55 protein-coding genes and 1 pseudogene (2 of these 56 only partly in view) are annotated in these 56946 nt (G+C 64.2%); 11 read left to right on the top strand and 45 right to left on the bottom strand.

Annotated elements, in window-relative coordinates:
* Positions 1 to 140: the final stretch of a PaaI family thioesterase gene (locus AC1RRT_RS10460; RefSeq protein WP_493013734.1), read on the top strand. It extends 343 nt beyond the left edge of the window; 140 of the gene's 483 nt are visible here — the last part of the coding sequence; its start codon lies off the left edge, out of view; its stop codon occupies positions 138 to 140.
* Positions 141 to 151: 11 nt separating this feature from the next.
* On the opposite strand, the gene AC1RRT_RS10455 is transcribed toward AC1RRT_RS10460, so the two are convergent.
* Entirely contained in the window at positions 152 to 1117 is a 966-nt protein-coding gene (locus AC1RRT_RS10455) for a hypothetical protein (RefSeq protein ID WP_493013733.1), read from the bottom strand.
* A gap of 161 nt (positions 1118 to 1278) precedes the next feature.
* On the opposite strand from AC1RRT_RS10455, the gene AC1RRT_RS10450 reads away from it, so the two are divergent.
* Entirely contained in the window at positions 1279 to 2034 is a 756-nt protein-coding gene (locus AC1RRT_RS10450) for a substrate-binding periplasmic protein (protein WP_493013732.1), read from the top strand.
* Positions 2035 to 2091: 57 nt separating this feature from the next.
* On the opposite strand, the gene pnp is transcribed toward AC1RRT_RS10450, so the two are convergent.
* The 25 genes and pseudogenes from pnp to tsaB all read right to left on the bottom strand — a co-directional run bounded on the left by pnp (position 2092) and on the right by tsaB (position 30196).
* Entirely contained in the window at positions 2092 to 4239 is a 2148-nt protein-coding gene (gene pnp / locus AC1RRT_RS10445; protein ID WP_493013731.1) for a polyribonucleotide nucleotidyltransferase, read from the bottom strand.
* A gap of 280 nt (positions 4240 to 4519) precedes the next feature.
* Positions 4520 to 4789, bottom strand: coding sequence for a 30S ribosomal protein S15 (gene rpsO / locus AC1RRT_RS10440; protein ID WP_493013730.1), 270 nt, complete (start codon positions 4787 to 4789; stop codon positions 4520 to 4522).
* A 17-nt stretch (positions 4790 to 4806) separates the two neighbouring features.
* On the bottom strand, positions 4807 to 5727 hold the full coding sequence (truB, locus tag AC1RRT_RS10435) for a tRNA pseudouridine(55) synthase TruB (RefSeq protein WP_493013729.1): 921 nt from the start codon (positions 5725 to 5727) through the stop codon (positions 4807 to 4809).
* Complete coding sequence (gene rbfA, locus AC1RRT_RS10430) at positions 5724 to 6167, bottom strand: 30S ribosome-binding factor RbfA (RefSeq protein WP_493013728.1); 444 nt, start codon at positions 6165 to 6167, stop codon at positions 5724 to 5726. The genes truB and rbfA overlap by 4 nt, the downstream gene beginning before the upstream one ends.
* Before the next feature lie 37 nt (positions 6168 to 6204).
* Positions 6205 to 9087 carry a translation initiation factor IF-2 gene (gene infB / locus AC1RRT_RS10425; RefSeq protein WP_493013727.1) on the bottom strand — a complete coding sequence of 961 codons (2883 nt, stop codon included), beginning with the start codon at positions 9085 to 9087 and terminating at the stop codon, positions 6205 to 6207.
* A gap of 73 nt (positions 9088 to 9160) precedes the next feature.
* Entirely contained in the window at positions 9161 to 9598 is a 438-nt protein-coding gene (locus AC1RRT_RS10420; protein WP_493013726.1) for a DUF448 domain-containing protein, read from the bottom strand.
* A 37-nt stretch (positions 9599 to 9635) separates the two neighbouring features.
* Entirely contained in the window at positions 9636 to 11162 is a 1527-nt protein-coding gene (gene nusA, locus AC1RRT_RS10415; protein ID WP_493013725.1) for a transcription termination factor NusA, read from the bottom strand.
* 44 nt (positions 11163 to 11206) lie between these two features.
* A complete protein-coding gene (rimP, locus tag AC1RRT_RS10410) occupies positions 11207 to 11725 on the bottom strand; it encodes a ribosome maturation factor RimP (RefSeq protein ID WP_493013724.1) in 519 nt (172 codons plus the stop codon).
* A 236-nt stretch (positions 11726 to 11961) separates the two neighbouring features.
* Positions 11962 to 12585: a hypothetical protein gene (locus tag AC1RRT_RS10405; RefSeq protein WP_493013723.1), complete on the bottom strand. Its 624-nt coding sequence runs from the start codon at positions 12583 to 12585 to the stop codon at positions 11962 to 11964.
* 38 nt (positions 12586 to 12623) lie between these two features.
* A complete protein-coding gene (gene trmB / locus AC1RRT_RS10400) occupies positions 12624 to 13346 on the bottom strand; it encodes a tRNA (guanine(46)-N(7))-methyltransferase TrmB (RefSeq protein ID WP_493013722.1) in 723 nt (240 codons plus the stop codon).
* Between the two features lie 18 nt (positions 13347 to 13364).
* Positions 13365 to 14579 carry a methionine adenosyltransferase gene (gene metK, locus AC1RRT_RS10395; protein ID WP_493013721.1) on the bottom strand — a complete coding sequence of 405 codons (1215 nt, stop codon included), beginning with the start codon at positions 14577 to 14579 and terminating at the stop codon, positions 13365 to 13367.
* Positions 14580 to 14711: 132 nt separating this feature from the next.
* Positions 14712 to 15176, bottom strand: a complete 465-nt coding sequence (locus AC1RRT_RS10390; RefSeq protein ID WP_493013720.1) for a helix-turn-helix domain-containing protein — start codon at positions 15174 to 15176, stop codon at positions 14712 to 14714.
* A gap of 68 nt (positions 15177 to 15244) precedes the next feature.
* Entirely contained in the window at positions 15245 to 16813 is a 1569-nt protein-coding gene (lnt, locus tag AC1RRT_RS10385; protein WP_493013719.1) for an apolipoprotein N-acyltransferase, read from the bottom strand.
* Between the two features lie 8 nt (positions 16814 to 16821).
* Entirely contained in the window at positions 16822 to 17703 is an 882-nt protein-coding gene (locus AC1RRT_RS10380) for a hemolysin family protein (RefSeq protein WP_493013718.1), read from the bottom strand.
* Between the two features lie 161 nt (positions 17704 to 17864).
* Positions 17865 to 18344 (bottom strand): annotated as a pseudogene (gene ybeY, locus AC1RRT_RS10375) (rRNA maturation RNase YbeY); the annotation flags it as partial.
* A 23-nt stretch (positions 18345 to 18367) separates the two neighbouring features.
* The gene (locus tag AC1RRT_RS10370) at positions 18368 to 19429 is read right to left on the bottom strand and encodes a PhoH family protein (RefSeq protein ID WP_493013717.1); all 1062 of its coding nucleotides are present in this window, start codon (positions 19427 to 19429) and stop codon (positions 18368 to 18370) included.
* A gap of 34 nt (positions 19430 to 19463) precedes the next feature.
* A complete protein-coding gene (miaB, locus tag AC1RRT_RS10365; RefSeq protein WP_493013716.1) occupies positions 19464 to 20840 on the bottom strand; it encodes a tRNA (N6-isopentenyl adenosine(37)-C2)-methylthiotransferase MiaB in 1377 nt (458 codons plus the stop codon).
* Between the two features lie 266 nt (positions 20841 to 21106).
* A complete protein-coding gene (locus AC1RRT_RS10360) occupies positions 21107 to 22855 on the bottom strand; it encodes a PepSY-associated TM helix domain-containing protein (RefSeq protein ID WP_493013715.1) in 1749 nt (582 codons plus the stop codon).
* Positions 22856 to 22874: 19 nt separating this feature from the next.
* On the bottom strand, positions 22875 to 25271 hold the full coding sequence (locus AC1RRT_RS10355) for a TonB-dependent siderophore receptor (protein WP_493013714.1): 2397 nt from the start codon (positions 25269 to 25271) through the stop codon (positions 22875 to 22877).
* Between the two features lie 132 nt (positions 25272 to 25403).
* On the bottom strand, positions 25404 to 26372 hold the full coding sequence (locus AC1RRT_RS10350) for a FecR family protein (protein WP_493013713.1): 969 nt from the start codon (positions 26370 to 26372) through the stop codon (positions 25404 to 25406).
* A gap of 38 nt (positions 26373 to 26410) precedes the next feature.
* On the bottom strand, positions 26411 to 26929 hold the full coding sequence (locus tag AC1RRT_RS10345) for a sigma-70 family RNA polymerase sigma factor (RefSeq protein WP_493013712.1): 519 nt from the start codon (positions 26927 to 26929) through the stop codon (positions 26411 to 26413).
* A gap of 109 nt (positions 26930 to 27038) precedes the next feature.
* A complete protein-coding gene (locus AC1RRT_RS10340; RefSeq protein ID WP_493013711.1) occupies positions 27039 to 27887 on the bottom strand; it encodes a lysophospholipid acyltransferase family protein in 849 nt (282 codons plus the stop codon).
* Between the two features lie 21 nt (positions 27888 to 27908).
* Positions 27909 to 28337 carry a Fur family transcriptional regulator gene (locus AC1RRT_RS10335; RefSeq protein ID WP_493013710.1) on the bottom strand — a complete coding sequence of 143 codons (429 nt, stop codon included), beginning with the start codon at positions 28335 to 28337 and terminating at the stop codon, positions 27909 to 27911.
* 157 nt (positions 28338 to 28494) lie between these two features.
* The gene (locus AC1RRT_RS10330) at positions 28495 to 28926 is read right to left on the bottom strand and encodes a Ros/MucR family transcriptional regulator (RefSeq protein WP_493013709.1); all 432 of its coding nucleotides are present in this window, start codon (positions 28924 to 28926) and stop codon (positions 28495 to 28497) included.
* A gap of 139 nt (positions 28927 to 29065) precedes the next feature.
* Entirely contained in the window at positions 29066 to 30196 is a 1131-nt protein-coding gene (gene tsaB / locus AC1RRT_RS10325; RefSeq protein ID WP_493013708.1) for a tRNA (adenosine(37)-N6)-threonylcarbamoyltransferase complex dimerization subunit type 1 TsaB, read from the bottom strand.
* A 53-nt stretch (positions 30197 to 30249) separates the two neighbouring features.
* Between tsaB and ddpX the strand changes: the two genes are divergently transcribed.
* Positions 30250 to 30867: a D-alanyl-D-alanine dipeptidase gene (ddpX, locus tag AC1RRT_RS10320; RefSeq protein WP_493013707.1), complete on the top strand. Its 618-nt coding sequence runs from the start codon at positions 30250 to 30252 to the stop codon at positions 30865 to 30867.
* Here ddpX and AC1RRT_RS10315 read toward each other — a convergent pair.
* Genes AC1RRT_RS10315 through sppA form a run of 5 tightly spaced genes read right to left on the bottom strand, consistent with a single transcriptional unit; the run spans position 30804 to position 34569 of the window.
* Positions 30804 to 32006, bottom strand: coding sequence for an NAD(P)/FAD-dependent oxidoreductase (locus tag AC1RRT_RS10315; RefSeq protein WP_493013706.1), 1203 nt, complete (start codon positions 32004 to 32006; stop codon positions 30804 to 30806). The genes ddpX and AC1RRT_RS10315 overlap by 64 nt on opposite strands.
* Positions 32003 to 32959 carry a bifunctional Delta(1)-pyrroline-2-carboxylate/Delta(1)-piperideine-2-carboxylate reductase gene (lhpI, locus tag AC1RRT_RS10310; RefSeq protein ID WP_493013705.1) on the bottom strand — a complete coding sequence of 319 codons (957 nt, stop codon included), beginning with the start codon at positions 32957 to 32959 and terminating at the stop codon, positions 32003 to 32005. The genes AC1RRT_RS10315 and lhpI overlap by 4 nt, the downstream gene beginning before the upstream one ends.
* 1 nt (position 32960) lies before the next feature.
* Positions 32961 to 33278, bottom strand: coding sequence for a LapA family protein (locus AC1RRT_RS10305; RefSeq protein WP_493013704.1), 318 nt, complete (start codon positions 33276 to 33278; stop codon positions 32961 to 32963).
* 21 nt (positions 33279 to 33299) lie between these two features.
* The gene (ihfB, locus tag AC1RRT_RS10300; RefSeq protein WP_492979682.1) at positions 33300 to 33605 is read right to left on the bottom strand and encodes an integration host factor subunit beta; all 306 of its coding nucleotides are present in this window, start codon (positions 33603 to 33605) and stop codon (positions 33300 to 33302) included.
* A gap of 40 nt (positions 33606 to 33645) precedes the next feature.
* Positions 33646 to 34569, bottom strand: a complete 924-nt coding sequence (gene sppA / locus AC1RRT_RS10295) for a signal peptide peptidase SppA (RefSeq protein ID WP_493013703.1) — start codon at positions 34567 to 34569, stop codon at positions 33646 to 33648.
* Between the two features lie 81 nt (positions 34570 to 34650).
* Between sppA and AC1RRT_RS10290 the strand changes: the two genes are divergently transcribed.
* A complete protein-coding gene (locus AC1RRT_RS10290) occupies positions 34651 to 35568 on the top strand; it encodes an NHL repeat-containing protein (RefSeq protein WP_493013702.1) in 918 nt (305 codons plus the stop codon).
* Here the strand turns inward: AC1RRT_RS10290 and AC1RRT_RS10285 are convergent, their stop codons facing one another.
* The 4 genes from AC1RRT_RS10285 to AC1RRT_RS10270 form a co-directional block, all read right to left on the bottom strand.
* The gene (locus tag AC1RRT_RS10285) at positions 35569 to 35925 is read right to left on the bottom strand and encodes a hypothetical protein (protein WP_493013701.1); all 357 of its coding nucleotides are present in this window, start codon (positions 35923 to 35925) and stop codon (positions 35569 to 35571) included.
* Positions 35926 to 36002: 77 nt separating this feature from the next.
* On the bottom strand, positions 36003 to 36551 hold the full coding sequence (locus AC1RRT_RS10280) for a PAS domain-containing protein (protein WP_493013700.1): 549 nt from the start codon (positions 36549 to 36551) through the stop codon (positions 36003 to 36005).
* A 106-nt stretch (positions 36552 to 36657) separates the two neighbouring features.
* Positions 36658 to 37236: a PAS domain-containing protein gene (locus AC1RRT_RS10275; protein ID WP_493013699.1), complete on the bottom strand. Its 579-nt coding sequence runs from the start codon at positions 37234 to 37236 to the stop codon at positions 36658 to 36660.
* Between the two features lie 141 nt (positions 37237 to 37377).
* Positions 37378 to 37935, bottom strand: coding sequence for a sigma-70 family RNA polymerase sigma factor (locus AC1RRT_RS10270; RefSeq protein WP_493013698.1), 558 nt, complete (start codon positions 37933 to 37935; stop codon positions 37378 to 37380).
* Between the two features lie 241 nt (positions 37936 to 38176).
* Between AC1RRT_RS10270 and AC1RRT_RS10265 the strand changes: the two genes are divergently transcribed.
* The 3 genes from AC1RRT_RS10265 to AC1RRT_RS10255 are packed head-to-tail and all read left to right on the top strand — an operon-like array spanning position 38177 to position 40445.
* Positions 38177 to 38749 (top strand): invasion associated locus B family protein, encoded by a 573-nt coding sequence (locus AC1RRT_RS10265; RefSeq protein WP_493013697.1) that lies wholly within the window; start codon positions 38177 to 38179, stop codon positions 38747 to 38749.
* Positions 38746 to 39960, top strand: a complete 1215-nt coding sequence (rlmN, locus tag AC1RRT_RS10260) for a dual-specificity RNA methyltransferase RlmN (protein ID WP_493013696.1) — start codon at positions 38746 to 38748, stop codon at positions 39958 to 39960. Before AC1RRT_RS10265 ends, rlmN begins: the two co-directional genes overlap by 4 nt.
* Positions 39961 to 39965: 5 nt before the next feature.
* The gene (locus AC1RRT_RS10255; protein WP_493013695.1) at positions 39966 to 40445 is read left to right on the top strand and encodes a hypothetical protein; all 480 of its coding nucleotides are present in this window, start codon (positions 39966 to 39968) and stop codon (positions 40443 to 40445) included.
* A gap of 24 nt (positions 40446 to 40469) precedes the next feature.
* Here AC1RRT_RS10255 and AC1RRT_RS10250 read toward each other — a convergent pair whose 3' ends face one another.
* The 5 genes from AC1RRT_RS10250 to AC1RRT_RS10230 form a co-directional block, all read right to left on the bottom strand.
* Positions 40470 to 42656 carry a methyl-accepting chemotaxis protein gene (locus AC1RRT_RS10250; protein ID WP_493013694.1) on the bottom strand — a complete coding sequence of 729 codons (2187 nt, stop codon included), beginning with the start codon at positions 42654 to 42656 and terminating at the stop codon, positions 40470 to 40472.
* A 198-nt stretch (positions 42657 to 42854) separates the two neighbouring features.
* Complete coding sequence (gene cynS, locus AC1RRT_RS10245; protein ID WP_492979672.1) at positions 42855 to 43304, bottom strand: cyanase; 450 nt, start codon at positions 43302 to 43304, stop codon at positions 42855 to 42857.
* 33 nt (positions 43305 to 43337) lie between these two features.
* Positions 43338 to 44189, bottom strand: a complete 852-nt coding sequence (locus tag AC1RRT_RS10240; protein WP_493013693.1) for an ABC transporter ATP-binding protein — start codon at positions 44187 to 44189, stop codon at positions 43338 to 43340.
* 10 nt (positions 44190 to 44199) lie between these two features.
* The gene (gene ntrB, locus AC1RRT_RS10235) at positions 44200 to 45039 is read right to left on the bottom strand and encodes a nitrate ABC transporter permease (protein ID WP_493013692.1); all 840 of its coding nucleotides are present in this window, start codon (positions 45037 to 45039) and stop codon (positions 44200 to 44202) included.
* 25 nt (positions 45040 to 45064) lie between these two features.
* On the bottom strand, positions 45065 to 46456 hold the full coding sequence (locus AC1RRT_RS10230) for a CmpA/NrtA family ABC transporter substrate-binding protein (protein WP_493013691.1): 1392 nt from the start codon (positions 46454 to 46456) through the stop codon (positions 45065 to 45067).
* Between the two features lie 164 nt (positions 46457 to 46620).
* Between AC1RRT_RS10230 and AC1RRT_RS10225 the strand changes: the two genes are divergently transcribed.
* Positions 46621 to 48570 (top strand): sigma 54-interacting transcriptional regulator, encoded by a 1950-nt coding sequence (locus AC1RRT_RS10225; protein WP_493013690.1) that lies wholly within the window; start codon positions 46621 to 46623, stop codon positions 48568 to 48570.
* Between the two features lie 118 nt (positions 48571 to 48688).
* Positions 48689 to 49483 carry a MipA/OmpV family protein gene (locus tag AC1RRT_RS10220; RefSeq protein ID WP_493013689.1) on the top strand — a complete coding sequence of 265 codons (795 nt, stop codon included), beginning with the start codon at positions 48689 to 48691 and terminating at the stop codon, positions 49481 to 49483.
* Positions 49484 to 49489: 6 nt separating this feature from the next.
* Here AC1RRT_RS10220 and AC1RRT_RS10215 read toward each other — a convergent pair whose 3' ends face one another.
* Positions 49490 to 50686, bottom strand: coding sequence for a M20 aminoacylase family protein (locus tag AC1RRT_RS10215; protein ID WP_493013688.1), 1197 nt, complete (start codon positions 50684 to 50686; stop codon positions 49490 to 49492).
* A gap of 163 nt (positions 50687 to 50849) precedes the next feature.
* Between AC1RRT_RS10215 and AC1RRT_RS10210 the strand changes: the two genes are divergently transcribed.
* Entirely contained in the window at positions 50850 to 52133 is a 1284-nt protein-coding gene (locus tag AC1RRT_RS10210) for an MFS transporter (protein WP_493013687.1), read from the top strand.
* Positions 52134 to 52200: 67 nt separating this feature from the next.
* On the opposite strand, the gene AC1RRT_RS10205 is transcribed toward AC1RRT_RS10210, so the two are convergent.
* From AC1RRT_RS10205 to AC1RRT_RS10190, 4 genes are all read right to left on the bottom strand, one after another.
* The gene (locus AC1RRT_RS10205) at positions 52201 to 53013 is read right to left on the bottom strand and encodes a hypothetical protein (protein ID WP_493013686.1); all 813 of its coding nucleotides are present in this window, start codon (positions 53011 to 53013) and stop codon (positions 52201 to 52203) included.
* 94 nt (positions 53014 to 53107) lie between these two features.
* Positions 53108 to 54475, bottom strand: a complete 1368-nt coding sequence (locus AC1RRT_RS10200; RefSeq protein ID WP_493013685.1) for an MATE family efflux transporter — start codon at positions 54473 to 54475, stop codon at positions 53108 to 53110.
* A gap of 48 nt (positions 54476 to 54523) precedes the next feature.
* Complete coding sequence (locus AC1RRT_RS10195) at positions 54524 to 54763, bottom strand: DUF1127 domain-containing protein (RefSeq protein ID WP_493013684.1); 240 nt, start codon at positions 54761 to 54763, stop codon at positions 54524 to 54526.
* A 2-nt stretch (positions 54764 to 54765) separates the two neighbouring features.
* Positions 54766 to 55824: a class I SAM-dependent methyltransferase gene (locus tag AC1RRT_RS10190; RefSeq protein ID WP_493013683.1), complete on the bottom strand. Its 1059-nt coding sequence runs from the start codon at positions 55822 to 55824 to the stop codon at positions 54766 to 54768.
* Between the two features lie 185 nt (positions 55825 to 56009).
* On the opposite strand from AC1RRT_RS10190, the gene AC1RRT_RS10185 reads away from it, so the two are divergent.
* Positions 56010 to 56946 carry the 5' portion of a GlxA family transcriptional regulator gene (locus AC1RRT_RS10185; protein ID WP_493013682.1) on the top strand. It continues 26 nt past the right edge of the window, so only the first 937 of its 963 coding nucleotides appear in the window; it begins with the start codon at positions 56010 to 56012; the stop codon falls past the right edge of the window.

Raw genomic sequence — 56946 nt, 5'->3', positions numbered from 1 at the left:
TGGGCGCCTGGCTGGAGGGCCACCTCACCGACATCACGCGCGAGGGCCGCTACATCACGGTGACCATGGAATTGCGCATTGGCGAGACGGTGGCCTGCAAGGCCAGCGCCGTGTTCAGCGTCGCCGCGAAGAAAGATTAATTGCGCACCGGCTAATTCCGGCCGGCGGGAATCGTCATGCTCGGCAGCGGCTCCAGCGCGCCGGGCTGACCGGGTTGCTGACGCTGCTGCTGTTCCTGCGGCGGCACCGAAGACGGCGGCGCCCCGGCCGAGACGATGCGGCAGAGCTGGCCGCGGCCGCTGGCATCCTGCAGGCGCAATTCCTCGCCGCTGCGTTCCGCGCCCCAGCCGGCGCCGAAATAATCGAAGCGCGCGCCAGGCTGCTGGCGCTGTAAGACCACCGGATCGCGACCGGCGGTCTCCACCACCAGACGGTCCTGCGCCGCGCCCAGCACGGCATGCAGCGTGTCGGAGCAGCGGAAGACGATCTCACCGCCCTCGCCCGCCAGCTTGCGCGCTTCCGGGGTCGCCGGCGCGGGCTGCGGAATCGAATTCATGGAAAAGCCCGAGCCACGGGTTTCCTGCCAGGCGGATTTCGACCCGGCCAGACGCTCCAGCGCGGCGAGCGCCTGCATATTGGCGCCACGGATCTCGGCCTCGGTCGGTTCGGTCTCGATGCCGTCGATGGTCTTCTTGCCGCCGGTATACTTGCCATTGGCAAAGGACAGGCTGAGCTCGACTTTGCGCATGCCGTCCATCGAGCCGGCCTGACCGCCGCGGCGCTGGCCATGCTCGCCATAATGCATCAGATCGCCGTTATGGAAGGAGAAGATCACATTGGCATTGCCGTTCTGGCCGTAGTCGCGCCATTCGGCGATGCGCTCGGGCTTGCCCTTCTGCACGGCAGCTTCCCAGTCGGCCTTGGTCTCGCCCGCCGTATAACGGCCGCGCACGATGGTGGCGCCGTCGGCCATATCCTCAGTGCCGTCAGACGCCTGGCCGGTCTGATCGCCGGCCGGGGTCTGGGCCAGGGCAAAGCCAGATACGCCAAAGCCCGGCGCGGCCAAGAAGGCGGCGCTCATGAACAGGGCCAGGATGGCGGACGACTGGGTCTTCATGGGGTCAGCTCCATGCAGAATCACCTATTACAACATGAACGCAGAAAAGCGGCAGGAATCAGGCAGCGCAATGGCGATGACGCCCCAAAGCCAAAAAAACCCGTGACCAGAATAGGACTTGCCGTAAGCTGGCCCCGGTTTCGTCGGGGAAGGAAACAATCGTGTGGAGGGCATTCGCCATCCTGGCCTGCCTGCTGCTGGCGGCCGGGCCGGCTGCCGCCCAGCCGGGTGGCGGCGACCAGGCTGCATCTAGCGGCATCCAGATCATCGGTGCCGCCCGGCCGCCCTATGTAGCCGAGCGAGACGGCCTGGGCATTGGCCCCGCTGTCGATATCCTGAAGCAGATCGCTCCCGCTGCCGGCATCGACCCCACGGTGCGCATCCTGCCCTTCCAGCGCGCCATCATGGCGCTGGACCAGGGTGGCGTGCTGTATCCGGCGCTCCTGCGCACGCCCCCGCGCGAACAGAAATACATCTGGATCGGCGAAGTGTTCAGCGACCGCGCCGTGTTCCTGACGCGCAAGGGCTCGCCGGTGGTGAACAGCCTGGAGATGGCGCGGCGACTAGGACGCATCAATGTCATGCGCGGCTCGGAGCTGCAGAGCATGCTGCAATCCTTCGGCATCACCGATATCGAACCCAGCAACAACGAGATGGATATTGCCCGCCTGCTGCGCGCCGGCCGCATCGACGGCTGGTTTGCACCGCGCGCGGTGGCGCGCGCCACCTGGAAGATGCTGGATTTCGATCCGGCCGAGTTGCAGGATGGCGAGACCTTCGCCGTGCTGCCGTTCTGGATCGCGGCCTCCAGCAACATGCCAGGCGAGACAGTGGCGCGGCTGCGCACCGCCTACCGCGCCTTGCGCAGCGACGGTCGTTACAAGCGCATCATCGCGCCGCTGGAAAATCCGTCGTAGCAAAATAAAAAGGCCGGGATCACTCCCGGCCTTTTCCGTAATCCATTGCCTGAAGGCTTATTCGGCCTGGGCGGCCTCGTCTTCGCCGCGCGGCTTGTTCGACAGGTCCTCACCGGTGGCCTGATCGACCACCTTCATGGACAGACGAACCTTGCCGCGCTCGTCGATGCCGAGCACCTTGACGCGCACTTCCTGGCCTTCCGACACCACGTCGCTCGGCTTGTTGACGCGCTTGGGCGCCATTTCCGAGACATGCACGAGGCCGTCGCGGCTGCCGAAGAAGTTGATGAAGGCGCCGAAGTCGACCAGCTTCACAACCTTGCCCTTGTAGATCATGCCGACCTCGGGCTCCGAGACAATCGACTTGATCCACTGGATCGCGGCATCCGAAGCGGCCGGATCCGACGAGGCGATCTTGATCGTGCCATCGTCCTCGATGTCGATCTTGGTGCCGGTCTTTTCCACGATCTCGCGGATCACCTTGCCGCCCGAACCGATCACTTCACGGATCTTGTCCTTCGGCACGGTGATGGTGGTGATGCGCGGCGCGTTTTCCTTCACGCCGCTGCGGTTCTGCGACATCGCCTTGGCCATCTCGCCCAGGATATGGACGCGGCCATGCTTGGCCTGCTCCAGCGCCACCTTCATGATCTCTTCGGTGATACCGGCGATCTTGATATCCATCTGCAGGGCTGTGACGCCCGCTTCAGTACCGGCCACCTTGAAATCCATGTCGCCGAGGTGATCCTCGTCGCCCAGGATGTCGGACAGCACGGCAAAGCGCTTGTCTTCCAGAATCAGGCCCATGGCGATGCCGGCGACCGGAGCGGTCAGCGGCACACCGGCATCCATCAGCGCCAGCGAGGTGCCGCAGACGGTGGCCATCGAGGAGGAACCGTTCGACTCGGTGATCTCCGAGACGACGCGGATGGTGTAGGGGAAGGCTTCCTTCGCCGGCAGCAGCGGACGAACCGCACGCCAGGCCAGCTTACCATGGCCGATTTCGCGGCGGCCCGGCGAACCCATGCGACCGGCTTCACCGACCGAGTAAGGAGGGAAGTTGTAGTGCAGCATGAAGGCTTCGCGGTATTCGCCATCCAGCGCGTCGATGATCTGCTCATCGGTGCCGGTGCCCAGCGTGGTGACAACCAGCGCCTGGGTTTCGCCACGGGTGAACAACGCGGCGCCATGGGCGCGCGGCAGCACGCCGACTTCCGACACGATCGGACGGACGGTCTTGGTGTCGCGGCCGTCGATGCGCAGGCCGGTGTCGAGGATGTTGAAGCGCACGACCTGGGCTTCCAGATGCTTGAAGGCATCGGAAACGTCGACCGGGTTGGCTTCGCCCTCGGCGAACAGCGCCTTGGCCTTCGCCTTCACTTCGCCGACCTTGGCGTAGCGGGCCTGCTTGACCTTCTCTTCATAAGCCTTGCGCAGTTCGGCCTCGATGCCCGAATCCTGCAGCTTCTTGAAGGCGGTCTCGTAACCGGTGCGGGCCTGCAGCGGCATCGCATCCTTGGCGGCGCGCTCGGCCAGGCCGATGATGGCTTCGATCACCGGCTGGAAGCCCTTGTGACCGAACATCACTGCGCCGAGCATCACGTCTTCCGGCAGCTGCTGGGCTTCCGACTCAACCATCAGCACGGCGTCGGCGGTGCCGGCGACGACGAGGTCGAGCTTGTTGCCCTCTTCGTTGAGCTGGGTCTTGGTCGGGTTCAGCACGTATTCGCCATTGATATAGGCGACGCGGGCGGCGCCGATCGGACCCATGAAGGGGATGCCCGAGATGGTGAGCGCGGCAGAGGCGCCAACCAGCGCGACGATATCGGGATCGTTCTCCAGATCGTGCGACAGCACGGTGGCGACGACCTGGGTCTCGTTGCGGAAGCCATCGGCGAACAGCGGACGGATCGGGCGATCGATCAGACGCGAGGTCAGCGTCTCCTTCTCGGTCGGACGGCCTTCACGCTTGAAGAAGCCGCCCGGAATCTTGCCGGCGGCAAAAGTCTTTTCCTGGTAGTTCACGGTCAGCGGGAAAAAGTCGACGCCCGGCTTGGGGGTCTTCGCGGCCACCGCCGTGCAAAGCACGATGGTGTCGCCATAGGTGACCATCACGGCGCCATCGGCCTGACGGGCGATCTTGCCGGTCTCGATGGTGAGCTTGCGGCCGCCCCACATCAGTTCGGTCTTGTGGATATTGAACATGTCTTTTCTTCCTTCCTCGGCGCCCTCGGTCCTTCGGACTGTCCCTGACCTAGGCACCTGGCGGGACGGCGCCCATCGCCTCCCGCCCGGCCGGCACGACTGAATTCAGATCAGTCGCACGCGGCGAACCGGCGCATCGAGTCCATCCCGATGCCACCGGCCATGGGTCCGGCCTACGATGACATGACAACGCCCGCCCCGGCGATCCGGGAGCGGGCGTGGTTCATCGTATCCGGAATACGGCTGCTGGCGATTCGCTTCGCGGCAGCGGCCATAATCTTTACTTGCGGAGACCCAGGCGCTGGATCAGCGCGTCGTAGCGGGCCGAGTCAGTCCGCTTCAGATAGTCGAGCAGGCTGCGACGCTTGCTGACCATCATCAGCAGGCCGCGACGCGAGTGCACGTCTTTCTTGTGGGTCTTGAAATGCTCAGAGAGATTGTTGATGCGCTCGGTGAGCAGGGCCACCTGGACGTCCGGCGAACCGGTGTCGCCCTTCTTCGTGGCAAATTCCGAAACGACAGCAGTCTTGCGGTCGGCAGTGATGGTCATGATCTAACTCCGCGACATCATAGGTTGAACAAACGCAACGGTCGGACTTCATCGGCGAGACGTTCGACCAGACCGACGGGCTTGCCGTCTGCCATGGCCAGAAGTTCGCCTTCCGGCGGAAGTCCGGGGGCCGTCAGCGCGATCTTGATAGGCTGGCCGTGTCTGAGGCGGTCAGCCTGCGGGCCGGTCAGAACCAGGGCCGGGATGTCGTCCAGCGCGGTTTCAATCGGCAGCAGATACGCGTGCGCGGCGTCCTTTTGGCATAGTTCCTCCAGTGAATCCAGCGAAAAGGCCGCCTTTTCCACATAGCGCCCGACCCGGGTGCGCCGCAGGGCCGTGATATGCCCGTAAGTCCCTAAATATAAAGCAAAATCCCGGCCCAACGCCCGCACATAGGCGCCCTTGCCGCAATCGACCTCGAAGACCGCATGATCGGGGTCCGGACAGTCGACCAGACGCAGCGCATCGATACGGATCGGGCGCGCCGCCAGCTCCGGCGCCTCGCCCCCGATCTTCTTTTGGGCGCGGGCCAGGTCATAGGCGCGCTGGCCATCGACCTTGATGGCGGAATAGGGCGGCGGCCGCTGCATGATCTCGCCGGTGAACTTGGGCAGCATGGCCAGGATGGCCGCGCGGTCGGGGCGCAGGTCAGACTGCTGGATGACCGGGCCCTCTGCGTCGTCGGTTTCAGTGCCCTGCCCCCACCGCACGGTGAAGCGGTAGGTCTTGCCGGCGGTCATCACCCAGTTGACGGTCTTGGTGGCCTCACCCAAGGCGATCGGCAGCACGCCGCTGGCCAGCGGATCGAGCGTGCCGCCGTGACCGGCCTTGGCCGCATCGGTGAGACGGCGGACCTTGGCGAGACACTGCGTCGAAGTAAGCCCCAGCGGCTTGTCGACGATCACCCAGCCATGGACCGGGCGGCCTCTTTTTTTCATTCCTCGGAATCCGCGGGCTTTTCGAGATCGGCGCGGACGGCTGGACCCTGCAGCAGCTTTGTGACGCGCGCGGCCTCATCGAAGCTGTGATCCAGCTTGAAGGAAAACTGCGGCGCGACGCGCAGGTTGATCTGCTTCACCGCCTCGGTGCGGATATAGGCGGTGGCGCGATTCAGACCAGCGATGATCTTGGGCGCATCCTTGCCGGCCAGCGGCATGACGAAGGCGGTGGCCGCCTTCAGGTCAGGGCTGACGCGCACCTCGGTGACGGTGACGACCAGGTCGACCAGATCGGGATCGCGGAAATGGCCGTTACGCAGCACATCCGACAGGATATGGCGCAGCTCCTCGCCGACGCGCAGCTGACGCTGGCTGCGGCCGCCGGGCAGATCGCCCCGGCTGCTGCCCTTACCACTGCCGCTGCTTTTACGCTGCGCCATGACGGATTCTCCCCGAAACAGAGACGGACGCGCGGGCTTACAGCTCGCGCGCCACACTCTCGAGTTCGAAGCACTCGATCACATCGCCGACCTGGATGTCGTTGTAGTTCTCGAACGACATACCGCAGTCCATGCCCTGCTTGACCTCGCGCGCATCGTCCTTGAAGCGCTTGAGGGTCGAGAGCGCGCCCTCGTGGATGACCACGTTATCGCGCAGCAGGCGCACCTTGGCGCCGCGCTTGACCAGACCTTCGGTGACCATGCAACCCGCGATCTTGCCGATCTTCGAGATGTTGAACACCTCGCGGATTTCGGCGTAACCGAGGAAGCGCTCGCGGATGGTCGGAGCCAGCATGCCCGACAGCAGCGCCTTCAGGTCGTCGATCAGGTTGTAGATGATCGAGTAGTAGCGGATATCGACGCCTTCGCGCTCGGCCAGTTCACGCGCCTGCTTGGACGCACGGACGTTGAAGCCGATGACCGCGCCCTTGGAGGCGCCGGCCAGCGAGATGTCGGACTCGTTGATGCCGCCGATGGCGCCATGCAGGAAGCGGACGACCACCTCCTCGGTACCGAGCTTGTTGACGGCGGCCTGGATCGCTTCCAGCGAGCCCTGCACGTCGGTCTTGATGACGATCGGCAGTTCCTTGGCTTCGCCGGCCTGGATCTTGGAGAACATCTGCTCCAGCGAACCACGAGCCGAGATGGCAGAGCGCGCTGCGCGCTGCTTGCGCTCGCGGAACTCGGCGACCTCGCGGGCGCGGGCCTCGTTGTCGACGACGACAAACTCGTCGCCGGCTTCCGGATTGCCCTGCAGACCCAGCACTTCGACCGGGACGGCCGGACCGGCCGAGACGACGTTCTTGCCGTGATCGTCGATCAGGGCGCGCACGCGGCCCCAGGCACTGCCGGCCACGAAGACATCGCCGACATGCAGCGTGCCGCGCGCAACTAGCACGGTAGCGACCGAACCGCGGCCGCGCTCCAGCTTGGCTTCCACCACCACGCCTTCGGCGCGGCGGTCGGGATTGGCCTTGAGATCGAGGATTTCGGCCTGCAGCAGAATGGCTTCTTCCAGCGCATCCAGGCCGACCTTGGTCTTGGCCGAAACCTCGATGGACTGCACTTCGCCGCCCATCTGCTCGACCACGATCTCGTGCTGCAGCAGTTCCTGCCGCACCTTCTGCGGATTGGCAGCCGGCTTGTCGCACTTGTTGATCGCAATGACGATCGGCACGCCGGCAGCCTTGGCATGATGGATGGCTTCCACCGTCTGCGGCATCACGCTGTCGTCGGCGGCAACCACCAGCACGACGATGTCGGTGACCTTGGCGCCACGGGCGCGCATCTGCGTGAAGGCTTCATGGCCAGGGGTGTCGAGGAAGGTGATCGCCTTGCCCGATTTCAGATGGACCTGATAGGCGCCGATATGCTGGGTGATGCCGCCGGCTTCACCGCTGACCACATCGGTCGAGCGGAGCGCATCCAGCAGCGAGGTCTTGCCGTGATCGACGTGACCCATGACGGTGACGACCGGCGGACGCGACTGCATCACTGCGTCCTCGTCCTTCTCGCCGCCCAGGCCCAGTTCGATGTCGGATTCCGCCACACGCTGTACGCGGTGACCGAATTCGCTGACGATCAGTTCGGCCGTATCGGCATCGATGGTCTGGTTGATGGTGGCCATCACACCCATTTTCATCAGCGCCTTGACGACGTCGACGCCGCGCTCGGCCATACGGTTGGCCAACTCCTGCACCGTAATCGTTTCAGGAATGACGACGTCACGCAAAATCTTCTGCTGCTCCGTGGCACCCTGATTATGGGCGCGTTTCTCGCGTTCAATGCGGCGGCGGAAGGAAGCAACCGAACGCACGCGTTCGTTGTCATCCAGGGCCTTGGTGACGCTCAGCTTGCCGGTACGGCGCTCGGCGCCGTCCTTGCCCGGACGCAGCGTGGCCGGCTTGGCCGGCACGATCTTGGTACCACCCGGACCGGTGCGGCGCTTGGCGCCGCCGTCCTCTTCCTCGTCCATCGCCGGGCGTACGCCGGTGGGCGCAACCCCGGGCGACGCTTCGGTGCCGGTGGTTTCGGGCGACGCAAGACGACGGGCCGCTTCGGCTTCGGCCTTCTTGCGCGCGTCATCCTCGGCCTTCTTGCGAGCATCCTCGTCGGCCTGGCGACGCAGGGCCGCCTCGCGCTCGGCGTGGATCTTGGACTGGTCGTCCATGCGACGACGCATGCCCTCTTCGGCCACGCGGCGCATTTCGCCGACACGGCTGCGGAGATCGTCATTGCGGGCGCGGGCCTGCTTCTCCTCGTCCGACATCGGCTTGAGCACCATGCCGGAAGTGCGCTGCGGGCGCGCGGCGGCGCCGGGGCGTTCCGCGCCGCGCTCGGTGCGTTCGGTGCGGGCATTGGGACGGGAGTCGCCGGTCGGCTGCGCGGTCATCCGCGGGCCGGTGCGCGACGGCTCGACGATGCGGGCGGTCGGCGCGGCAGCCGGCGTGGTCGCGGCCGGAGCAGGCGCAGCAGCCTTGGGCGCGGGCGCCGGTTCGGCGGCGGCGCGGGCGGCAGCGGCGGCGGCCTCTTCAGCAGCCTTGGCCGCCTGGGCGGCGTCATGCTCGGCGATGATCTCGGCGCGCGAGGGCACATGCACGCTGGGCGCGGGCGTCTTGACCGCCGGCGTCGCAGCGGGCGCAGCGGCAGGCGCGGCGGCGGCCGGAGCGGCCTCAGCCTTGGCGGCAGCCGAACCCGGGGGAACGATGGTGCGCTTCTTGCGCACTTCCACCGTCACCGCCTTGGTGCGTCCATGGCTGAAGCTCTGGCGGACCTGACCGGTCTCGACCGTCTTCTTCAGCTCAAGCCGCTTGGGCTTTGCCGCTGCCTTGTCCTTGTCCTGCTCGTTCACGTCGCTCATACAGTCCGCTTCCGCCTACCGCAAAAAACAAAAAACGCATCCTGCGATGCATTACCTATGGCCCGGGTGGGCCTTAAACAACCAGCCGCGCCAGCAGCGCCAGATCGGCCGCCATGCGCAACCCGAACGGCGTGCGCTTCAGCGCCAGCCGCCCGCAACCAAGAACCGCCGCATCGACGGACAACACCGCGTCATCCGCATCCGCCTCGGTCACCACCAGCCCGGCACGCCGGGCCTTCGCCACCTGGGCAGCGCCATGCGCCGTCCAGGCTTCCAGGCTGCGGGCCGCCAGATCGGCTGGCACCTGCAGCTTGCGTTTCGCCGCCCGGGCGAACATGCCCTTGGCCGCCGCCGTCGCCACCGCATCCTTCGTCGGTGCGAGCCAGAGCCCGCGACCGCCGATCCGATGCGCCGGATCCGGCATCACCACGCCCGCCGCATCGATGGCGAAACGCAGCAGGCTGTTTTCATCCGCGCGCTGGCCGGTCAACAGACAACGGCGCTGCGGCATGGCTTCGACAGCCTTCAATTCACGCCGGACGACAGGCTTACGCCTTGTCGCCCGCAGTCTCCTCGCCGTCGAACCAGTGCTGACGCGCCGCCATGATGATGGTGTTCGCGTCTTCGTTCGACATGCCTTCGCCGACGATCTCCTGCAGCTCGTCGCCGGCCAGGTCGCCGAGGTCGTCGAGCGTCTTCACGCCCTTCTCGCCCAGAGCGACCAGCATCGGCGGGGTCAGGCCTTCGATTGCCGCCACATCGTCGGTGACGCCAAGCGACTTGCGCTTCGCTTCCATCTCGCTGTTGCGCTTGTCGAGATACTCGACCGAACGCTCATGCAGCTCGTGGGCAATGTCGCCGTCGAAGCCCTCGATCTCGGCCAGCTCTTCCACCGGCAGATAGGCGAGTTCCTCGACCTTGGTGAAGCCTTCGGTGACCAGCAGCTGAGCCAGGGTTTCGTCGACATCCAGCGCATCGATGAAGAGCTGGCTGCGCTCGCGGAATTCCTTCTGGCGGCGCTCGGACTCTTCTTCCTCGGTCAGGATGTCGATGTCGTAGCCGGTCAGCTGCGAGGCCAGACGCACGTTCTGGCCGCGGCGGCCAATCGCCAGCGACAACTGGTCGGTCGGGACCACGACTTCAACCGAATTGGCTTCTTCATCGAGCACGACCTTGGCCACTTCGGCCGGGGCCAGCGCGTTGACGATGAAGGTGGCCGGATCGGGCGACCACTTGATGATGTCGATCTTCTCGCCCTGCAGCTCGTTGACCACCGCCTGGACGCGGCTGCCGCGCATGCCGACGCAGGCGCCGACCGGATCGATCGAGGTGTCGTTGGAGAAGACGGCGATCTTGGCGCGGCTGCCCGGGTCGCGGGCGACGGCGCGGATCTCGATGATGCCGTCATAGACTTCCGGCACTTCCTGGGCGAACAGCTTGGCCATCAGCTGCGGATGCGAGCGCGACAGGAAAATCTGCGGGCCGCGCGGCTCGCGGCGGACGTCGTAGATGTAGGCACGCGCGCGGTCGCCCTGGCGGAAGGTTTCGCGCGGCAGCAGCTCGTCGCGACGCAGGATCGCTTCGGCGCGGCCCAGGTCGATGGTGACGTTGCCGTATTCGACGCGCTTGACCAGACCGTTCACGATCTCGCCGATGCGGTCCTTGTATTCGTTGTACTGACGCTCGCGCTCGGCTTCGCGCACCTTCTGCACGATCACCTGCTTGGCGGTCTGGGCGGCGATGCGGCCGAAATCGATCGGCGGCAGCGGCTCGGCGATCACGTCGCCCGACTGGGCGTCCGGATTGCGGCGCTGCGCTTCGACCAGACCGATCTCGATGGCGTCGTTCTCGACCTTCTCGACGACCTGCAGATGGCGCTCCAGGCGAATCTCGCCCGACTTGCGGTCGATCTCGGCATGGATGTCGTTCTCCAGGCCGTAGCGCGAACGCGCCGCCTTCTGGATCGCGTCTTCCATCGCCATCAGCACGACATCGCGCTCGATAGCCTTTTCGCGGGCCACGGCATCGGCCACCTGCAGCAGCTCGATCCGGTTGAAACTGGTCACCGTTTCCATTGTCCTGTTCCTCGAAACCTTACCTGGTCACAGACTCAAAAATTTCAGTTCGCCGCCGGACGAGCCGCCATCGCCGCAGCGATCAGGTCGTCGGTGACAATCAGCTTGGCGCTGGTGATCTCGGCCACGGGCAGACGCGCCTCGTTGCCCTTCTCCTCGTCCTTCAGCACCACCGTATCGCCAGCCAGGCCGCCGATGCGGCCGGCAAAGCGCTTGCGGCCATCCAGCGGACGACCGAGCTCGACCTTGGCGGCGAAGCCCTTGAAGCGCTCGTAATCGGCCGCCTTGGTCAGCGGGCGGTCGATGCCGGGCGACGAGACCTCAAGCCGGTAGGCGCTGGCGATCGGATCTTCCACGTCCAGCACGGCGCTGACACCGCGGCTGACATCGGCGCAATCGTCGACCGTGACGCCGCCGTCATGGGGCGCGCCGCCAGTGTCGCGCTCGAACATGATCTGCAGCACGGGGCGCTCGGTGCCCATCAGCTTGACCCGCACGAGCTGGAAGCCCATCGCTTCGAGCGTGGGCGCAATCAGGTCGGCAATCCGGGTCGCAGCATCCATGCCTGCGCAGAGTCCTTAAAAGCGTCGAAAATGCATTTCTGCGGGCGGTCAGCCTGGCTGGTCGGGGCCGGGAAATCCGGCTGACCCCGTAGAAACAAAAAATGGGCCGGCTGGCCCATGTCCCCTTCCCGATCCGACCATGGACCAGGCCAGCTATGTCGGAGGCTGTTATAGCGGCAAATTCCACCAATGCAAGGCTTTTCGCCCCCTTGGCAGACCCGCCGGGCGCGTGGTTTTCAGGCGCCGGTTTCGGTCCCGGTTTCGCCCTTGGGAGGGACCTTGCGGGCCAGCAGCCGGCGCGCCGACAGCGACGATCCGGCCCCCAGCAGCAGCCAGAACAGCAGATTGAGGGCGAGGTCGCGCCAGACCGCAATGCCTGGGTCCCGGGCATCCCCAAAACCCGGCGTGGTCAGGGTGTCGGGCCGGCCGGCGAGCACATGGCCCAGCAGCAACGGGAGCGCCATCAGCATCAGGCCTGCCAGGCGGCGCTGCCAGTCCGGCCAGCGCAGCAGCCACAGGCCGGCCGTGCTTGCAGCCACGGAAAACAGCCAAAGTGCCAGGCTGGCCGGTAGCTGGCCGGGCGAGGTATGGGGCTGGGCAAGCCACGGTAAAAGGCAGAAAACCAGGAAAATTGCACCGCCCAGCTGCACCCCCTGCCGAAGCCCGGCCCCGGCCTTCAGGAGCAGTGGCAACATCAGCAGGCTGCCGGTCAGGCCCAGACCCAGGTGATGCAGCAACAGGGTATCGGTCGCGGCCGGATCGAACGGGATCAGAGGGTTTAGGATGACGCGGACCACCATCATCCCCAAGGTGGCGGCGATGGCGGCCATGGCCGCGGCGGCAAACAGGCGAAACAGCATCGGCGCGCGCCCTCTTTACTCGGGGGAGGAAAGAAAACTCAGACCCGGTGCAGACGATAGTAATGCGGCGTGCGGCCGGCAGTGATGGCTTTCTGCTCGTACTTGCTGGGCGGCCAGTCGGCCGGTCGCGTCAGCCAGTCAACGCTGCTCTCCGCCTGCCAGTCGAACCGCGGTTCGGCCAGGATATGGCGCAGCATCCAGCGCTGGTAATCGGGAACGTCGGTGGCGACGCGAAGTTCGCCGCCGGACGGGATCAGCCGCGACCAGTCGGCCAGCGTGTCGGCGTTGACGATGCGGCGCCATTGATGGCGCTTCTTCGGCCAGGGATCGGGGAACAGCGTGAACCCGCGCGCCACACTGTTGTCGGGCAACGCTTTCAGCAGCAGGCGCGCGTCATCGGTGAGGATGCGGATGTTGTCGCGTGCATCGCCGCCTTCGTGGCGCTCGGCGATACGCATGACCAGCTTGGCAACGCCATGCTCATAGGGCTCGATGCCGATAAAGCCGACATCGGGATACTGCTGCGACAGCGCAAACAGATGCCCGCCATCGCCAAAGCCGATCTCGACCCAGTAGGCTTTCTTCGGCATTGCGAACAGCAACGCCGGATCGAGCATGGCGCCGGGAGCCGGCAGCGTGATCGACACACGCGGCAGCCAGTCGCCAAAACGGTTTTCGCGGGTGGGGGAAAGTTTGCGGCCGCGCCGACGTCCAAAAATCAGACGTCGTGGCGCGGCCGCATCATCATACTCGTCAGTCACGAAACCTCGTAGACGCCCTTAGCGGACGTTGAAGGCCGACTTCAGGTCCTTGACCAGATCGGTCTTCTCCCACGAGAAGCCGCCGTCCTTTTCCGGCTTGCGGCCGAAATGGCCGTAGGCAGCGGTGCGGGCGTAGATCGGGCGGTTAAGCTTCAGATGCTCGCGGATGCCGCGCGGGCTGAGCTTCACCAGTTCCTGCAGGATCTTGGCGATCTTGTTCTCGTCAGCCTTGCCGGTGCCGAAGGTGTCGACATAGACCGACAGCGGATAGGCAACGCCAATGGCATAGGACAGCTGGATCAGGCATTTGTCAGCCAGGCCGGCAGCAACGACATTCTTCGCCAGATAGCGCGAGACATACGCGGCCGAACGGTCAACCTTGGTCGGGTCCTTGCCCGAGAAGGCGCCGCCGCCATGCGGAGCCGCGCCGCCGTAAGTGTCCACGATGATCTTGCGGCCGGTGAGGCCGCAATCGCCGTCCGGACCGCCGATGACGAAGCGGCCGGTCGGGTTCACGTAGAAATGCTCGTCATCGCACATCCAGCCCTTCGGCATGACCTTCTGCACGTAGGGCTTCACAATGCGCTTGATGTCGCCGCTTTCCAGAACGCGGCCCTTCTTGTCCTTCAGCGCATGCTGGGTCGAGACGACGATAGCGGTGGCGCCGGTCGGCTTGCCGTTCTTGTAGAGCAGCGTGACCTGGCTCTTGGCGTCGGGGCCAAGCAGCGGCTCCTTGCCGCTGTGGCGGACATCGGCCAGCGCCTTCAGGATATTCTGCGAGAGCTGCAGCGGCGCCGGCATCAGTTCCGGCGTCTCGCTGGTGGCGTAACCGAACATGATGCCCTGGTCGCCGGCGCCTTCGTCCTTGTTGCCGGCGGCGTCGACGCCAACCGCAATGTCAGCCGACTGGCCGTGCAGCAGCACGTCGATCTTGGCGGTCTTCCAGTGGAAGCCCTTCTGCTCGTAGCCGATCTTCTTGATGGTGGCACGCGCCACCTCTTCGATCTTCTTCTTGTTCACGGCGCCCGACTTGGACACCAGGCTCTTCGGGCCGCGCACTTCACCGGCGATGACGACGCGGTTGGTGGTCGCCAGCGTCTCGCAGGCAACGCGGGCATAGGGGTCTTCCTTCAGGAAGAGATCCAGCACACCGTCAGAGATCTGGTCGCAGACCTTGTCGGGATGACCTTCAGACACCGATTCACTGGTGAACAGATAGGAAGAACGCGCCACGTGTTATCTCCTCAAAGACCGCGCCAACCGGCCCCAGGCTTTTTGTCAGCCCGCCCCCGCACCGGCGTTTGGCGCACGCCGGGATTGGAAAACGGGAAAAGTCCGGTTATTTCGCAGAGCCTGACGCGGGGGTCAAGCGGAATGGCGTGACCGAATGGGGGCCTCTGCCGGTTCCACAGCTGGTTCCGGTGAGTCTCCGAGCTCATTTCCGCCCATCGCCCAGACCAGTTCGATGATGCGGCGGCGCAGGCCGGGCTGGCGCAGGCCATGGAAGGCACGAAGCAATTCGACATCCTCGCGGCTGAAGGATGCAGCCGGACTATCGGCCGGCACGGCGGCGGCCAGCACCCGGCCGTCGCGGTTGGCGACCGGGACGCCCTCCAGGCCATCGAAGAAATAGGCCGGCGGCACGTCGAGGATGGTGGCGAACTGGAACAGTCGGCTGGCGCCGATGCGGTTGGCACCTTTTTCGTATTTCTGGATCTGCTGGAAGGTCAGCCCGACCATCTGGCCGAGTTTATCCTGACTCATGCCGACCATGGTCCGGCGCAACTTCAAACGATTGCCGACATGCACGTCGACTGAATTCTTCGTCACTGAACTGCCCTCACGCAACGCGTAACCAAAAACGAGGGGCGGATTAAAGGCCGCGGCTATGGCTGCGGTCAATGCTTTGTGGTGCGACGTTCCGCCACAAAGCAACAGATGAGAAGCAATAGTGACAATGCGAGCAAAGGTATGTCGCCGATACGCGCGTAAGGCGGATAATCCGGCAACGCTTTTGGCAACGCACCATCGACCGTACCAATTTCATCCAGGCCAAGGCTGGCCGTTATGCGGCCATACGGATCAACGATCGCACTGATGCCGTTGTTGGCGGCACGCACCAGCGGCAGGCCCTGCTCGACGGCACGAAAGCGTGCGGAAGCAAGGTGTTGATAGGGACCGGAGGACCGGCCGAACCAGCCGTCATTGGTGACATTGAGCAGCAGGCCCGGGCGCGGCGCCGTATCATCGCTGATCTCGTCGGCGAAGATCGCCTCGTAACAGACCAGCACACGCACCGGCGGAAGACCGGGGAAATTCAGCGGCGCGGCGGCGAAGCCGGGTGAGAAATCGATGCTGCCGGCAGCCAGCGCATCGAGGCCAAGCGGCCGCAGGATGCTGCGAAACGGCAGATATTCGCCAAAGGGCACCAGATGCAGCTTGTCGTATACGCCGGCAAGCAAACCCATGGCGTCGACGGCGAACACGCTGTTGAACAGCACCATCTGGCCCTTGGCATCGAACATGCGGCGCGGTGCGCCGGTGATCAGCGCGCCGGATTTGACCGGCAGCAGCCGCGACAGGCCGTCGCGCAGCGGGCCTTCCTCATCCAGCAGATAGGGCAATGCGGTTTCCGGCCAGATGATATGCGTGGGCGGAATGGCGGCCGGCTTCAGGCTTAAGGCTGCATGCTCCTGCAGATGCTGCTGGCGCAGGTCGTCGCGCCACTTGTTGGTCTGCGGCACGCTCGGCTGCACCAGGCGCAGCTGCACGTCGGGCACGGTGTCGACCGGCGCAGACGGCAAACGCAGGCTGCCCAGCCCGAGCAGCAGGGCGAAGCCAACAGGCAGCAGCAGCGCCATCATGCGACGGCGCGGTGCGAGCGCCGGCAGCAGCGCGAGCGCGAGTCCACTCGCCGCCAGCATGGTGAGCAGGCCCAGGCCCGGTTCGCCGATGAAGGCGGCGAGCTGCATGGTGGCAGGCCAGGCGCCCCAGACGGCACCAACCTGGTTCCACGGGAAGCCGGTCAGCAGATGACCGCGCAGAAATTCACCAGCCAGCCAGCCGAACGGCGCAAGCAGGATGAAGCGCGCGGCATGATGGCCGGCGGCGCGTTGCGCCAGCCACAGGCCGAAGGCCGGGAACAGCGCCAGCAGCAGCGGCAGGCCGAGCACCGGCAGCGGCAGCAGCAGCGCATATTTCTCGGCATCGACGAAGAAGGCGATGCCGATCCAGTAAAGCCCGGCGACGAAATAGCCGTAGGAAAATGCAAAGGCGGTGAAATAGCTGATCCAGCGCCGCGCGCCCTGCTGCATCAGCAACAGCCCAACGAAGGCGATGAAGGCCAGCGGCCAGGCCGAGACCGGCGCCTGCGCGCCGGCCAGCGCCACGCCCAATACGACTGCCAACGCATAACGCCGCCAACCGTCCAGGCCCGCCAGAGTGGCCGGCATCACACGCAGATTCATGTCAGGGATCAGGCTGCATCGGCGCTGGATTCAGGCGCCTGCACGCGGATGCGCACGCGCTTGACCCGGCGCGGATCGGCGTCCAGCACCTCGAAGGCGAGGCCGGCCGGATGCTCGACCAGCTCGCCGCGCAGCGGCACGCGGCCCAGATGCGAGACGATCAGGCCGCCGACGGTATCGACTTCCTCATCCTCTTCCGGATCGAGCAGCGGACGACCGAGCTTTTCTTCCAGATCCTCGACCGGACAGCGGCCATGCGCTTCCAGCACGCCATCGGCGCGCTGGACCAGCATGGCGCCGACGCTTTCGTCATGCTCATCGTCGATCTCGCCGACAATCTGCTCGACCAGGTCCTCGATGGTGACCAGGCCATCCACGCCGCCGTATTCGTCGACGATGATCGCCATATGGGTGCGGTTGTCGCGCATTTCACGCAGCAGTTCGAGCACCGATTTCGACGGCGGCACCACCAGCAGCTTGCGCAGAATCTTGTCCATGGAAAAGCCGCTGCGGCCGGCGAGGTAAGGCAGCACGTCCTTGACATGGATCATGCCGATCACATCGTCCAGCGAGCCGCGATAGACCGGCAGGCGCGAATGCTCAGCATCGACCAGGGTCTTCAGCAGCTTCTCGAATTCGATCTCGGCCGAGACGGCGATGATATCGGTGCGCGGCACGCGAATTTCCCCAACCCGCAGTTCGCCCACCTCCAGAACGTTGCGCAGCAGCGCCCGCTCGGCATTCTCCTCGGGCGTGGCGCTATCCTCGGCATGCTCTTCGAGCAATTCCTCGATGCTTTCACGCAAGGATTCATCGCGGCCGCGCAACAGCGTTAGCAGGCGACGCCAGAAAGTCGTGCCGTTGCCGGCATGCTCACGGGTCTCGCTCATTTCGCAAGCTTCCGCTTGGCGGTTTTCTTCTTCACGGCTTTCTTCTTAGCCTTGGCAGGCACAGGCTTTTTCTTTTGCGACCGGCCGGTCGCGGGCTTCTTTTTCACGGCACTCTTCTTTTTCTTCACAACAGGCTTTTTGGTTTTCTTATCGATCACTTCATAGGGGTCTGCGATGCCCATGGCCGCCAGGATCACCGTTTCGAGCGGCTCCATCGCTTCGGCCTGGTCGTCGTCCATATGGTCATAGCCCAGCAGATGCAGCACGCCATGCACGGTCAGATGCGTCACGTGATCGGCAAAGGCCTTGCCCTGCTCGCGCGCCTCGCGGCGACAGGTCGACAGCCCAAGCGCGATGTCACCCAGATAGGGCGGCGGCCGCGACGGATCGACGGCGGTCTCCGCCGGGAAGGACAGCACGTTGGTCGGCTTGTCCTTGGCGCGCCAGCCGGCATTGAGCTTGCGCATCTCGGCGTCTTCGGTGAGCAGGATGCTCAGCGCCACCTGAGCTTTTTTGGGCAGTTCGGATTTCAGCGCCGCCTGTACGGCCTTGCGGATCGCCGCATTGGCGCCGGGCAACGCGGTGCGCCAGCCGGCCGCGGCAATGCGGATATCGATCTCTATACTGGGGCCTGCGGGCATGACGGAACCTGGATAATCCTGTTTTAGCGCCGTGGCCGGATGGCATCGGCGCCGAGATCGAGCTGCTGCTCTTTCTGGGCGTAGGCGCGCACGATCTTGGTCACCAGGGGATGGCGCACCACATCGGCCTCCCCGAACTTCACGAACGAGATGCCTTCGACCCCATCCAGAATATCCAGCGCATGGCGCAGACCGGACGGCACGCCGATCGGCAGGTCGATCTGCGACAGATCGCCCGTCACCGCCAGGCGCGAATTCTCGCCCAGGCGGGTCAGCAGCATCTTCATCTGCACCGGCGAGGTATTCTGCGCCTCATCCAGGATGACGAAGGCGTTGGCGAGCGTGCGGCCGCGCATGAAGGCCAGCGGCGCGACTTCGACCTCGCCGCTTTCCAGACCCTTGGCCACCCGTTCGGCCGGCAACATGTCGTAGAGCGCGTCGTAGAGCGGACGCAGATAGGGATCGATCTTGTCGCGCATGTCGCCCGGCAGGAAGCCTAGGCGTTCGCCGGCTTCGACGGCGGGACGCGACAGGATGATGCGGTCGACGCGGCCTTCCAGCAGCATGTTCACCGCCATGGCGACGGCGAGATAGGTCTTGCCGGTGCCGGCCGGCCCGAGGCCGAAGACCAATTCATGCTTCTGCAGCGCCTCGAAGTAGAGTTTCTGCGTATGCGAGCGCGGCAGGATGATGCGCTTTTTGGTGCGCACCGCGCCATCGGGGACCGGACGGTCATCGCGAACCAACTCGGCCTTGTCACGCAGCTTCGCCGTCACTGGAGCATTCATTGGAACCCCTTGCGTCATGCGGATTGCACCATCGATATCGCCCATCTCGATCTCGGCGCCGCTTTCCAGGCGGCGATAGAGATCGGTGAGAATCTTGCGAGCCTGCGCCTGCCCATCGGCTGAACCGGTGATCATCAGCCGGTTGCCGCGCGAGGCCACCGTCACATTGAGGCGCTCCTCGATGCGGGCGAGGTAGCGGTCATGCTCGCCGAACAGAAGCGCGAGCAGGCGATTGTCCTCGAAATCCAGAATGATGGGATCGGCTGCCGTCTTATCCGCGCCGCGTGCATCGCTCACAGGCTTTGGCCTCGTTGCTGCGTCCAATCGATCCTCATGCTGCCTCGCGACGAGCGATCTGCCCGTCGATGGAACTGCCGTGACCGGCGGTGATGGTGACCATGGCGCGGTCGCCGACTTGCAATGCGGCGTCCTCCACGATGACAGACTGCAGATAGGGCGAGCGGCCCAGCACCTGGCCGGGGCGGCCAGGGCGATCGAACAGCACATCGAGTTCGCGGCCCACGCAGGCGCGGTTGAAGTCGGTCGACTGTTCGCGCAGCAGCGCCTGCAGCGCCAGCAAGCGTTCGCTGCGCACCGCTTCGGGCACCTGGTTGGGCATCAGGCCGCCGGGCGTGCCGGGACGGACGGAATACTTGAAGGAATAGGCCGAGGCATAGCGCGCCTGGCGCACCAGATCGAGCGTCGCCTCGAAATCGCGGTCGGTTTCACCGGGGAAGCCCACGATGAAGTCGCCTGCCAGCGCGATATCAGGGCGGGCAACACGCAGCTTGTCGACGATGCGCAGGTAATCCTCGGCGCGATGCTGGCGATTCATCGCCTTCAGCACCGCATCGGAGCCGGCCTGCACCGGCAGGTGCAGGAAGGGCATCAGCATTTCCAGATCGCCATGGGCGGCGATCAGGTCGTCGGTCATTTCCAGCGGATGCGAGGTGGTGTAGCGCCAGCGGATATGGGGATACCGCGCATTCACGCGGGCCTGCAGCGCTTTCAGCAGTTGCGCCAGCGACCAGCTGCGGCCATCGGCGCCCTCGCCATGCCAGGCATTCACATTCTGGCCGAGCAGCGCGATCTCCTGCACGCCCGTTTCGGCGATGCGGAAGGCCTCGCTGATGATGGCTTCGGCCGGCCGCGAATATTCCGCGCCGCGCGTATAGGGCACGACGCAGAAGGTGCAGAACTTGTCGCAGCCTTCCTGCACGGCGAGATAGCCAACCGGGCCGGGCGCAGCAGAAATCTCGTTGGGGAGATGGTCGAATTTCGATTCGACCGGGAAGGCGGTTTCCAGCAGGCCGCGGCCTCCGCTGTGCTTCACGCGGGCACGCTCGGCACGGGCCAGCAGTTCGGGCAGCTTGTGATAGGCCTGGCTGCCGACCACGAGATCGACAAACGGCGCGCGCTGGTTGATCTGTTCGCCCTCGGCCTGGGCCACGCAGCCGGCGACGGCAATCGTCACGTCGCCGCCCTGCTTCTGGGCCTCGGCCTTGCGGATGCGCCAGTGGCCAAGCTCGGAGAAGACCTTCTCGGCGGCTTTTTCGCGGATGTGGCAGGTGTTGAGGATGACCATGTCGGCATCCTCGGGCGAATCGGTTTTGGCGTATCCGAGCGGGGCCAGCACGTCCGCCATGCGGGCGGAGTCGTAGACGTTCATCTGGCAGCCGTAGGTCTTGATGAACAGCTTCTTGGCCAAATCCGGGTTTCAGCGGGGCGGGCCTTCGACCTGACGACGCCCCAGACGCTCCTTAAGAATTCGTTTCCGACACACCCACGCTACCATCCCGGGGCCCAAAAACCAAGGGCAACCGGGGCGCAGGGGACACTGCGTCACAGATTCTTCACAGGAGAATCAATGAGTTATCCAAGGGGCGTCTGGGCTGTGCGGCCGAAACCCGGCCAGCACAGCCCAAACGACGGGGGCGACGGCTGGCTGGCAACGGCTGGCTGGCTGGCGCACCCCTAATGATTATGACGATGGAGGCCGGCCAATTCATCAGGTTGCGGCAACAAATCCGCCTGCCGGCGGGCCGGCCAATGCAGGCGAATCCAGCCCAGCAGAGGAACCAGCAGGCAGAGAATAAAACCGGCTACCGCCCCCTTTTCGCCCCAGGTCATGCCGCTGGCGGGCGGCAGGATGAAAACCGGCGCCGGCCGGTGCGGATCGAAGGCCAGTACCGCCTGCTGCCAGCTGCCATCCCAGGATTCGATCACGATAGTGAGACGGCAGTGCGGCGCGCAATCGGGCAGCGTGGACTGCGCCATCAACCGGTCGACCAGACGCACGGCGGGGCGCAGGCCGGCCGGGGGCTGAGCCGGAGATTCATCCTCGGAGCCGATCCAAAGCAGGGCCTGACGGAAATTCGGCTGCGCCGGGCCGTCGAACTGCACAGCGAGCTGCAGGACCGATGGAGATGGCGCCGGCTCGTGCCAGAACACCGTGGCCGGATGCCCGCCGATGTCGAGGCGGCTCAGCGTCGCGACGAAGGCCGGCGTCGTCGAGATGCTGGAACGCACAACGCCATAGACCAGGGTGCCATGAATGCTGATCAGCAGCAGCAACAGCGTTGGCAGCACGACCAGCGCGGCAGAGAGCGGATTTTTCGACAGCACGAGTCCGTTGCGGCGCAGGCGCAGCCAGGCACTGTAGAGGCCGGCGAGAATGCCGCCGCTAAGCGCCAGTCCGGCGACCAGCCAGAGAATGCGCGTCGCCACGCCGCCGAAGGTGCCGAAATGCAGGGGGTCGGCGGTTTCGGCCCAGCGCTCCAGCGCCGGCAAGGCCGCGCCGCGCCGGATGTTCAGCACCGCACCGCTATAGGGATCAAGCTCGACACCATTGGCGCGGTCGCGCACCAGCCAGGCTTCGGCTTGGCCGGTGAGGCCCAGCGTATCGCCCGGCCGCACCGGCACGCGGATATGCTCGATGACCAGCGCGGGATAGGCTGCCTGGGCCTTTGCCGCAGCGGCATCGAGATCGAGCGGCAGCAGATCGGCCGGACGCTGGCGAAGCTGTTCGGCTTGCAACCGCGTGGGGCGAATTTCGTCTGGGAACAACCCGGTGCGGTCGAGAACGATCTCGGCGAAATACCAGATGCCGGTCAGACACATCAGCACCGCGATCAGCAGTGACCACAGGCCGCTGGCGCGATGCAGGTCAGACCAGAAGAGCCGCGGGCTACGCCCGACGCGCAGCGTGACCAGCGCCCGCCACCAGCGGCTGACCGACAGCAGGCCGGCAACGACCGTCACCAGCAGCGGGATCGCCAGCGCACCGGTGATCAGCGTGCCATGCATGCCATGCACTGACGGCACGGCATAGAGCTGCTTGTGGAAGATGCGCAGGAAGCTGGCCAGGCCGAAGTCACTGCGATGGCCTTGCACCGTGCCGGTATAAGGATCGATCAGGACGGTGCGAAAATCCTGCGGCGAGTAAGCGATAGTGGCGCTGGCAGCCCAGCCCTCGCCGCGCGGCGCATGCAGATACACCACGCGCCCGAGCGGATGCGCCTGCGCCACCGCGTCATGCATCGCCTGCCAGGAGACCGGTCTTGCATCTGGCACCGGCGCCGTGACGCGCAGGGTCGGATCGCTGAGCCACATCAGCTCGGCGCTGAAGACGGCAACCGTTCCCGAGAAGCAGATGACGAACAGCAACAGCCCGAGGTTGAGGCCGATCCAGGCGTGGATGCGGTACAGCCCCTTGCGTGTCATCCGGCCACAGCCCCGTCAGTCAGAACGTGACCGAGAGCGAAGCGATGGCCGTCAGCGGCGCGCCGTAATGAGCGATGTTGCGATCGCTGGCGCGCACGATGTAGTCCTCGTCGAACAGATTCTGCAGGCTCAGGCCCAGCTTCACGGTTTCCCATTTATACCAGGCGCCGAGATCGAAGACCGTGTAGGGTGCGAGCTTCACCGTGGTTGCGAATTGCGCACTGCTGGTGTCGACATAGCGTAGCCCCCCGCCGAAGCCGAAACCGGCAAGCGGGCCTTCGTTGAAATCATAGGTCATATACAGCCGCGCCATGTTGCTCGGCACGCCGCCGATCGGGCCGCCGACCGTAGCCGGCTGCGGCACGCTCTTCAGGATCACGGTATCGGTATAGGCATAGTTGGCAATGATGTTGATCTGCGGGGTCAGGGCGCCGATCACGTCGAATTCGAAGCCACGACTGCGCTGGTCGGATGGGGTGGAAACGGCAAAACCGGTCAGCGCGGTCTGTGCAGCATCTTGGCCCGCAACATTGGTTTTCTCGATCTCGAAGACCGATGCAGTGGCGGTCAGCTTGTCGCCGAAGAATGAACCCTTCACGCCAGTCTCGTATTGCAGGCCGCGCTCGGGCGTCACTGTCTTGCGGTTGATATCCAGCGTACCTGGTGTCTGCGGACGGAAGGACTGGCTGACACTGACATAGCTGGAATACTGCTTGGTGAATTCATACAGCAGACCGGCGCGACCGGTGAGCTCGCGTTCGTTCACATCGGGCGAGATCGCATTATCGACACGGTTCTCCTGATGCACGGCATCATACCGGCCGCCCAGCAACAGCTTCAGCCGGCCATCCTCAAGCAGAGCCATCTGGTCCTGCGCATAAAGGCCGACCCAGCGCTGGGAGCTTTTCACTTCTTCTTTCGGCTGCAACCCCGGCGGATTGAAGCTGACATTGGGGCTGTTGCTGATATTGAAGTTCGGAGTGTTCACGCGAAACCGCAGGGTCAGCGTGTCCTGCATGGTGGCGTCGGTGCCGACCAGGAAAGTGTGATCGATCGGGCCGGTGGAGAATTTCGCCGTTGCGTCCAGCACCGCCTGGATTTCGTCGTCCTGGCGATCTTCGTTCTGATAGCGCATTAGCAACTGATTGCCCGTGATGCCGCGAGCGCGTAGCGATTCATTCGACGCATTGGCGCGGTGCAGCTGGATCTGGTTGCGCAGCGTCCAGACCGAATTGACATCATGCGAGAGCTGGTAACTGGTGGAATAGTCCCGCAAGTCGCGGCCACTGAGCTTGGAATCGCCGAAAAAGGCGTTCTTGGCCACCATCGGTTTGCCATCGGCAGTCAGTGGAATGCCGCTGTCATAAGGCTGCGTCTCGCGCATGTAGGACGCGTCGAACAGCACTTCCGTGCTGTCGCTGGGCCGCCACAGCAGAGTGGGGGCAAAAGCCGTGCGCTCCAGTTCGACAATATCGCGGAAGGAATTGCTGCTTGTGTAAGCCGCATTCACGCGATACAGCATCGACCCGTTCTCGGTCAGCGGACCAGTGGTATCCGCTGAGGTGCGATAGAAGTCGTAGGATCCAACCTGCTGCTCGACCGTGCTGCTCTGTACATCCTGCGGCCGCTTGGTCACGTAATTGACGATACCGCCTGGCTGCAGAGTGCCATAGAGGATCGAGGCCGGTCCCTTGAGCACTTCGACGCGCTCGATATTGCCCAGATCAACCGAACCAACCTGGGTGGATCGCATGCCATTGCGCAGCAGCACCGGCGATTCGAAGCCGCGGATGATCGGCAGCACTTCGGTCTGCGCGTTCAGCGTGTTGCCGGCCAGCTGCACGCCGCTGATATTCTGGTAGATGTCCTTCAGGCTCTGCGCGCCCTGCTCCTCGAACACCTGTCGCGGGATGACCTGGATCGAGGCCGGCGTTTCCATGATCGGTGTGTCGATCTTGGTCGCCGTGGCGCTGCGGCGCGCCAGATAGCCCTGCACCGGACTGAAGGCGGTTTCGAGATCGCGGGCACGACTGCCTTCCACGCTGAGCGTCGGCAGCACGGATGTATTACTGTCACTGCGCGGCGACAGCGTCAGGGCGATACTGCGTGCCTCGATGTAGCGCCAGGTGACGCCGGTGCCGGCCAGCAGGCTGCGCAGCGCATCTTCCGGCGTCATCGTGCCGCTGACGCGCGCACCCTGCAGATTGCTGAAGCCCTGCGGATCGAAGGAGACCTGATAGCCTGACTGCCGGCCAAAGGCGGTGAGCGCCTGCGGCAGGGGCTGGGCCTCGATGCTGAAGGCGACCTGCTGCGGATTGCCCTGGGCCAGTTGCAGGGGCGCGGTCTGTGCTTGCGCCGCCAGCGACAGCGCCACAGCCGTACCCGCCAATGCTGTCGCCAGCAGGCCTGTTCTCATGATCCGCATCGTCGCCCCCAGAACCGTCATGCCGCCAAATTACGCAAACGCGTTGCATTTGCAGTACGGTACAAGGACGAAGGTGGATGCCGGTTTTTCCGCGACACCGCAAAATTAAATCGCGATTTGAAATTAATTATTCAAAACAATGAGATAAGGCGTTATCTCGTGAACCGTTACCTGCCGCAGTTCGGGTCCGGCGCTGCCCAGCAGGGCGCGCAGCGCACGGGCCGGATCGTCAAGGTCAAACACGCCGCTGACGCGCTGGCGCTCCAGCGCCGGCGGCAGCGCATTGCCCAGCACCATGATCTCGCCGCGATGATAGCGCTCCAGCTGCGCGATGGCGTCGCGCAGGGGCCGGTCATGCAGCACCAGCCGTCGTTCGCGCCAGGCGCCGACATCGGCAGGCGACAGCCGCGCCATCGCCGCTGCCCCTGAGCGACGGTCGATCTCGATACGGTCGCCCGGCCGCATCTGCATGATCTCGCCACCGGGTGACTGAACCTGCACCTGCCCGCTGGCCACCGAGACCGCGATCGCGCTGTCGGTCATGCCGACATCGAAAGCCGTGCCGATCACCGTGACCTGCACCGTATCGGCGGCGATCACGAAGGGGCGCAGGCGATCGGCTGCGATCTCGAAATGCGCCTCACCACGCAGCAGCGCGACGCGGCGATGGCTGACGGTCACATCGGTGCTGATCGCACTATCGCCGCCCAGGGTGACGGTCGACCCATCCGAAAGCGAAACGGCACGATTCTCGGCGGCGGCCGTGACTTGATCGGCACGCAGGCGCGTCTGCACTGATGGCAGCGCCAGCACGACGGCCAGACAGGCCGCTAGCGCTGCAACCACGGCTGCGATACGACGCGGCCGTCTCATCGGGAAGGCATGAATATTGGAGGCCGGCTGCAGATGGCCGGTCACCGCCCAGCTGCGCTGCACCGCCAGCCAGGCTGCAGCATGGCTAGCATCGGCGGCGAGCCAGCGATCGAAGGCGCGACGCAGGGCAACGTCGTCTGGTTGCGCCCGCAGGCGAAACAGCCAGTCGGTCGCATCTTCCAGCGACAGGTCGTCGAGCGGGGCGGACTCTGCGGTCATATTCAGTAGACGAGTGCGGGGCTGAAATTTTCCATCGGCTATCCGCCCTCGCCTGAGGACAGACGCCGGGTGACATGCATGACGGCATCGCGCACCAACCGGTGGGCGCTGGTGACCGAGATGTCGAGGCGGTCGGCGATCTGCTGGAAGGTGCAGTCCTGGAAGCGGTGCAGATCAAAGGCCAGCCGGGTGCGTTCGGGCAGTTCGGCCAGCGCATCGGCGGCGCGGCGCAGCTCCTCGCGGCGGATGAATACCTCATCCAACCCCGGCATCGCGAGGCCAGCGCCCAGCAACGCCGCCTGTGCGGCGCGGCGGTCTTCCGCACCGGTGCGGCGCAGCAGGTCGAAGGCCAGGTTGCGCACGATTCGGTAGAGATACGGCAATGGCTTTTCCGCCGCCGGTGCCGCGCCATCCGGCCCCTGCGGCACAAAGCGGAAATAAGCTTCCTGGACCACATCCTCGGCCTGGGCGCGGCTGCCGGTCAGCGGCGTGGCATAGTCCACCAGCGCCGACCGATGAGTCAGATAAAGCTTCAGCCTGTCGTGATCCTGCTGCAAAAGCCGCTCGCGCCTGCATACTACCAGATGCGAACCGTTATCAAGTTATCAGGGCAAAGACCAGCCCCGCCACGCCGGCAGGGGCCTGGAGGCGATCACAATTTGCTGCTCAGGATGTCTCTTCGGCCGGGATCGGGGCCGCTTCGATCTTGAGCTGCGGCGGCGTGCGCGGGCCGGGCAATTCGCGGCCGGCATTAATGTCGCTCAGCCCTTCGGCCACGCGCTGGTGACACCAGGCCGCCATGCCCTTGCGCGAGTTGAACTGCTCCATGGTGACGGCCTCGTGGAATTCCACCACTGCCTCGCTGGGGCCGGCCTTCAGGAAGCGCCACAGATGCGGCACCAGATCCTCGTCGCCGACCCAGGCGAACAGCCGCATCCAGCGCCGGCCGACCGGCATGTGATTGAGGCGCGCATAACCGATGCTGACCGGCTGCACCGTCAGGGGACGGCCCTTCACCGGATGTTCGGCCATGCCGAAGAAGGCCGACTTGAAATTGTGGATGCGCAGGCCGTCGGACGACGTGCCCTCGGGGAACAGGATCAGGCGATCGCCATTCTGCAGGCGCTCGACCATCTCGTCGCGATGCTCGGCCGTACGTGCGCGTTTCTCCCGCTCGACAAACACCGTGCGCTGCAACCGCGCCAGCGTGCCGAAGAAGGGCCACTCGTTCACTTCACGCTTGGCGATGAAGCTGACTTCGGGCAACACCGCCGACAGCACGACAATATCGAGCCAAGAGATATGGTTGGACACGAACAGCGTCGGCGCGGCCTGCGACGGCCGGCCGATGGTGCGCACGCGCACGCGCAGCAGCCAGCAGATCGAGACATGATAGAAATACGGCAGGCGACGCATGAGCGGACTGCCCAGGCGGAGCAGTAGCATCTGCACGGGGATCAGCAGCACCGTCCAGACAAGGAAAACGGTGAGCGTCGCAATAGCTCGGGCTGTCATGATGTCGGAAGCGCTGAGCGATCAGCCCTTCTTCTTGTCCTTGTCTTCGAGCGGCACGCCGAACAGTTCAAGCCGGTGGTCGACCAGGCGATAACCCAGGCGGGCCGCGATCTTTTCCTGCAGCGCCTCGAGTTCGGGATCGTTGAACTCGATGATCTTGCCCGAGCGGGTATCGATCAGGTGATCATGATGCGCTTCGGGCATTTCCTCATAGCGCGCGCGGCCGTCGCCGAGATCGAGGCGGCTGAGAATGCCGTTCTCCTCGAACATGCGCACGGTGCGATAGACGGTTGCGATCGAGATGCGAGGGTCGACAGCGACCGAGCGGCGATGCAGCTCTTCCACGTCGGGATGGTCGTGCGACGCGCTCAGGACCCGGGCGATCACCCGCCGCTGGTCGGTCATCCGCATGCCAAGTTGTTCGCAAAGTTGTTCGAGGCGGCTGCTCATGTTCGCCGAACGCCCTTATTCTGGTTGAAATTCCCTGCGAGCCGACCTTAGCACGGTCATCCCGCCGATGAAACGCACCGGATAGGCTGCGAATCAGGCGGATTCGTTAATACCGTGCGGCCACCGGCCCAGTCCAGCAGTGCCGGCCGGCACCGCGTCAGCGACGACGCCCTTTGCCCAGGCCGATCTTCTTGGCCAGCACCTGTCGCTGCAGGGCGTAATTCGGTGCCACCATCGGATAATCGGCCGGCAGACCCCAGCGTTCGCGATACTGCTCAGGCGTCATCTTGTAATGACTCATCAGATGGCGCTTGAGCATCTTCAGCTTCTTCCCATCCTCAAGGCAGACGATGTAGTCGGGCATCACCGACCGCTTCACCGGCACAGCCGGCTGCAAGCGCTCCGCAGTTGCAGGGCTCGTGGCTGGCGTCGCGCCAGCCACGCCATCAACCAGTCCGGACAGCGTGGCATGGACCTGACGGATCAGGGCCGGCAGGGCGGCGGTCTCGATCCGGTTGCTGGTGACATGGGCGGCGACGATTTGGGCGGTCAGCGCCAGCAATTGCGACCGCTCTGCGGACTGCGGCATCGGCGAGCTCCAGTATTCGTTGAAGTAAATCTCAGGCTCGATACTTAAATTATGAGCCGGGCCGTGTAAATCCAGCCTATTCGCAACAAATCAGAACGTGCTGGATTGCCGCCATTTCAACCGGGACTTTACAGCGGACTCAAAGGGGCCGCTGCATGACGATGGCATCCCGCGGCCCCGCCGGCGTCTGGTAATAGGCGGCGCGGCGGCCAGCCTCGGCAAAGCCCAGCGCCAGGTACAGCCCGCGGGCCGCCCGGTTGTCGGACTGGACCTCGAGAAAACAGCGCGTGGCCCCGCGCGCCTTCAGCGCAGCGAAGCCCGCGTCCAGCAGGCGGCGCGCCACGCCAAGCCGGCGCAGACGCGGTCGTACCGCCAGCGTGATGACTTCCGCCTCATCGGCAGCTTGCCGCAGCAGCACGAAACCAACGGGCTGCGCGTCACCCGTCGCTGCATCTCCAGTTCGCGCCAGCAGCGCCAGCGCGCCTGGCATCGCGGTCAGATCGCGCAGGCTCTCGGCCGTCCAGGCGGCATCGGGAAAGGCATCGGCATGCAGCGCCGCCACCAGCGCAGCGCTTTCGATGCCGCAGGGTTCGATCGTCACCGCCAGCAGCGCACGGGGCTGCGGCACCTTGGGCAATGCCGCATCGGGTGGACGGATATAGAGCGGCGCGGGTGCGGATTGCGGCTTCGGCATGCCGGCGGCAAGACGAGCCACAATTACCGGATCCGGATCGGGCGCGACCGGCGACAGATGCAGGTCGCTGCGGCCGAAGGTCTCGGCCAGCAACGCGCTGCCGCTACCCACCAGCGTCAACGGTTCGGCCGGCAGCAACGCGGCTGCATCCTTGAGCGCCAGTAACAGCGGCTCCGTGGTTGCCTGTCCGTCAGACGCGAAAACCTGCAGATACACCTCGTCGCGACGGGCATCGATCACCGCCACCGTACCGCGACCCGGCACAGCTGCCGCCACGGCCAGCGCCTGCGTGGTGGTGACGCCATAGACCGGACGATCCAGCGCCAGCCCCAGGCCACGCGCGGTGGCCAGCGCCGTACGGATGCCGGTGAAAGAGCCAGGCCCCACGGTGGCCGCGATACCGTCAATCGCCGCCAGCTCGATGCCGGCCTGCAACCGCGCCTCCTCGATCAGCGGCAGCAGCCGCTCGGCGTGGCCCTTGCCGCCGGCCGATACCACGCGCACCAGCATCTGCGCACCGTCCGTGATGGCGACCGAGCAGGCGTTCAGCGCAGTATCGATGGCCAGCAGCTTCACGGGCCGGACCGGCGATGGTAGGAAGGCTTCATCATGGTGATGGAGTAGCAGCGATGGCCGCCCCAGTCGAGAGCAGACCCGGCGAGGTCAAGCTAGTCAACAACACGCTGGTCGAGATCAGGCCGCCCGATTTTCCGGTCCTGATCGACATGCGCTATGCCACCGACGACAACCTGACGGGCAGGCCGATCTACGGCCGCGCCGCCTGTTTCCTCAATCCCGAAGCCGCCGAGCTGCTGAAAAACGCCATTGCGCTGGCGGCCCAGCTGGACCTGCGACTGAAGGTGTTCGACGCCTTCCGGCCGACCGAGGCTGCCTGGGCGCTGTGGAACCACAATCCCGACCCGACCTTCCTGGCCGACCCACGCAAAGGCTCGCCGCATTCGCGCGGCGCCGCCGTGGATGTGACGCTGGTGGATACTGCGGGCGAGGAGCTCGACATGGGCACCGGCTTTGATGCCTTCACGCCGCTCGCCTTCCATGGCGTGCTGGAGATCAGCCCAGCGCAGCAGCGGAACCGCGCGCTGCTGCTCGGCATCATGACCGCCGCGGGCTGGGACTTCTATAAAAACGAATGGTGGCACTACCAACTGTTCCAGCCGCGCCGTTACCCGCTCTTGTCGGATGCGGATGCCGGCACGCTGCTGATGGCGCCGTCCGGATTGATGTGATCGGCGGTCAGCGTCACGCGCTCGACATCGCCAGCCAGCCATTGCGCCGTCGTCAGGGCTTCAGCCTTATCCATCAGCACATCGCCGATCAGTTCGCCAGCCAGCGGCCCGAACTTGAAGCCATGGCCTGAGGTGCCGCAGAAGGCATAGGCGCGCGGACCCAGCGTGCGGAACTGGAAACGCTCCTCGGCCTCGACCTCATAGAAGCAGGTCTTGGCTTGCGCCACCCTGTAATCATCCAGATTGGCGATGCGATGGCGCGCATTGTCGATGATGCCGGCGATCTCACTCTCGGTCGGCTCACGATCTGTCGACGGATCGGCGGTGGCACCGAAACGATGGTCGCCGATCTTCAGACCGGTGCGCATGCCGTCACGGGTGATGCGCGGCGGCACGATGTAGAAGCCTTTCGTCTCGCCGATCTCCAGCAGCATCGGCGCGCTGTACCAAGCAGCCGAGAAATCCGGCGGCGGCTGCAGATACACCACTACCTGGCGTGACGGCCGTGAAACTGTGGCCAGATCGGGCAGCAGCTTCGAAGTCCAAGGTCCCGCTGTGACCAGCACGCGGTCGGCCTGCAGCGCGCCATGCTCGCCAAGAGTCACAGTGCCGGCCTCGGCATCCACGGCGGTGACGGTTTTTCCAGTCGCGATCTTCACGCCACGGTCACGCAGATGCGTGGTCAACGCCGCCACGATCGCCTCGGCGAACAGGAGCCCGCCCGACGGACAGTAAAAGGCATCCTGCAGGCCAGCCTCGTTCAGCATCGGGTAGCGACCGGCCACGGTCGCCGCATCAAAGCTCAAATGCTCGACCTCTTCCTCTTTCAGGACCTCAGCACAGGCAGCGGCCCAGCCATCGCCCTGGCTGCTGAGCACCAGCGTGCCGGTCTCGGCATAGAGTTTCATCTTGAGATCGCGCCAGACGCGGTCCCAGGCGTGATAGGCATGGCGCACCATGCGGGTATAGCCGCGTTGCGCGCCGTAGGGATAACGGATCAGGCGATGCTGATCGACCGAGGAGCCGAGCGGATTGGGCAGCGCGCCCTGCTCGATCAGCACGACTTCAGCGCCGGCGCGCCGCAGCGCCCAGGCGCTGCTGAGGCCCATGATGCCGCCGCCGACAATAATGACTTTCACGACAGACTCTCCACCACCATCTCGGCTGCCGCCAGATCCTCAAGCGCAGTGCCGACCGATTTGAACACGGTGATCTCGGCATCGCCACTGCGCGCGAAGACATCATTGCGGCAAAGCTCGAACAGGTCGCCGCGCACATCCTCGGGCTTCAGCAGGCCATGCTTGAGCGGCACCACCAGATCGCCCGCCTCTTTCAGCGCGCCTTCACGCGTATCGACCCAGACAGCCCCGCGTGACAGCGTGGCGTCGTCGGCCTCGCGCATCTGCGGCGTGAAGCCGCCGACCAGATCGACATGGGTGCCGGGCCGAAGCCAGCCACCGCGCACCAGCGGTTCGCGGCTGAGCGTGGCGCAGGAAATGGTATCGGCGACGCGCTGTGCCGCTTCCAGATCATCGACCACCGCGATGGAGGCCTTGAGGTCGCCAAGCCTGTCGGCCAGCGCCTCGGCGCCGGCGCGGTTGCGGTTCCAGATCTCGATGCGGGTGTAATGACGCACGGATGCATGAGCGCGGATCAGATGCGGCGCCAACGATCCCGCGCCGATCATCAGCAGATGCCGCGCATCCTTACGCGCCAGATAGCTGGCAGCGAGCGCGGAAGCGCAGGCTGTGCGGCGCAAGGTGAGCGACACGCCGTCGATCACCGCCTTGGGTGCGCCGGTGCGCGCATCAAGCAGCAGATAGGCGCCGATCACCGATGGCAGGCTGGCTTTGGAATTATCAGGATAGACGCTGACAATTTTCACGCCGACATGCCGACCGGGCTGCCAGGCCGGCATGATCAGCAAGGTGCCGCCAGCGCCGCCGGCGCCAAAGCCATCCTGCGGTGCATCGATATGAAAATGGCTACGCAGCGGCACCTCGCCACCGGTGCGGAAGGCATCGCGCAGATGGGGAATCAGCTTCGCATAGGGCAGCGCCGCATGGACGGCGACGGCATCGACAGAGCGCATGTCAGACCAGCGGCGCGGGCGGCAAGGGCCCCGCGCTGGTATCGGGCGATGCAACCGCCTTCTGCATGGCGATCTTCTGTTCGGCTGCCTTCTGGCGAGCGGCTTTCTGACGCGACGCCGACCAGGCATTCAGCCGGCCGGTGATCACGCCCAGCACCAGCCCGGCGAAAAACACCAGGAAGACCAGCAGATACAGAGGCAGTTCGATCTGGAAGGGCAGCGGGTCGACGCTGACCGTCACCGCGCCTTTATTGGCGACGGCAAACACCACCAGGATCAGGAGAAGGAGGGCGCCAAGGAAAACGCGCAGAAAGCGCATGCGGACCCCCGCTCTGGAAAATTACTCGGCGTCGGCAGTCTGCTTGGCGGACAGATTCAGCTTCTGGCGCAGTTCCTTGCCGGTCTTGAAGAAGGGCACGAACTTTTCCTGCACGTCGACGGCGGTGCCGGTGCGCGGATTGCGACCGGTGCGTGCCGGCCGGCGCTTCACTGAAAAGGCACCGAAACCGCGCAATTCAACGCGATCGCCGCGCGACAGCGCATTGGCGATCTCATCGAAGATCGTGCCGACAATGCGCTCGATGTCGCGCTGAGTCAGATGCTGATTACGCTCGGCCAAACGGTTGATGAGTTCGGACTTGATCATCGGTTTTCCTTAGCCCAGCGGCTGCGGGCCCCCTCGTTCGTTACTCAGGGTGCCAAACCGAGGTCAGGCCGTCAAGCTTAAGTCTTTCGGAAAAAAGGCTTTTTCCAAGGAGGCTGGCAAAGACCCGGCTGCCCAGCCCATCGAGCATGCTGGCCGGCGGGTCCGGAGGGATGTCCCGGAGGGGCAAATCGGCCGGGATACCCCGCCCGGTCAGCCAGGCCCGAGCCTCCTGCAGGCCGCCCAGGGCGTCGATCAGGTTGTTGTCGAGGGCGGCGCGGCCGGAATAGACCCGGCCATCGGCCAGCTGGCGCACTTTTTCGACCGGCAGGTCGCGGCGGTCGGCCACCAGGCCGACGAACCAGGTATGGGTCTCGTTCACCATGCTCTGGATCTGGGCCCGGCCGGCCGGACTCATCGGCTTGGTCGGGTTGGGTTCGGCCTTGAGCGCGCCAGAGGTGATGGTCTCGGCACTGACGCCGACCTTTTCCATCAGCTTGGAGAATTCGGCAGTCTGGAACAGCACGCCGATCGAGCCGGTCAGCGAGGTTTCACGCGCCAGCACATGGTCGCCGGCAATCGCCACCATATAGCCGGCCGAGGCGCCCAGCGTGCCGATCACCGACACCACCGGTTTCTTCTCGGAGACCTTGCGCACCGCCTGGAACAGCGCCTCGCCGCCATAGGTGCTGCCGCCGGGGCTGTTGATTTGCAGGATCAGCGCGCGCACGCGGTCATCGGCTGCAGCGTCTTCCAGCTTTTCCATCCACCAGTCGTTTTCGGCGATCACGCCGCTGATCTCTAGGCGCGCGACATGCACCTGGTGACTGCGGATCAGGTTGCCGGGATCGAGGCGATACAGCCCGATCAGCGTCACGGCGAGAACCGCGACGACGGCGATGAAGCGCCACCAGGTGAGGCGGCGGCTGAGTTTGCGGCGTTCGAGCCAGGCATCGGTATCAGACATGGGGTAAACTTAGGCAGCGCTTTGGTTTTTGCCAAGGGAGCGACGCAGACAAAACCGCCGGACTGCGGTTACAGTTCCTTGATGCGAACCCTTCCTGTTGCCACCCTGCTGTTCCTGACCCTGTTGCCGACCGCACAGGCCGCCAATATCGCGGTCATGGGCGGCGAGGCACCGCGCTACACCGAACGCACGCTGTCGGCCACGCCGCTCGACTCTGCCATCCGCCAGCGTTACTGGGCGCCGGGACTGAATGAGGGTTATGTGCCACAGGGCCTGACCTGGGCGCGGGACACGCTGTTCGTCGGCGCCTATCGCAGCACCGAGCCACAGACCAATCGCGGACCGGCGCGCGTCTTCGCCGTCGACCCGAAAAACGGCGCGGTGATCGGCAGCATCGATCTGCCCGAGAGCATTGGCCATGCCGACGGCCTTGCGGCCACGCCGGATGGCGGCCTGCTGTTCGTTGCCGACAGCGGCCGCGCGCTCTATGCCTTCGACCTGCCGCGCTCGCTGCAGGCCGGACGGGCCGTGGCAGTGGGCGCGCCGCGCAAGCTGGAGAAAGATCCGGCGCTGGGCAGCAGCTTTCTCGCTTTCGACGGCCGCCTGTTGTGGTTCGGCCGCTACAGCCGCGACGATGCGGCGGCGCGACTGATTGCCGCCGATCCTGCCGTGCTGTTCGGCAGTTCCACACAGCCGTTCCGCGCAGCCCAGGCCGAACGCAGCCTGCCGCTGCCCTTCCATGCGCAGGGCGCGACCTTCGATGCGCAGGGCCGGCTGTGGATCAGCACCAGTAACGGCAGCACAGGCAGGCTGTATCGCATCGACACGCAGACCGGCGCGGTGCTGGCGCAATATGCGGCGATGGCGGGCCTGGAAGACCTTACGCGCGGCAGCGATGGATTGCTGTGGGCCGTGGGCGAGGCCGGATCGCAGCGCTGGAACAGCTGGAAAACGTTTTTCCCGTTGCTGTTTTCGTTTGATCCGTCTGCCCTGAAATAACTACCAGCGGAACAGGTCGAAGCGCACCAGCCGATAGGGCATCGGCGGCAGCCCGTGATGTCGGCGCAACGCATATTCGATCATCTGCACCGCCCACATCACGATGAAGGCGCCGACAAAGCTGCCGACGATGGTGAGCAGCATATTGTCCGGCGCAATGCCACGCATCGCACCAATCTTCAGCGCCACCGCCTGGCCAAGGCCGAAGCCGAGCACCAGCGACAGCACATTGGTGGCGTATTTGGCGATGCGCCAGCTGTTGGTGGTATCCAGCTCATACCGCACCGTCGACCAGCCCGCCAGAATGACCAAGATGATCAGCGATCCGCCGGTGATGGTGATGAAAGGGTCGTCCATGCGCGCGCCATCCTGTTGGTGTTGGCAGGCACTGTACAGAAGTGCGACGCCGCCGCCAATTGCGCTGGAATCCGACCTTAGGGGAAGTCGATGACGTGGCGCAGCGTTTCCTCGAAGGTCCCGCCGTCCAGTACATAGAGGAGCGGCTGCTGCTCGGTGTGGTCGCTGGGCGGCCAGGTCTGCCCGATCAGCACCATATCGACACGATCACCGCCCCGGGTCAGCGGCAGCAACAGACGGCGCGTGCGCGACGTATTGCTGCTCTCCCAGCGAAACGTGCTTTCCGAATAGAGCGGGGCACGATGTTCGAAGACGGCGCGGAACATGCTGGTGATGTAGAGGCGATAGCTGCCGTTCATCACGTCAGAGACATAGCGGCCGGTGAAGTCGATGCCCAGGCGATTGACAATCTCGGTGCCGACCAGCCGGTATTTGATCTGACGGCCGCCATCGCTGAGCTCCGCGAGGCCGACATACGGCAGCACCTTGCGCGGCATAGTCAGCGCATCGATGTCGGCGCGATCGGGCATGGCACGGCCTTGGCGACGCGCCGACCAATATCGCCCCAGCGACATCAGCACGGCATCGTCGCGCAACGGCAAGCCCTTGTTGGCAGAGTTCTCCAATGACCGCTCCGGCGATGGTGATCGCCGGATCAAGAGCAGCCGCCGTGGCGACATACAATAATATTGAAGGGCTACATGCTCCGCCGCATGCCCTGACGACCGGGCCTCAGGGCGCGTCGAACATGCCCCGGAAGGTGGCCTGCAACACGCCCTTTTCCAGGGCTTCGACCGCGATCAGGCGCTGGCGCGGTGCTGGCGGCTGATGGCCGCCCTGGCTGTCGGCCGGCGCCCAGCTCAATGCGCTGAGTACGAAAGCAACCTGCTCGCTGCCCGCTTCCGCAGCCATCGGCAGCAGCAGGCGACGGACGCGGCCATGGCCTTCCTCGGTCCAGACCCGCACGGTTTCGACGAACAGCGGCTGCGCCTTGGTGAAGACGGTGGCGTAGATGTCTTCGAGATAGGTGAGGTATTCGGTGCCGCCGTAGAGATCGGTGCTGGTCTTGCCGGTGGCGTCGCGGCCGAAGCGCTGCGCCAGTTCGGTACCGACGAGGCGGAAACGGATTTCACGGCCTTTGCCGGTCGGCTCGACCAGTGCCAGATAGGGCAGCAGCCGGCGCGGCATGTCGAGCGGATCGATGGCGCTGCGGGGCGGGAGAGGATGACCAGCCCGCTTGGCCGACCAATAAGCGGCCAGGTTGAGCAGGACACGATCGTCGGCAAAAGGCAGGGAGTGGCCGGTAGACACTGATACGCAAACTCGACTTAAACCCGACCAAACGAATCGGAGCGTTGTAACATGACCCGACAGTCAGGCAATTCCTATTCGGATTCAATGGGTTGCAACCTGACCGCGTATGATTGATGCCTAAAATATCGCACAGGAGGGCTATTTGTATGGTTTGCCGCTCTCAAGCTGGGTTTTGAGCCGCGCGAGCGCCAGACGGATGCGCGATTTCACGGTGCCCAGCGGCAGTTGTTCTTTTTCAGCGATGTCGCGATGTGACATCTCGGAGAAGAAAGCGAGCTGCAGCAGCCGGGTCTGTTCCGGCGGCAGCGTCTCGAGCGCAGCGCGCAGACGCGTTTCATCCTGCGCGACATCCAGGCCTTCGTCGGGCGCCGGCTCGGGGTCGGGCACCAGCGCCGGATCGTTGGGGTCGAATTCGGGGCGTTTTTCGCGGCGCAGGCGATCGATGCGCTTGTTGCGTGCGATGGTAAACAGCCAAGTGGCGACCGAGGCCTGCACCGGATCGAAGCTTGCCGCGCGCCGCCAGGCCATGATCAAGCTTTCCTGCACGACCTCTTCGGCCATGTCATCGGGCGCGCCCTGCCGGATCAGATAGGCCTTCAGCCGGGGGGCGAAATGCCCATACAGGGTGGCAAACGCCGACCGGTCGCCGCTGCCGGCCACCGCCGCCATCAGCTCCGCCTGCCGTTCACGATCCATGGGGGTCCCCATTCATGCCGGGATGGTGCTGCATGATAAGAGATAAGGCAAGAAGGCCAAAGGGTTAGATAACGTGCAGGGAACACCCATCACACTGCCATGATCTCGCCATGAAATCGGGTGGAAATCGATTATCCACCCCGCTATGTTCGCCGCCATGACCGACAACACGGCTATCCGATACGCAGCCCCGATGCTCGCCTCGCGCCCGCTTTTGTCTCTGCGCAGTCAAGGGCGCCGCTTGCCTTTGGCGCGCCAGATCGCCCTCGCCGCCCTGGTGCCCGCCCTGATGCTGGGCGCCGGCAGCGATGCCCTGGCTCAGGCCAAGAAGAAACAGGAAGCGGCCAAGCCAGCGCCCGCGGAAACCAAGAAGATAGGCAGCTTCAGCGGCTGGGATGCCTATGAGCATACCGACAAGGGCGCCAAGCTGTGCTACCTGCACGCGCTGCCGCAGAAGAAAGAGCCGGCCAGCGCCAAGCGCGGCGAGATTTACATCCTGGTGACGCACAAGCCGAAGGATAAAATCCGCAACGAGGTCAGCATCTATTTCGGCTATGCGCTGAAGGAAACCTTGCCGGCGCAGGCTGTGGTCGCCGGCACCACGGTGGAGATGTTCACCCATCAGGAAGCCGCCTGGGCGGCCGATTCATCCGTCGACCAGAAGCTGGTCGATGCCCTGCGCAAGGGTAAGACGCTGGTGGTGAAGGGCGAGAGCGCTCGCGGCACCAAGACCACTGACACCTATGATCTGGGCGGCTTCGGCCCGGCGCTGCAGGCGATCGACAAGGCCTGCGGCATGGCCGGGATGTCATGAGCAATACGGCTGCCACCCTTTCGTCTGCCTTGGTTCCTGATGTCGGCGTACGCGACAGCGCACCGATTGCGACTGTAGCCGACGGCCGCACGGAGCTGCTGGGCCTGACCCGCGCCGAAATCGCCACAGCACTGATCGCCGCCGGCGAGGCGGAGAAATCCGCCAAGATGCGCGCCAACCAGATCTGGCACTGGGTCTATTACCGCGGCAGCCGCGACTTCGCGGCCATGACCACACTGTCGAAGGAGCTGCGCGAGCGGCTGGTGCAGCATTTCAGCGTCGGCCGGCCGAGCGCCAGCCGTGACCTGAAAAGCACCGACGGTACGCGCAAATGGCTGCTGAAATTCAATGACGGCGAAGAAGCCGAATGCGTGCACATCCCGGAAGAGGATCGTGGCGCGCTCTGCGTCTCCAGCCAGGTCGGCTGCACACTGACCTGCCGCTTCTGCCACACCGGCACGATGAAGCTGGTGCGCAACCTGGATGCCGGCGAGATTGTCGGCCAGGTGATGCTGGCGCGCGACCACCTGAATGAATGGCCCTCGCCGCCGGAAGGCCGCATGCTGTCCAACATCGTGATGATGGGCATGGGCGAGCCGCTGTACAATTTCGACCATGTGTCGAAGGCACTGAAGATCGTGATGGACAACGAGGGCATCGCCATCTCGAAACGTCGCATCACGCTCAGCACTGCCGGCGTGGTGCCGATGATCGCGCGCTGCGGTGAGGAGTTGGGCGTCAACCTGGCGATCAGCCTGCATGCCGTACGCGACGATATCCGCGACGTGATCGTACCGATCAACAAGAAATACCCGATCAAGGACCTGATGGCCGCCTGCGCCAATTATCCTGGCCTGAGCAATGCGCGCCGCATCACCTTTGAATATGTGATGCTGAAAGGCGTGAACGACACACCGGCCGATGCCAAGGAGCTGGTGCGACTGCTGAAGGGCGTGCCGGCCAAGGTGAACCTGATCCCGTTCAATCCCTGGCCCAATGCGCCGTATGAATGCTCGAGCGACGAGGCGATCCGCAAGTTCAGCGACATCGTCTTCAATGCCGGATATTCCTCGCCGGTGCGCACGCCGCGCGGCCGCGACATCATGGCCGCCTGCGGCCAGCTGAAATCGGCCAGCGTCAAGCGCAGCAAGGCCGATATCCTGCGCGAGCAGGCCGCCAAGGATGCGGCCGCCGCCGCGCTGCCGGTCTGAACCTAATGCGCATCGTTCTTGCCGCTGCCGCGCTCACCCTGCTCCTGCTGCCAGGTATGGTCGCGGCCCAGGACGGCCTGCTGCAGCCTAGCCTGCTCGCACCGGTGCCACCGCCTGCCGCGGTGCCACAGCCGACAGCGACCACCACGACGGTTCCAGTTGCCGATGATCGCGTTGCCTTCAACTCCACCGAGCAGTGGATGATCCCGCTGTATTTCCAGCATGTGCGGGAATACCAGAAGCGCGCCGCGCGCAGCCGCCGTTACGAACGGGCGTTGCCAGCCGGCCTGACGCAAAAGCCGGCCAAGGGCGACCAGCTGTCGCAGACGGTGCTGGCCGAACTGCACCGTTTGCCCGGCCCACTGGTGCGTGACCTGCCCCCGGCCCGGCCCGGCACCGATCGCGTCATCGTCGGCAAGGATGTGCTAATGGTGAATACAGCGAACGGTCAAGTACTCGACATCCTGGGCGGCATTCTTTTCTGATCCGCCGCAGAATTCTCCGTCGTCCTAGCGTTTGAAGAATTCAACCAGCTCGGCCAGTTCAGTCGCCTGATGCGCCAGCGCCTGCGCCGAAGCCGTGGTCTCCTCGACCAGGGCTGCATTGCGTTGGGTCGCCTCATCCATCTGCGCCACGGCGGTGTTGACCTGGTCCAAGCCGGTCGCCTGTTCCCTGCTGGCCGCGGCGATCTCGGCGATGATATCGGAAACACCCCGAATCGCATCGTTGACTTCGGTCAGCGACGCGCCGGCCTTTTCCACCAGGGCCGCACCGTCGCGCACATGGCCGTTCGACGTGTCAATCAGCGCCTTGATCTCCTTGGCCGCATTGGCTGAGCGCTGCGCCAGCGCACGCACCTCATGCGCCACCACGGCGAAGCCCTTGCCGGCCTCGCCTGCCCGCGCCGCCTCGACGCTGGCGTTCAACGCCAGCAGATTGGTCTGGAAGGCGATTTCGTTCATCACCGCGATGATGTCACCGATCTTGGTGGCGCTGGTCTCGATCTGGTGCATGGCCGCAATCACGCCCTGCACGACTTCGCCGCTCGCCAGCGCCTTGTTGCGCGCACCGCCGCTCAGACCATCGGCGCGCGTGGCATTGTCGGCGTTCTGCTTCACGGTGGCGGTGATCTCCTGCATGGTCGCCGCCGTCTCTTCCAGCGCGGCGGCCTGGCTTTCACTGCGCTGCGCCAGATCGAGGCTGCCCGAGGAGATTTCCGCCGATGCGGTCTTCACGGCCACGGCGCTTTCGGCCAGACGCGCCGAGAAATCGCCAAGCAAGCCGGCCATGGCATTGGTGCTGTCCTTCAGCTGCCCGAACAGGCCGGCGTAATTGCCTTTCACCTGCTTGGTCAGATCACCCGCGCCGAGCGCCGCCGTCACCAGCGCCATCTCGTCCATCATCGCCTGGATCATTTCGGCGAAACGGTTGAGCTGTTTGCTGAGGTCGAGGAAGAAGCCGGTCTTGCCGTCCTGGGCCAGGCGACTGCCGAGATCGCCGGCACTCAACCGGTTGACCAGATCGGTGACCTCGGCGGCAGAGACGCGTTCACGCGCTTCGGCCTCGGCCCGCTTGAGCTGCTCGCCATCCCGCGCCACCTGGCGGTCGCGCGAACTCTTGCGCCGAGCAGCAGCCTCGCCGCGCCAGGAGCGCCAAGACAGGCGTAGCGCCTGTAGCCGCGCACCTGCGCCAGTGAAAGCGGCGACCAAGCCTATCACCGGCAAGCCGATCATGAAACAGACGCCGAAGATGCCGGCAAGTCGATCGGGCTTCTCGGCCAGCAGTTGGGTGCAGCGGGCCTGCAGGTCGGCGGCCACGCGGTCGCGCGCCAGGCAGATCCGGTCGATGCGCTTCGTGGTGGTCTGAAACCAGTGGGGTGCCTCGATGCCGCTGGCGGTTCCCTCGGCAAAGCCGTGATAGATGCGGCTGCGCAAGTCTTCCACATCGGTGAATTCCGACTGGCCGCGCAGTTCCTCGAAATGAGCAACTTGCGCCGCTGTGGCATGACTGCGGAAGACGGTGAAATCGGCCTCCTGCAGAAAACCCAGACTCATGAACCGCTGGAACACTGGCAGCTCGAACTTGCCCGCGGCCAACGCACCCGATCCGGTGGCACGCTCCTGCGCCGATTTCTCGAGACCTTCCAGCAGCGCGAGATAGGCATCCAGCCCGCGTGCAAATTCCATGTTGGTCAGCATATAGCCCAGGCGTTGCACGCTTTCGAGCGCCTGGCGGATCGGCGTAGTCCAGTTGGTGAAGGACTGCTGGGTGGTGACATCGAGGCGATCAATCGCCGGCCGCGCCAGACGGGCAGTATCCAAAGTCTGACTCAGCGTATCGGCAGGGCCGAGCAGCGGTGCCAGCAGGGTGTAGGCGCGGCAATCATCCAGGGCGGCACGCAGGGTGAGCACGCGCTGATCAAGATCGGCGCGCGCTGTCAGCATCTGCTCGCGGAACTGGGCACCCTTGCTGCCGATAAACAGCGCGCTGGAACCACGCTCGCGCTGCAGGTCATGCGCCAGCGCGCCGACGGCAATGGCATAGGCGATGGCTTTTGCGGTGGCGGGCGCTTCGGCCCGGCGCTGGCGCGCATCATAGAGCTGGGTTGCGGCGTAACCGACAAATCCAAGAACTGACAGGCGGCGGGTATTGACCTGACCACTGCGGTCTACGCTGGATAGAACACCATCGGGCATTGACTGACCTCTTATCGCCTTTTGCGACACTGCGCTTCTGCCTGAAATCGAAGCATGTTCCGTGCCAAGATTGTATTCGGCGAAAGCCACACATGAAAAACGGGATGCTGGCGTGCCAGCATCCCGTTCTCCATCATCCCGCAGGGCTATGTCGGTGCCGCATTGACGTGCGATCGGCGCACGTCACCGCATCACAACTCAATAGCGTTTGTATTCGAGATACTTGCCGGTCATGACGATCTTGACGCGGTCACCCTTCGGATCGGGCAGGCGTTCCATCGTCATGTTGAAGTCGATCGCCGACATGATGCCGTCGCCGAACTCTTCATGGATCAGTTCCTTCCAGGTGGTGCCATAGACCTGCACCAGCTCATAGAAACGATAAATCGTCGGGTCGGTCGGCGGACCCGGCGGCAGCGAACCGCGATAGGGCACTTCAGCCAGCAGCTTCTCTTCCAGCTTGCCCAGACCAAACAGTTTGGCGGCCTTGGCGGCCTGCGCCGGCTCCAGTTTCATCTGGCCAAGCAGGGCGGCGGTGAGGAAGATATGCGACTGCTTGGCGTCGATCTTCTTGGCGATGTCCTTCCAGGCCCAGCCTTTCAGGCGTTTGACATCGAGAATCTTGGCAGTGACGTCTTCGCGCTTCACGGGTCTCTCTCCTGTGCTTTCTTATGACAACTGTTATTCGGCGGCCGCGACGACGCCGGTGGGGCGTACATGCGGCGGTGTCTTCGGGTCCCAGCCGGCCGGCGGGGTAAAGTTCTTGGACCGGCGCACCAGGAAATCCAGCAGGTGGTTGCGCATCGGGTAATACTCGGCGAGCTGGTGCAGGGTTTCCCGCGTGCGGGTCTTGGGCAGCGTGTTGACCAGTATCTCGGCGATCTTGGCGCCCGGACCGTTGGTCATCAGCACGATACGGTCCGCCAGCAGCAGGGCCTCGTCCACGTCATGGGTGATCATGAAGACGGTGAGATTGGTGCTGTTGCGCAGGCGCAGCACCTCGTCTTGTAATGTCCCACGCGTAAGGGCATCCAGAGCCGAGAAGGGTTCGTCCATCAACAGCGTCTTGGGTTCGATGCTGAGCGCGCGCGCAATGCCGACACGCTGCTTCATGCCACCCGACAGCTGCGAGGGCTTCTTGCCTTCCGCACCAGCCAAGCCGACCATGGCGATATACTTGCGTGCATGCTCGGCGGCGGCGAACTTGGTCCATTTCGGCCAGCGCGACTGCACGGCGAACATCACATTGTCGAGCACCGTCATCCAGGGCATCAGGGCATGGCCCTGGAACACCACGGCGCGCTCCAGGCTGGGGCCTTCGATGGCGGTGCCATCGAAGATGATGCCGCCTTCGCTGGCATGATCCAGGCCAGCCATGATGTTGAGCACCGTCGTCTTGCCGCAGCCGGAATGGCCGATGATGCAGACGAACTCGCCCGTCTCCATGCTGAACCACAGATTTTCGAACACAGCCTTGTCGGTACCGGGGAACTGGCGCTTGAGGGCTTCGACGGAAATGAAATGCTTGCTCATGGCGCGACGCTCACTCGGTATACGTGACGAGACGGGTGAGGAAGCCGAGCAACTGGTCGAGCAGCATGCCGATCACACCAATGAAGAGAATGGCGTTGATCACATTGGCGATCGACAGGTTGTTCCACTCGTTCCACACGAAGTATCCGATGCCGGTGCCGCCGACGAGCATCTCGGCGGCGACGATCACCAGCCAGGCGATCGAGATCGAAATGCGCATGCCGGTGAGGATGGTGGGGGCCGCGGCCGGCAGGATGACGCGGAAGATCTTGCGGAATGTGCCAACCTCGAGGGTGTGCGCGACGTTCAGCCATTCCTTGCGAACACTGGCGACCGCGAAGGCGGTATTCGTCAACATCGGCCAGACCGAGCAGATGAAAATGACGAAGATCGACGAGATCGCGCTGTCCTTGATGGTGTAGAGCGCCAGTGGCATCCAGGCCAGCGGAGAGACAGGCCGCATGACCTGGATGAACGGATCGAGCGCCTGGCGGAACAGCGGCGACAGGCCGATCAGGAAGCCGAGCGGCACGGCGACGATGACTGCAAGGCCGAAGCCCAGCGCCACACGGCCAATCGAATAGGCCAACTGGATGCCGATACCCTGGTCGTTCGGGCCTTTCACATAGAAGGGGTCGGCCAGATGGGCGCCCAGAATCTTCGCCACATCCAGCGGACCGGGCATGGCCGACTTGCCCTGGGTCGCGGTCAGACCCATCAGCTTGGCATATTCAGGATCCATCGCCTGGGTCTGCCCGGTGCCCGAAGTGCCGATATGCCAGGCCCCGAGCAGCGCGAGCAGCAACAGCAGCGACACCGCAGCGGCGCGCAGGCGAAACGACATCTTCATACGCGATACTCCGTCTTGCCGTCGCTTACACGCGCTTGATCTTGAACGACTTGATGTAGTCGTCCGGCTTGGACGGGTCGAAGGTCTTGCCCATCACCGAGAAGGTGCGATACGGCGAGCTGGGAGGCGTGAGCCCCACATCCTGCATCAGCTTTTGCGTATCGGTGGCGAGGAAGACCTGTTCGGCCACCTTCTGGTAATCGATATCACCCTTGATCTGGCCCCAACGCTTCATCTGGGTGAGAATCCAGATGCCGAAGCTCTGCCAGGGGAAGGGCGCGAAATCGATGCGGTCGGGCATCTTCTTCACGTTGCCCAGGCCGTCGGCGTAAGTCCCGGTCAGCACCTGTTCGACCACCGTCACCGGCTGGTTCAGATAGGCCGCCGGCGCAATGGCTTCGGCGATCTGCTTACGGTTCTCGGCCTTGGTGGCATAGGCCGTGGCTTCGATGATGGCGCGCAGCAGGGCGCGATAGGTGTTCGGCGTCGCGTTGATGAATTCCTGACTGGCCGCGAAGGCGCAGCAGGGATGGCCGTCCCAGATTTCCTTGGTCAGGATATGGATGAAGCCGACGCCGTCATAAACCGCGCGCTGATTGACCGGATCAGGCGCCAGGAAACCGTCGATGTTGTCGGCGCGCAGGTTGGCCACCATCTCCGGCGGCGGCACCGAGCGGATCTGCACATCGGTATCCGGGTCGATGCCATGTTCGGCCAGATAGTAGCGCAGCAGGTAGTTGTGCATCGAATAGTCGAAGGGCACGGCGAGCTTGAAGCCCTTCCACTGCTTCGGGTCGCGCTTGTCCTTGTGCTTCATGGCCAGCGTGATGGCCTGGCCGTTGATGTTCTCGATCGCCGGCGCGGTATAGGGGATCGGCGCCGAGCCGGTGCCGGTGGTGATCGCCAACGGCATCGGCGACAGCATATGCGCCGCGTCGTATTCCTTGTTGATGGTCTTGTCGCGGATCACCGCCCAGCCGGCGGTCTTGATCACGTCGACATTCAAGCCGTGCTTGGAATAGAAGCCCATCGGATGCGCCATGATAATCGGCGTGGCGCAGGTGATGGCGATGAAGCCGACCTTGAGGTCCTTCTTTTCCAGCGGACCTTTATCCTGCGCGAAGACCTCGCGTGCGGTGGCCAGCGGGAAGAACTGCTCGACCGCCGAAAGGAATGTGCCGGCGCCGATGGCATGCAACACGCGGCGGCGGGTGACGTCATTCGGGATCAGGGCGCGGACGACGGCTTGGTCGACCGCATTGGTGAGGCGCTTTTCCTCATCGGACGCCACTGCCAATTGCTGGTCACGCTGAAGGAGCGCCAGTTCGGCATTGTGGTCACCCAGGGACTTATGCGCGCCGCAGGGGCAGGCGGATAGGTCGGCACTGGCGTCGAACGGATTCTTGAACAGCGACATTCGGTATCCCCCTGAAAGCTTGCCTGCCGGAAAATGTGCAAGGCATGTGCCACGGGGTGCGATCCGGCATAAAACCCATATAAATCAGTGGGCGGCGCAAAATCATGGCATTACGAAAAATCGTAGTATACGAAAAGTCGTAATATAGATTACGATCTTTCGTAATGAATTCTGATCCCGCCACCCTCGCCCGCCGCCCCGCAGCCACCTCACCGGGCGGCTCTCTGGGTCACGCTTTCGACAGCAATCCACAGGCGATGCTGGCGGTCGATCCCACCGCTGACCGCATCCTGGACGCCAATCCGGCCGCCGCGAAGCTGTTCGGCTTCGACCGCGATGCGCTCTGCGCCATGAAAATGACCGAACTCCATCCGGGCCAGCGGCCGGCGCTGATCGTCTTCACCGAAGCGGTGGCAGCGAAGGGCCGCTGGTGGAGCCGTGACCTGCGGCCGCGCCATGCCAGTGGCCGCGAGCTGAAGGTGGAATATGTCGGCGCGCCACTGCCCAGCGATGACGGCGCCGCCGATGGCCGGCTGCTGCTCACCATTGGCGACCTCGAGGAACTACGCCGCCGCCATGTCGATGCCGAAGCCGACTCATACCTGCGCGGCGGTATCGCCGAATGGCAGCGCGTCGAGCGATTCTTCCGCGATATCGAACGCGAGAACCAGTTGATCCTGCGCGCCGCCGGCGAAGGTATCTACGGCGTCAATGCCGAAGGCAAGACCACCTTTGTCAATCCCGCAGCTGAACGCATGCTGGGCTGGTCTGCCGAGGAAATGGTTGGCCAGGACATTCATTCCATGGTGCATCACAGCCATGCCGACGGATCACATTATCCCGGCCATGACTGCCCGATCTACGGCGCCTTCCGCGACGGCCATGTCCACACCGTCGACAACGAGGTGTTCTGGCGCCGCGACGGAAAACCCTTCTGGGTCGAATACACCTCGACACCAATCCGCGACCGCGGCGCGGTGATCGGCGCGGTGGTGGTGTTCCGCGACGTGAGCCTGAAGCGCGAGGCCGACGAGAAACTGCATGCGGCATTGGAGGAAGTGGAATCGCTGCGCCGCAAGCTGGAGCTGGAAAACGCCTATCTGCAGGAGGAAATCCGCGCTGAAAGCAATCATCGCGGCATCATCGGCAAATCGGCCGCGATCCAGAACGTGTTGCGCCAGGTCGAACTGGTGGCGCCAACTGATGCCACCGTACTGGTCACCGGCGAAAGCGGCACTGGCAAGGAACTGATCGCGCGCGCCATCCATGAAGCGAGCAAACGCAGCGACCGGCCGCTGATCCGCGTCAACTGCGCCGCCATCCCGCGTGAACTGTTCGAGAGCGAATTCTTCGGCCATGTCAAAGGCGCCTTCACCGGCGCCCTGCGTGACCGCATCGGACGGTTCGAGCTGGCCGATGGCGGTACGCTATTCCTCGACGAGGTTGGCGAGATTCCGCTGGAGCTGCAGGGCAAGCTGTTGCGTGTGTTGCAGGAAGGACAGTTCGAGCGCGTCGGCGAGGAACGCACGCGTCATGTCGATGTGCGCGTGATCGCCGCCACCAACCGCGAACTGAAATCGGAGGTGAAGCTCGGCCGTTTCCGCGAGGATCTGTATTTTCGTCTGAATGTCGTACCGATCCAGTCGGTCGCCCTGCGCGAACGGCGCGAAGATATTCCGGCATTGGCCGCGCATTTCCTGCGCGGCGCTAGCCGCAAGCTGAAGACCGATGGCCTGCGCCTGAGCCAGGCCGACATGCGCCGGCTGGCGCAATATGACTGGCCGGGCAATGTGCGCGAGATGGAGAATGCCATCGAGCGCGCGGCGATCCTGGCGCGTGACGGCCGCCTCCGCTTCGACCTGCCCGACGGCATCGCGCCGGCCCGGCCGACGGAGGTCGCCGCTGTCCAGCCGGCGGTGCTGACCGATGACGACCGGCGCAGCCGCGACCGTAGCAATATCCTGGCGGCGCTGCAGGCAGCGGGCGGAAAGATTTTCGGGCCGGGCGGCGCGGCAGAGCTGCTGGATGTGAAGCCGACGACGTTGGCCTCGCGTCTGAAAGCGCTGGGAATCCGCAAACCGGCACCTGCCGAAAAGGCGGGCAGACAGCCCTGATTATGAGCACTCCACAACACCTTGTGGGTGTTGGCTGACTTTGGTCACGACAATGTGCCACCGGATTCAGCGGTCTGCCACGATGCAGCCGTAATTGGCCGGCATTGATCGTATAATCATGATTGTCTTGTCCCGCCTGTTTTCCGCTACGGCAATCGCCGCCTTTGCTGCCCTGGCATCCATGCCGGCGCTTGCGCAGAAGGCTGGTGGTGGCGACACCCGCCTCACCATCGGGGGCGGCGGCCTGTTCGCGCCGACCTATCTGGGCTCGGACAGCTACGATGTCGATCCCGTTCCGCTGATCGACCTGCGCTATGCCGACCGCTTGTTCCTGTCGACGCGCGACGGCCTCGGCGCCAACCTGCTGGAGCGTGGCTCGAACTGGAAGGCTGGTCCGGTGGTGAAGTATCGCTGGGCCCGCGACCAGGATGACGACAGCGCACTGCGTGGCATGGGCGATGTCGACGGCGCTGGCGAGGCTGGCGGCTATGTGCATTACGACCTGCGGCCATTCAAGATCGGCGCGGAAGTGCGCCAGGGTTTCGGTGGCCATGACGCCGTGGTCGGCGATCTCTTCGCCAACTGGTCGACCAATCTGACCAACAGCCTGATGCTGACGGCGGGTCCGCGCGCCACCGTGGCGTCTAAGGATTTCACCCAGACCTATTTCGGTGTCGATGCGGGCCAGTCGGCGCGCAGCGGCTATCGCCGATATAATCCCGACGGTGCCTATATGAGCTACGGCTTCGGCGCCAACCTGACCTACATGCTGACCGAGCGCCTGGCGCTGGGCGGCTTTGCCGGCGTCGACCGCATTGCCGGCGATGCAGCCGACAGCCCGCTGGTCGATCAGGTCGGCTCGCCCACCCAGGCCCGCCTCGGCCTCACGCTGGGCTATACCTTCGACTGGTGACGCGCCTTAGCGCGCGGCGCCCAGTTCGACATTCACCAGATTGACCCAATAGGCCGCGCCGGTGACCAGGATTTGGTCGTTGAAATCGTAATGCGGCGTGTGGACGTAGTGGCAGGAGCCGTCTTCGATGCTGCCGCCATTGCCCACCAGGATATAGGCACCGGGCTTCTTCTCCAGCATGAAGGCGAAATCCTCGGCCCCGGTCAGCGGCTCGACATCGCCATCGGTGCGCGCCTCGCCCACCGTCATGGCCGCGGCTTTAAGCGCCAGCATCGTCTGCTCGGGCGCATTCACCAGCGGCGGATAGCGACGCAGATAGTGATATTCGACGCTGCAGCCATGCGCGGCGGCAATGCCATGGGCGATTTCACCCAGCCGCTTTTCCAGCAGGTCGCGGTCGCCCGGCGTGTAGCTGCGCGCGGTGCCACGAATCAGCACTTCGGACGGAATCACATTCGGCGACCCATACGATCCCGCCGCGATATGACCGACGCTGATCACGGCGGCATGCTGCGGATTGATGTTGCGGCCGATGATGCCCTGCGTCGCGGTGACAAACGCCGCCGACGGCATGGTCGGATCGGTGCCCATATAGGGCATGGCGCCATGGCCGCCGGTGCCGCGAAACGTTGCGGTCCAGGTGTCGCTGGCCGCCATCATCGGACCACTGCGGATACAGAACTTGCCGGTCTCGATGCCGGGCATGTTGTGCATGCCATAGACTGCATCGACGGGAAACTTCTCGAACAGGCCATCCTCGATCATCACGCGCGCGCCGCCCTCGCCTTCCTCGGCGGGCTGGAAGATGAAATGCAGCGTGCCGGCGAAATCGGGATTCTGCGACAGATGCTTGGCCGCGCCGAGCAGCATGGTGGTATGGCCGTCATGGCCGCAGGCATGCATCTTGCCGTCATGCACCGAGCGATGATCGAAGCTGTTCTTCTCCTGCAGATTCAGCGCATCCATGTCGGCGCGCAGGGCGATCGCGCGCTGGCCGGCCCACTTGCCCTTCAAGGTGCCAACCACGCCGGTCTTGCCCAGGCCCCGATGGATCGGGATGCCCCAGTCGGTCAGCCGGGCCGCCACCACATCGGCGGTGCGATTTTCCTCGAATGCGGTTTCGGGATGCTTGTGAATGTCATGGCGGATCGCGGTCAGCTCGTCGCGATAGACTTGCATGTCCTTGAGAAGGTCTTTGGTCATGGGGGCACTCGTTTTTTGCGGGTTTCCGCTAGGACAGCACTACCCGCCCATCAAGGCAAGGTTCTGGGCAAGATGTAGCGATACATTTCCCCCTCTGGACTTGTGTAATTGCGCCCCTATCATCGGCCGAACCCGAGAAGCCAACCCCCACAAGAGCCCCGTCATGGCCACCGACACCGCCTCCTCTTCCACCACTCGCCCCTCCTTCCATCATCCTTCGCTCAGCCAGTGGCAGAGCGTCTCGATCCTGACCGGCGCTGCGGTGATGCTGTCGCTGGCCATGGGCATGCGCCAGAGCCTGGGCCTGTTCATGCAGCCGGTGACGCGCGACATCGGCATATCCGCTGCCGACTTCGCCTTCGCGCTGGCGATCCAGAATATCGTCTGGGGCGTGGCACAGCCCTTTGCCGGTGCGTTGGTCGACCGGTTCGGCACACGCCTGATCGCGCTGTTCGGCGGGCTGCTCTATGCCGCCGCACTTATCATCACCGCCTACGCGCATTCGGCCTGGATGGTGACGCTGGGCTCGGGCGTGATGATTGGCGTGGCGCTGGCCTGCACCACGTCGGGCATCGCCGCCAAGATCGCCGCGAAAGTTGTGCGGCCCGAACGCCGCAGCCTCGCCTTCGGCCTCGTTTCCGCCGCCGGTTCGATCGGTACCTTCTTCTGTGCGCCGCTGGCGCAAGGCGTGATCCAGGCGAGCGGCTGGCAGATGGCGATGTTCGTTTTCGTCGCACTCGCAGCCGCCATGCTCCCCGCCGCACTGATGGGCGGCCGCGCCGACAAGGTGCCGGTGGACGGCATCCCCGGCGCCGCCGAGACCATGCGCAGCACATTGGGCGAGGCCGCCGGCCATGGCGGCTATATCGTGATGGCCGGCGCCTTCTTCGTCTGCGGCCTGCAGCTGGTGTTCCTGACCACGCATCTGCCCACCTTCCTGGCCGATTGCGGCGCCGACCCGATGCTGAGCGCGCAGGCATTGGCGGTGATCGGTGCCTTCAACGTCTTCGGCAGCTGGCTGTTCGGCTGGCTCGGCGACCGCTATCACAAGCCGATGCTGCTGGGCTTGATCTACCTGCTGCGCTCCATTGCCATTGCCGTCTATTTCATGACGCCGGTGAGTCAGTTTTCCACGCTGGTCTTCGCCGCCATGATGGGCACGCTCTGGCTGGGCGTCATCCCGCTGGTCAACGGCCTGGTCGCGCAGATTTTCGGCATCCGCTATCTGGCGACACTGACCGGCATCGCCTTCTTCAGCCACCAGGTCGGCAGCTTCCTGGGTGCCTGGGCCGGCGGCCTGATCTACGACACGCTCGGATCGTACACGCTGGCCTGGCAGCTCGCCGCTGGCATCGGTGCGGCCGCCGGCATCATGCAGCTGTTCATGAACACCACGCCGACCGAACGCGTGCTGACCAGCCAGCGCGCCATGACAGCCGCAGAATAATCAATCAGCACCAACAAAAGCGGCGGCGGAATCCACCCGCCGCCGTTTGCGTTTCCAGAGCCTGCGGTCAGCGGCTCAGATACTGCTGCACGGTATCCTGCGCCACTTTCTGCAAATGTGCAGCCGTATCGGCATCAAGGCCGGCATTATACTTCAGCCCGACCGGCGACTTGCCGAACAGCGTGGCGTAAGTGACGGCCGAGGCCAGATAAGTGCCGGCCAGACTCGGATGGCGCTTGTCGGCGACATAGAGATTGAGATCGGGTTTCTGCGCGATCGAACGCGCAAAAGCCAGACCGGCCGGAATCACCAGCGCCTTATGTTCGTTGCCGGCCTTGGTATAGGCCTCGGCCAGCTGCTCGGTCATTTCCGGCTTGTCCTGATAGGCCCAGGACATGAAAAAGACCGGCTGACCGCCATGCTTGCGCACCGTGTCGCTGTGCTTCTTGGTATATTCGGCAAAAACCTTGCTCAGCGTCGGATGGATGGGGCACTGGCTGCAGTCCATCATCACGGCCACCTCGAACAGCTTGCCGCCCGGCGGATTGAACACCACCTCGTTGTCACCGACGAAGGAATAGCGGCCGATGCCGTTGGGCTGGAAATAGGCATCGACATTGTGCCAGTCGAGACCGGAGCCGCTGATCGTCACCGACGAGGCGCGGTACTTATGGTCCTTCATGCCTTCGCGGACCATGAGGGCAATATGCCCGTGCATGCTGTTGTTGTAATAGAAGAAACTGTTGCCGATATAGATCACCGAGGCCGGCGCGCCACCGATGTCTTTCACATCCGGCTTGGGCTGCGCCCAGGCGGCGGTAACGGTAACAGACAGCAGCAGTGCTGCCGCGATTCCCAGTGTGGTCTGGCGCAGAGACATGGGGGTTTCCTCCGGTTGTTATTGTTCTCGGGCGACAGATTTTAGTGCGCCCGGCAACCGAAGGTCAAACCTGCTTCATCGCGACGGGGCGATGCTAGCGCCGGTTGAGCAGCCTCCCGGTCGCCAGGACCGTGGTGAGGAAAGCGCCGGCCACAAGGCCAATCCAGAGCCCGGTCACGCCCAGCGCCTGCATCTCGCAGAGGTAGAGCCCGAGCGGCATGCCGATACCCCAGTAGGCGACGAGTTTGTAGATCATCGGCACCCGGGTATCCTTCAGTCCGCGCAGCAGCCCTAAAGCCGCCAATCCCGGATAGCCGACCAGTTCGAGCACACCAAGCAGAATCAGCAGACCGATGGCGACCTGCGCAGCAGCAAAGCCTGCCGCACTCGCATCGAAAAACCAGGTCGCTAGCGGATGCGCGGTGGCCACGAGTAGCAGACACAACATACCGCCGCCGACAGAAGACAGAAGCAGGCTGCTGGCAACAACAGCGCGACCGCCAGCCACATCCTCCAGGCTAGCCGCTCGCGCCATACGCACCATGGCGGCCTGCTGGAGCGCCAACGAACCGGCATAGACAATCCCCGCCATCCGCAGGGTCAGCGTATGCGCCGCGACATCGGCGGCACCCATGGTGGCGGCATACAGCGTGACGGCCAGATAGATGCCGGTCTCGGTGGCAGCCGTGATTCCGATGGGAATGCCAACGCGCAACACGGCAGCAAGGCCACGCCAGTCGAAGGGCACGGAAACCGATGCAACGGCAGACCCGCGACGCGCAGTCAGCAGCAGAATCGCGAGGCTGGCCAGCGCGACCAGCAGCGTGGACAGGCCGGACCCGGTCGGGCCGAAAGCCGGAATGGGGCCGGCGCCCAGCATGAGGACATAGTTACCGGCCGCATTCAGCGGCAGCATTGCCAGTGTGACCTTAAGGAAAACCTGCGGCTTTTCCGCTGCCGTGAGGATCGTGCGATAGAGCGTGACACCCAGCATCGGGATGAGGGTGAGTGCCATGACCTGCGTGAAACCTTCGCCGCGCTCCAGCAGATCAGCCTCAAGGCCGAATACCTTCAGCCAGACCGGCGCAAACCAGATCGCCGGAACTGCCAGTGCCGCCAAAAGCGCCACCATCATCCAACCAATCCGTTCGAGCCGCTGCCGGTCACCGGCATCGCCCCGCGTCACCGCAGCAGTATAAAAGGGCGCAACGCCACCGAGAATGCCGGCACACAGGTAGAAGATAATCGAATAAAGATCACTGCCAACTGCCACGGCCGCCATCGCATCGGTGCCGAACAGCAGCGCCACCATCATAGTGTCGGTCACGCTCATGCCCATGTTGACAAGCGCGATCAGCATGATCGGCATCGCCAGCCGCAGCAGAGACCTGCCTTCCGTCATGCGCAGACGCCAGTCTGGCTCCGTCCGGAGCACTGCCATACCTTCTTGTGCAATCGTCATGACTCACCTGTGCGATGTGCCCAGAATTGATGGGCGGCGGAAATCCATTCAGCGAAAACGACGCTCCACAACCCAGAAGGTCTGCTGCGCTTCGTACCGCGCGGCAACCGGATCGATGCCCGCATCACGCAACGTGCGGACATCGATCTGCGCCAGTGCCTGACGCGCCTGGATCCGCCACCGCCATCCGTGCAGGGCATCAACCAGTCGCGTCAGGCAATCCTTATGGCGATCCTCGGCGCGCCGCCCGATAATAGGGCCGAGGATCGCTCCAGCGATGACACGCATGATCAGAGCCGTGCTTCCAGGATCAGGTTGAACGGCGTCGCAGTGGCGCGACGGAAGCGGGAGAACCCGCTGGCTTTCGCCAGATCCGCCAGTCGACCCTCACCCGCCTGGGCGCCGAGCACATGCGTGCCGTTTTCCGAAATCGCATGAGCACAGCACAGAGCGGTTGATCCGGCGTAGTACATGCGGCCGATCGGATTGAGGTTGTCTTCCACCTTGTCGTTGGCGAAGGGCTCGACCAGCATGAGCGTGCCGTCCGGCGCGAGTGCCATAGATGCCTGCTTCAGCGCCTTGTCGGGATGGCCCATGTCATGCAGCGCATCGAAGAAGCAGATCAGATCAAAGCCCTGCGTCGCATACTCGCCGGCCTTGGCCACTTCGAAATGCACGCGGTCGGCCACGCCTTCCTTCTTGGCATTCTCGCGTGCCTGGGTGATCGAGCCGGCATGGCTGTCGAAACCCCAGAACTGTGACTTCGGGAATGCTTTAGCCATGAGGATAGCGGAATGGCCATGGCCGCAGCCGATGTCGGCAACCTTGGCGCCCTTCTGCAGCTTCGGGACCACGCCATCCAGCGCTGGCAGCCATTCCGGCACCAGATTGGCCGCATAGCCATTGCGGAAGAAGGCGGCGATGCCGCAGTAGAGGCGTTCGTGATGGTCGCCCCAGGCGACGCCCTTGCCGGTGCGAAAGGCTTCGATGGTCTTGGGTTCGTCATGCCACATCGCGGCACCGACCTCCCAGGCATTGGGAATGAAGACGGGGCTGCTCTCGTCGGCCAGCAGCAGCGCCTGCTCAGGCGTGAGCTCGTATTTCTGTTCGATCGCGTGATAGGCCACATAGCCGCCAGCGGCCTGGCAATTCAGCCATTCGCGCACATAGCGTTCAGCGCAGCCGGCACGCTTCGCCAGATCGGTCGAGGTCAGCGGGCCAGCCCCGACCATCGCCTTGTAAAGGCCAAGCTTGTGGCCGATCACAATCATGATGCCGCCCTGGCTGGCCGACATGTCGGTTACGGCCATGCCAACAAGGGCGTTAAGCTTATCCTGATCTATCATCATAGAATCATTCCACTTCTCTGCTGTTACCCGGGGGGACGGGCGGCGGAGAATGGCTTGATTCGCGGCAGAAGATGAGAGCGTAACTTGTCAATATCGGTCCTGATGTGCCATCTGTGCCAATCATGACCCAACTGCCGCGCCTTCATGTCAGTCTGGTTGCCGTGCCGGAAACCTCGGTTTCGACCATGTTCGGCCTGTATGACCTGCTGAATGGGTTTCGCATGATGGCGGGGTTCTTGCCGGACGCTCCGGAGACGCCGCCCTTCAAGGTGGAGATTGTAGGCCACGTCCCCGGCCAGCTGGTTCTGGCCGGCGGTACGCCCGCACATATTCATCGTGGCATTGCCGAAATAAACCGGACCGATATCGTGGTCGTGCCGACGCTGATCACCACTGACTGGAAGACAGGACGATATCCGGAGCTGGTGAACTGGCTGAAGGCAGCGCATGAGAGCGGTGCGATGATATGCTCGGCCTGTTCGGGCGCATTCCTGATTGCGGAAACCGGACTGCTCGACGGACAGATCACCACGATACACTGGAATTTTGCCCGACAGTTCGAGAAGCTGTACCCAGCCGTCCCGCTCAGCCCAGAAAAACCATTGGTTGTGGCCGGAGATCGCCAGCAGTTCGCATCTTCGGGTGCATCCATGTCATGGCACGATCTGGCACTTTATCTGGTCGCCCGCCATGTCGGTCCCGCCGCTGCGCAGGGCGTGGCCAAGTTCTTCGCCTTGCAATGGCATCGCGACGGCCTGTCACCCTACATCACCTTCGAAGGCCGGGTGGATCATGGCGATGCGGCAGTGCTGGCGGCACAGAACTGGTTGAGCACGCATTATCAGGTTGCCGATCCCGTCGAGGAAGCGATGAAGCGCTCAGGGCTGGCAGGGCGCACCTTCAAGCGCCGCTTCACCAACGCAACCGGTCATGCCCCGCTTGACTACGTGCAGCGACTGCGCGTTGAGCAGGCGAAACAGCGTTTGGAATGCAGCAACGACTCTGTCGATGAGATCGGCTGGCAGGTTGGCTACGAAGAGCCGGCGTTCTTCCGCCGGCTGTTCAAACGTATCACTGGCCTGTCACCCAGCGCCTATCGCCGTCAATTTCAATTTCCCACCT

This window comes from Ferrovibrio sp. GW821-FHT12B10 (assembly GCF_058807515.1).
The sequence above is the reverse complement of the archived record's forward strand: the minus strand, read 5'-3'. Positions and strand labels throughout refer to the sequence as shown.

Coding starts and splice junctions, on each gene's coding strand:
- AC1RRT_RS10455 (WP_493013733.1), bottom strand. CDS start 1,117: ATGAAGACCCAGTCGTCCGCCATCCTGGCCCTGTTCATGAGCGCCGCC.
- pnp (WP_493013731.1), bottom strand. CDS start 4,239: ATGTTCAATATCCACAAGACCGAACTGATGTGGGGCGGCCGCAAGCTC.
- rpsO (WP_493013730.1), bottom strand. CDS start 4,789: ATGACCATCACTGCCGACCGCAAGACTGCTGTCGTTTCGGAATTTGCC.
- truB (WP_493013729.1), bottom strand. CDS start 5,727: ATGAAAAAAAGAGGCCGCCCGGTCCATGGCTGGGTGATCGTCGACAAG.
- rbfA (WP_493013728.1), bottom strand. CDS start 6,167: ATGGCGCAGCGTAAAAGCAGCGGCAGTGGTAAGGGCAGCAGCCGGGGC.
- infB (WP_493013727.1), bottom strand. CDS start 9,087: ATGAGCGACGTGAACGAGCAGGACAAGGACAAGGCAGCGGCAAAGCCC.
- AC1RRT_RS10420 (WP_493013726.1), bottom strand. CDS start 9,598: ATGCCGCAGCGCCGTTGTCTGTTGACCGGCCAGCGCGCGGATGAAAAC.
- nusA (WP_493013725.1), bottom strand. CDS start 11,162: ATGGAAACGGTGACCAGTTTCAACCGGATCGAGCTGCTGCAGGTGGCC.
- rimP (WP_493013724.1), bottom strand. CDS start 11,725: ATGGATGCTGCGACCCGGATTGCCGACCTGATTGCGCCCACGCTCGAA.
- AC1RRT_RS10405 (WP_493013723.1), bottom strand. CDS start 12,585: ATGCTGTTTCGCCTGTTTGCCGCCGCGGCCATGGCCGCCATCGCCGCC.
- lnt (WP_493013719.1), bottom strand. CDS start 16,813: ATGAATCTGCGTGTGATGCCGGCCACTCTGGCGGGCCTGGACGGTTGG.
- AC1RRT_RS10380 (WP_493013718.1), bottom strand. CDS start 17,703: ATGAGCGAGACCCGTGAGCATGCCGGCAACGGCACGACTTTCTGGCGT.
- AC1RRT_RS10360 (WP_493013715.1), bottom strand. CDS start 22,855: ATGACACGCAAGGGGCTGTACCGCATCCACGCCTGGATCGGCCTCAAC.
- AC1RRT_RS10355 (WP_493013714.1), bottom strand. CDS start 25,271: ATGAGAACAGGCCTGCTGGCGACAGCATTGGCGGGTACGGCTGTGGCG.
- AC1RRT_RS10350 (WP_493013713.1), bottom strand. CDS start 26,372: ATGACCGCAGAGTCCGCCCCGCTCGACGACCTGTCGCTGGAAGATGCG.
- AC1RRT_RS10340 (WP_493013711.1), bottom strand. CDS start 27,887: ATGACAGCCCGAGCTATTGCGACGCTCACCGTTTTCCTTGTCTGGACG.
- AC1RRT_RS10335 (WP_493013710.1), bottom strand. CDS start 28,337: ATGAGCAGCCGCCTCGAACAACTTTGCGAACAACTTGGCATGCGGATG.
- AC1RRT_RS10330 (WP_493013709.1), bottom strand. CDS start 28,926: ATGCCGCAGTCCGCAGAGCGGTCGCAATTGCTGGCGCTGACCGCCCAA.
- ddpX (WP_493013707.1), top strand. CDS start 30,250: ATGGCCGCCCCAGTCGAGAGCAGACCCGGCGAGGTCAAGCTAGTCAAC.
- lhpI (WP_493013705.1), bottom strand. CDS start 32,959: ATGCGCTCTGTCGATGCCGTCGCCGTCCATGCGGCGCTGCCCTATGCG.
- AC1RRT_RS10305 (WP_493013704.1), bottom strand. CDS start 33,278: ATGCGCTTTCTGCGCGTTTTCCTTGGCGCCCTCCTTCTCCTGATCCTG.
- ihfB (WP_492979682.1), bottom strand. CDS start 33,605: ATGATCAAGTCCGAACTCATCAACCGTTTGGCCGAGCGTAATCAGCAT.
- sppA (WP_493013703.1), bottom strand. CDS start 34,569: ATGTCTGATACCGATGCCTGGCTCGAACGCCGCAAACTCAGCCGCCGC.
- AC1RRT_RS10290 (WP_493013702.1), top strand. CDS start 34,651: ATGCGAACCCTTCCTGTTGCCACCCTGCTGTTCCTGACCCTGTTGCCG.
- AC1RRT_RS10285 (WP_493013701.1), bottom strand. CDS start 35,925: ATGGACGACCCTTTCATCACCATCACCGGCGGATCGCTGATCATCTTG.
- AC1RRT_RS10270 (WP_493013698.1), bottom strand. CDS start 37,935: ATGGATCGTGAACGGCAGGCGGAGCTGATGGCGGCGGTGGCCGGCAGC.
- rlmN (WP_493013696.1), top strand. CDS start 38,746: ATGAGCAATACGGCTGCCACCCTTTCGTCTGCCTTGGTTCCTGATGTC.
- AC1RRT_RS10255 (WP_493013695.1), top strand. CDS start 39,966: ATGCGCATCGTTCTTGCCGCTGCCGCGCTCACCCTGCTCCTGCTGCCA.
- AC1RRT_RS10250 (WP_493013694.1), bottom strand. CDS start 42,656: ATGCCCGATGGTGTTCTATCCAGCGTAGACCGCAGTGGTCAGGTCAAT.
- AC1RRT_RS10240 (WP_493013693.1), bottom strand. CDS start 44,189: ATGAGCAAGCATTTCATTTCCGTCGAAGCCCTCAAGCGCCAGTTCCCC.
- ntrB (WP_493013692.1), bottom strand. CDS start 45,039: ATGAAGATGTCGTTTCGCCTGCGCGCCGCTGCGGTGTCGCTGCTGTTG.
- AC1RRT_RS10230 (WP_493013691.1), bottom strand. CDS start 46,456: ATGTCGCTGTTCAAGAATCCGTTCGACGCCAGTGCCGACCTATCCGCC.
- AC1RRT_RS10225 (WP_493013690.1), top strand. CDS start 46,621: ATGAATTCTGATCCCGCCACCCTCGCCCGCCGCCCCGCAGCCACCTCA.
- AC1RRT_RS10220 (WP_493013689.1), top strand. CDS start 48,689: ATGATTGTCTTGTCCCGCCTGTTTTCCGCTACGGCAATCGCCGCCTTT.
- AC1RRT_RS10215 (WP_493013688.1), bottom strand. CDS start 50,686: ATGACCAAAGACCTTCTCAAGGACATGCAAGTCTATCGCGACGAGCTG.
- AC1RRT_RS10210 (WP_493013687.1), top strand. CDS start 50,850: ATGGCCACCGACACCGCCTCCTCTTCCACCACTCGCCCCTCCTTCCAT.
- AC1RRT_RS10205 (WP_493013686.1), bottom strand. CDS start 53,013: ATGTCTCTGCGCCAGACCACACTGGGAATCGCGGCAGCACTGCTGCTG.
- AC1RRT_RS10200 (WP_493013685.1), bottom strand. CDS start 54,475: ATGACGATTGCACAAGAAGGTATGGCAGTGCTCCGGACGGAGCCAGAC.
- AC1RRT_RS10195 (WP_493013684.1), bottom strand. CDS start 54,763: ATGCGTGTCATCGCTGGAGCGATCCTCGGCCCTATTATCGGGCGGCGC.
- AC1RRT_RS10190 (WP_493013683.1), bottom strand. CDS start 55,824: ATGATGATAGATCAGGATAAGCTTAACGCCCTTGTTGGCATGGCCGTA.